Below are 56,045 nucleotides of genomic sequence, written 5' to 3' on the forward strand. Positions count from 1 at the left end.
CCTTCGGGGTTCTTCATCAGGCCCAGCGACATCGAGGCAAGGAACTGTTCGGCCACGTAGACCAGCATGAGGGAGACGAGGATCTCGTTCGTGCCGAAGCGCGCCTTCAGGATCGCGGGGATCATGCCCCATATGAACCCGCCCAGTGCGCCGGCGATGATCATGGCCGGGAAGATCCACCATGCCTCCAGCGGATAAAGCGCCAGCGCCACGCCCGCGCTGGCCAGCGCGCCCATGATGTACTGCCCTTCCGCGCCGATGTTCCAGATACCGGCGCGAAAGCCCAGTGACAGGCCGATGGCGATCAGCACCAGCGGCGCGCCTTTCACCAGAAGCTGCGGGCGGTAGTAGAAGGCGAACTCGCCGAACAGCGGTTCCCAGAAGATGGTGCGGATCGCCTCGACCGGGTTCTTGCCAAGGGCGGCGAACAGGAGGCCGCCGAAGAACATGGTGGCCACAACGGCAAGAGCCGGCGTGGCATAGGACCAGGCCTGCGAAGGCTGGCGGCGTCGTTCAAGCTTGATCACGTGCGCGCCTCCGCCGTGTCGATATGGGCCACTTCCATCCCGTGCGCGCCGCCCAGCATCAGGCCGATCTGTTCCACCGTCAGCCCGGCCGCCGCCCGTGGCGGGGACAGCCGGCCTTCGGTCAGCGCCGCGAAATTGTCCGAGATTTCCATGAGCTCATCCAGATCCTGACTGATGCAGATCACCGCCGTGCCCTTCTGGGCCAGATCCAGAAGCGCCTGCCGGATAGCGGCGGCGGCCGAGGCATCCACGCCCCATGTCGGCTGGTTCACGACCAGCACTTCGGGCCGTTGCAGCACCTCGCGTCCGATGACGAACTTCTGCAGGTTGCCGCCCGAAAGCGAACGGGCCGCGTTTTCCGGCCCCGGTGTGCGGACGTCGAAGGTTTCGATGATGCGTTCGGCGAAGGTCTTCGCCTTGGGCCAGCTCAGAAAACCGTTCCGTTCCAGCCCTTCGCGCACCGCGCCGGTCAGAAGCGCGTTTTCGGTCAGGCTCATGTTGGGCGCGGCTGCATGGCCCAGCCGTTCTTCGGGCGCCGCCAGCAGGCCCAGCCTGCGCCGCGCGACCGGGCCCAGCCTGCCCACCGGTTGCCCGTGAAGCTGAACCGCGTCGGGCGCCGACAGGATCTCCCCCGACAGCACGCCCAGCAATTCGTCCTGCCCGTTACCGGCCACGCCGCCGACGCCAAGGATTTCGCCCGCGCGCACCTGGATCGAGACGTCCTTCAGCGACGTGCCGAATTCCGAAGGCGAAGGCACGGACAGGCCCGAGATTTCCATCGCGATCTCGCCCACCTCTCCGGGTTTCCGAGTCGGGATCTGAAGCGTGCCGCCGACCATCAGTTCGGCCATCTCCTTCGCCGTGGTGTCGCGCGGAACGCACGTGCCGACATTCTTGCCCAGCCGCAGGATCGTGGCGTTGTCGCAAAGCGCGCGGATCTCTTCCAGCTTGTGAGAAATGTAGAGGATCGCCGTGCCTTCCGACGACAGCTTGCGCAGGGTCTGGAACAGGATTTCGACCTCCTGCGGGGTCAGGACGGATGTCGGTTCGTCCATTATCAGCAGTTTCGGGTCCTGCAGCAGGCAGCGGATGATCTCGACCCGCTGCCGTTCGCCGGCGGACAGATCGCCAACGATCCGCGAAGGATCGAGCGGCAGGCCATAGGCCTCGGAGACTTCCGTGATCCGGCGGGCAAGGTCGCGCATCTGGGGCGGGTCTTCCATCCCAAGCGCCACGTTTTCGGCCACTGTCAGCGCCTCGAACAGCGAGAAGTGCTGGAACACCATCGCGATCCCGTCGGCTCGCGCCGCGCGGGGCTCGGCCGGGGCGAAGGGTGTGCCACGCAGGGTCATGGTGCCGCTGTCGGGCTTGACCAGCCCGTAGATCATCTTGACCAGCGTCGACTTGCCCGCGCCGTTTTCGCCAAGCAGGGCATGCACCTCGCCTACGCCGATATCGAAGGAGACATTGTCGTTGGCGACAACCCCGGGATAGGCCTTGGTCAGCCTCTCGATCTTCAGAAGCGTCTCGGTCATGCCGGGCGGGCCTTTCGGTTGGGGTCGGTTTCGGTTCGGCCCAGCTGGCCTGCAAGGATCTGGGCGGCGACGCCAACGGCAATGGCCTGCGGGTGCTTGCCAAGCGCGGGGTCGCCGATGGGGCAGGTGATGCGGTCGATGGCATGGGGCGAATGCCCCATTGCGGTGAGCCTCGAACGGAACCGCGCCCGTTTGGTGGCCGATCCGATCAGACCCAGCCCGGCAAAGCCGCGCCTGAGCAGTGCATCGCACAGGTCGAGGTCGATGGCATGGGAAAAGGTCAGCACAAGGTGCATCGCGTCGGTCGGGGCATGGCCCGCCAGTACCGCGGGATCGGCGGCAGGCACGGTGGTCACGTCCTCGGGAATGTCTGCCGGGAAGCGTTCGGCCCCGGTATCGATCCACGTGATCGCCAGATCCGGCAGAGGCGCCAGCACATCGACCAACGCCCGCCCGACATGACCAGCGCCCCAGATCCACAGAGGCGTTTGCGCGGGCGTCACCGGTTCCACCATCCAGCCGTCGATCAACTGAGCTTGCGGCGCCGCCCCTTGCCCACGTGCATCGGCCAGCAGGCGGTGGACGGAAAGCGGCATGACGTCATTGCCCGTGGCCCGCGCGATCACGTCATCCTGCGGTTCGGGCAGACAGCCTGCATTGAAAACCTCGGTCAGCAACGTCACGGCCCCGCCGCAGCACTGCCCCAGATCTGGGCCAAGCGCTTGCCGCCTGATCGTGGTCGCGCCGGGTTCCATCTCGCGCCCGGCCTCTGCCGCATCGAATTCCAGCGCGCCGCCGCCTATCGTGCCGGACTGACCGCCCTCCCAGACCAGCATCGCCGCGCCAACCTCGCGCGGGGTGGAGCCGCGCGTTTCCGCGACCACCACACGGGCGACGGTGCCATGCGCCTCGACAGCGCGGGTCAGGGCGGTCAGGTCAAACGCCATTCGACACCCTTTGTACCGCGTGCCAGATCCGTTCGGGCGTGGCAGGCGCATCCAGCGCCGGGTAGTCCGTGCCGCAGGCCGCGACCGCGTGGCTCAACGCCAGAAACGCCGAGATGCCCAGCATGAAGGGCGGTTCGCCGACCGCCTTGGATTTATAGATCGTGTCTTCGCGGTTCTCTCCGTCCCAGAGCGCGACGTTGAAAACCCGCGGACGGTCCGAACACGCGGGGATCTTGTAGGTCGACGGCGCGTGCGTCCGAAGCATGCCTTCCTGATCCCAGACCAGTTCTTCCGTCGTCAGCCAGCCTGCGCCCTGCACGTAGCCGCCTTCGACTTGACCGATATCCAGCGCGGGGTTCAGGGACGTGCCCGCATCATGCAGGATATCCGTCCGCAGGATCCGGTTTTCGCCGGTCAGCACATCCACCGCGACCTCGGTCACCGCGGCGCCGTAGGCGAAGTAGTAGAACGGCCGGCCGTGGCCCGTGGCGCGGTCCCATTCGATCTTGGGTGTCTTGTAGAACCCTGTGGCGGAAAGCTGGACCCGCCCGTGATAGCAAAGCTGCGCGGCTTGCGTGAACGTATAGCTGGCGCCGGCGACCTCGACATTGCCGTCCGCGAAGGTGACCGCCGCGGGCTCCGACTGGTGCAGTTCGGCCAGATGTTCCGCCATCCGCGCGCGGATCGTATCGCAGGCGGCCTTCACTGCCATGCCGTTCAGGTCGCTGCCTGACGATGCCGCCGTGGCCGAAGTATTCGGCACCTTGCCCGTATCGGTCGCGGTGATGCGCACATGATCCATCGCGATGCCGAACCGGCTGGCCGCCACCTGCGCGACCTTCTGGTACAGGCCCTGGCCCATCTCCGTTCCGCCGTGGTTCAGCTGGACCGAGCCGTCCTGGTAGACGTGCACCAGCGCGCCCGCCTGGTTCAGGTGCGTCAGCGTGAAGGAAATCCCGAACTTCACTGGCGTAAAGGCGATACCCTTCTTCACGAACCGATTGGCCGCGTTCCATTCCGCCACCGCCGCCTTCCGTGCCGCGTAGTCCGCGCTGTCCAGTAGTGCGTCCGTCATCTCGTGCAGGATGAAATCCTCGACCTCCTGCCCGTAGGGCGTGGAGCGGTCTGGCGCGGGCGTGTCGGCCTTCGGGTAATAGTTGCGACGGCGGACCTCGACCGGATCGAGGCCAAGCTCATGGGCGATGTGGTCCATCACCCGCTCCATGCCGATCATGCCCTGCGGGCCGCCGAAGCCGCGATAGGCGGTGGCGCTTTGGGTGTTGGTCTTCAGCCGGTGGCTTTCGATCCGGCAGGCGGGGAGAAGGTAAGCGTTGTCGGCATGCAGCATCGCCCGGTCGGCCACGGGCAGCGACAGGTCCATCGCCCAGCCGCAGCGGATCAGGTGGCGGTAGCTCAGCCCCATGATCCGGCCGTGGTCGTCGAAGCCGACCTCGTAATCGACCCGCGCATCGTGGCGTTTGCCGGTGATGATCATGTCATCGTCGCGGTCGTACCGCATCTTGCAGGGCTTGCCGGTCTTCATCGCGGCCACCGCGCAGGCCACCGCCAGAGCATTGCCCTGGCTTTCCTTGCCACCGAAGCCGCCGCCCATGCGCCGGGTCTCGACGCGCACGGCATGCATCGGGCGGCCTATCGCGTCGGCCACCTTGTGCTGGATCTCGGTCGGGTGCTGGGTCGAGGACATGACCACCATATCCCCATCTTCCGACGGCAGGACCAGCGCGGCCTGACCTTCCAGGTAGAAATGCTCTTGCCCGCCCATGTCGAGACTGCCTTGCAGCACGTGCGGCGCGCGCGCGATGGCGGCTTTCGCGTCGCCTTTCTCCCAGACCACCGGGCCGCCTTCGAAGCGGCTGCCGGCCTCCATCGCCTCGTCGACCGTCAGGATCGGGGTCTCTTCGGTGTAGGCGATATCGCCCAGACGCGCGGCCTTGCGGGCGGCAAGGTGGCTGGTGGCGATGACGATGAACAGGGGCTGGCCGATGTAATGCACCGTGCCGTCGGACAGGAGCGGTTCGTCATGGATCGAGGGCGAGACGTCGTTCTCGAACGGCAGATCGTCGGCCACCATCACGGCGACAACGCCCGGGGCCGCGCGGACCGCGTCCAGATCCATCTTCGTGATCGTCCCGCGCGCGATCTTCGACAGCCCGAACGCAAGGTGCAGCGTGCCCGCCGGCACCGGCAGATCGTCGATGTAGCGCGCCTGTCCGGTGACATGGAGCGGCGCCGCATCGTGGGGCAGGGGCTTCGCGACACTCATGACGCCATCCCCAGAACGGACGTAGCGGCGCCGGTGTCTTCGGCCCAGGCGCGGACAAGCATGCTCTGCGCCGTGCCCAGCCGGTAGGCGGACGAGGCACGCATGTCGGAAAGGGGGGAGAAGTCTTCGGCCAAGGCGGCGATGGCGGGGGCGATCCCGTCCTCTGTCCAGTCGGCGCCGGTCAGCGTAGTTTCGCAGGCAGTGGCGCGCTTCGGAGTTCCGGCCATGCCACCGAAGGCGATGCGGGCCTGTGCGACCTTGCCGTCCTCGACCGTGATGAAGAACGCGCCGCACACGGCCGAGATATCCTGATCGAACCGTTTCGACAGCTTGTAGACCTTCAGCAGGTCGGGCTTCAGGGGCACGGTTATCGCCTCGAGGAATTCGCCCGGCTGAAGGTCCTGCTTGCCGTAGTCGATGAAGAACTCTTCCACCGGCATCGTCCGCCGTGCGTCGCCCTTCCGCAGATGCAGTGTCGCGCCAAGGGCGATCAACGGCGGCGGGTTGTCCCCGATGGGCGATCCATTGGCGATGTTCCCGCCGATCGTCGCAGCACCGCGCACCTGGTAGGAGCCATAGCGCCGGATCATCTCGGCATAGGACGGGTAATGGGGGGCAAGCGCCTCTCGCACCCGGTTCATGTCGACCATCGCGCCAAAGCGGATCTCTGTGTCGGAGACGTCGATCCCCTTCAGATCGGCGCAGCCGTCCAGGAAGATGACCTTGTCCAGTTCGCGCAACTGCTTGGTGACCCAAAGCCCGACATCTGTCGCGCCGGCAACCAGCACCGCATCGGGTTCGGCGGCATAGGCCGCCGCCAGAGCATCGGAAGATTCGGGGCGGTAGGGTGCGTGGTCCCCACGCACCTTCGCCAGGGCCGCACTGTCGTCTATCCAGTCCGGTACCGGCACACCCGCCGCCGCGTCCGCCGCGCGGACGATGGGCGCATACCCGGTGCACCGACACAGGTTCCCGGCCACCCGGTCATCCGTCGCCCGGTCACCCTGTGCATGGGCCACGGCCATCGACACGGCAAAGCCCGGCGTGCAGAAGCCGCACTGGCTGCCGTGATGGCGGACCAGCGCGTCCTGCACCGGGTGCATCTCGCCCGCGGGGCCGGAGAGCCCTTCGACGGTGCGCACGGCCTTGCCCTCAAGCTGCGGCAGGAACAGGATGCAGGCGTTCAGCGCCTTTGCGCCCGCGTCATCGGTCACCATCACCGTGCAGGCGCCGCAATCGCCTTCGTTGCAGCCTTCCTTGGTGCCCTTCAGCCCGCGCCGTTCGCGCAGCCAGTCGAGCAAGGTTTCGGTGGGGGCGGCATCGGTGACGGTCACGGGCTCTCCGTTCAGAAGAAACGCGATCTCCATGGCCAAATTGTGTCCCAGACCCGCCGCCATACCGTGTTGAGCCAGTTGGATCCCCCGATGCAGCGTAGAAGGGGCCGGCCATTTGTTGCCAAAAGCCTAAAGAGAGGGCAGCCCGGCTGACAAGCCTGTGCCGCGCACCCAATATTGCACTTCCGCCACGGCAAGACGAGAGGGATGTCGAGGGAGAAGGGGATCTGTTTTGGAATCATGCGCTTGCGAGGGGAATGCCCGCTGTGCGCGGAAGCTCTTTCAAGTCGGGGCGAAGAATAATCTGCTGTAGAATTCGGCAGATGCCTGCAAACCGGGCATCCCGACAGGTCTGCGCCGCGCGACAGGATCATCCATTTGCCATGCGCCGGGTCCTTCTGCGCGGAAGCCGGGCGTCGTCGCCGGACCGTGCCCGCGGCGGGCCCGACCACCCACCCCCGTCGGATCGCATGCCGCGATCCTCCTTGCCCGCCACGGGCACGGTTCGTCCCGGGCGATGACTGGCGGGTGGGTCCCGTCCAAGCGCATCGCCTTCGATCCGCGAGGGCGAAAGCGGAACGCTTTCGCCCGTTGGGGCGGGTGGGCGGGCGGATCGAAGGCGATGCGCGACGTAGGCTCTTCCGGGGACCGTCCACGCAACATATGGTGGTCCCATGACCGACACCCCCCGATTCATCCACCTTCGCCTCCATTCCGAATATTCCCTGCTGGAAGGGGCCGTGCGGCTGAAGAAGCTGCCCGATCTCTGCAAGGCGGCCGGGATGCCGGCCGTGGCGCTGACCGACACGAACAACCTGTTCGCCGCGCTGGAGTTCTCGGTGTCGCTGTCGGGTGCGGGCATCCAGCCGATCATGGGGCTGCAGGTCGATCTTGCCTACATGCCCGCCCAGCCCGGGGAGAAACCCCGACCGCCGGCGCCCATCGTGCTGCTGGCCCAGTCGGAGGCGGGCTACGGCAATCTCATGAAGCTCAACACCTGCCTCTATGTCGGCAAGCCGGATCAGCTGCCGCAGATCACGCTGGAGGAGCTGGAAACCCACAGCGACGGGCTCATCTGCCTGACGGGCGGGCCGGGCGGCCCTGTTGGCCAGCTTCTGCTGGGCGGCCAGCGCCCCGCGGCCGAAGCCCTGATGTCCCGGCTGAAAACCACGTTCGGGGACCGGCTGTACGTGGAACTGCAGCGCCATCCGGGCGCCAACGGGCCGACCGACGCAGAGAAGCGCACCGAGCGTGGCCATGTCGAGATGGCCTATGCGATGGATCTGCCACTGGTCGCCACCAATGACGTCTACTTCCCGACGCCCGAGATGTACGAGGCGCATGACGCCCTGATTTGCATCGCCGACGGCGCCTATGTGGACCAGCAGCAGCCGCGGCGGACGCTGACACCAAAGCATCATTTCGCTAGCCAGGCCGACATGGCAGCCCTCTTCGCCGACCTGCCCGAGGCGATCGACAATACCGTCGAGATCGCAAGGCGCTGCGCCTTCATGGCCTACCGACGTGACCCGATCCTGCCGCGCTTTGCCGATGACGAGGTCGACGAATTGCGACGTCAGGCCAAGGCGGGCCTGAAGGACCGGCTGGCCGTGATCCCCCATGCCGCCCCGGTCGAGGACTACGAGAAGCGGCTGGAATTCGAACTTGGCATCATCGAGGGCATGGGCTTTCCCGGCTACTTCCTGATCGTTGCGGACTTCATCAAGTGGGCCAAGGAACACGACATTCCCGTCGGCCCCGGCCGGGGCTCGGGTGCTGGCAGCCTCGTGGCCTACGCGCTGACGATCACCGACCTCGATCCGCTCCGCTATTCGCTTCTGTTCGAACGGTTCCTGAACCCGGAACGTGTGTCGATGCCCGACTTCGACATCGACTTCTGCATGGACCGCCGCGAAGCCGTCATCGAATACGTCCAAGGCAAGTACGGACGCGAGAAGGTGGCGCAAATCATCACCTTCGGTGCGCTTTTGTCCAAGGCCGCGATCCGCGATATCGGCCGCGTGCTGCAGATGCCTTATGGCCAGGTCGATCGCCTGTCGAAGATGATCCCGGTCGAAGGCGTTAAGCCGGTCTCCATCGAGAAGGCGCTGGCGGACGAGCCGCGCCTGCGCGAGGAAGCCCGCTCCGAGGAAGTCGTCGACCGCCTGCTGACCTATGGCCAGCAGGTCGAAGGCTTGCTGCGGAACGCCTCGACCCACGCCGCCGGCGTCGTGATCGGCGACCGGCCACTGGACGAGCTGGTGCCGCTCTACCAGGATCCGCGGTCCGACATGCCGGCCACGCAGTTCAACATGAAATGGGTCGAACAGGCCGGGCTGGTGAAGTTCGACTTCCTGGGCCTGAAGACGCTGACCGTCATCCAGAACGCCATCGACCTGATCCATGCCTCGGGCCGCGATCTGCACACGGCGCCCGACGGCACGCAGATCTACACGCCCACGGAAGGGGCCGAGAACCAGATCAACGCGATCCCGCTGGACGATGAAGAAACCTACAAGCTCTACGCCGCGGCGAAGACGGTCGCGGTGTTCCAGGTGGAAAGCTCGGGCATGATGGATGCGCTGAAGCGCATGAAGCCCACGACGATCGAGGACATCGTGGCGCTCGTGGCCCTCTATCGTCCGGGCCCGATGGAGAACATCCCCAAATATTGCGAGGTCAAGAACGGCCTGTCGGAACGCGACCGGCTGCATCCGACCATCGACCATATCCTCGACGAAACCCAGGGCATCATCGTCTACCAGGAACAGGTGATGCAGATCGCGCAGGAAATGGCGGGCTACAGCCTTGGCGGCGCCGACCTGCTGCGCCGCGCCATGGGCAAAAAGATCCAGGAGGCGATGGACGCCGAACGGCCCAAGTTCATCAAGGGGGCCAAGGAAAACGGTGTCGACGACAAGAAGGCGCTGGAGGTCTGGAACCTTCTCGACAAGTTCGCGAACTACGGTTTCAACAAGTCCCACGCGGCGGCCTACGCCGTGGTCAGCTACCAGACCGCCTGGCTGAAGACGAACCACCCGGTCGAGTTCATGGCCGGCGTGATGAACTGCGACATCCACCTGACCGACAAGCTGGCAGTCTATTTCGAAGAAGCGCGGAAGGGGTTGGAGCTGCCGTGGATCCCGCCCTGCGTGAACCGGTCGGAGCCCGCCTTCACCGTGAAGGACGGCGCACTGATCTACGGGCTTGGCGCGTTGAAGAATGTCGGGCTGGACGCGATGCGGCTGATCACCGACGGCCGCCGTGCGGATGGCACCGACAAGCCCTTCGTAAACCTTTTCGACCTCGCCCGGCGGGTCGACCTGAAACGGATCGGCAAGCGGCCGCTGGAAATGCTCGCCCGGTCCGGTGCCTTCGACCAGCTCGATCCGAACCGGCGGAGGGTGCTGGAAAACCTCGACGCGCTGGTCAGCTATTCGGCAGCGATCCAGGAACAGAAGGATTCGGCGCAGGTCTCGCTCTTCGGCGAAGCGGGGGAGGATCTGCCCGAACCGCGCCTGTCGGGCGTGCCCGACTGGCTGCCCGCCGAACGGCTGGGCGAGGAATTCAAGGCGGTCGGCTTCTACCTGTCCGGCCACCCGCTGGACGACGACATGAACGGCCTGAAACGGCGCGGGATCGTGACACTGGACGACGTCACTGAACGCGCGGCCCGCGGCCCGCTGGTGGCGAAACTGGCGGGCATCGTCGCCGGGCGGCAGGAGCGCAAGTCCGCCCGCGGGAACCGCTTCGCCTTCTGCCAGCTGTCCGATCCGACGGGCGCCTACGAGGTCACGCTGTTCTCCGAAGCGCTGGAGGCCAATCGCGAGCACCTCGAAACCGGCTCCCGTGTGGTGGTGCAGGTCGAGGCGACGATGGAATCGGACCAGTTGAAGCTTCTGGGCCGCACGGTGACCCCCATCGACGCGCTGGTCGCGTCGGGTGGCGCCAGCGGCCTCAAGGTCTGGATCGATGACGCGTCCGCAGTGACGACAGTCGCCACGGTGCTGGAAGAAGCCAAAGCCGCCGCCAAGGCCGCGGCCCGCGCGCCGGTGCAGCTGTGCCTGTCGGGCCCTGATCTTCCGGGCGAGGTGGAGATGGAACTGGGTTCCGACTTTGTAGTATCGACCCAGATCCGGCAGGCCCTGAAGAGCCTGGAAGGCGTGACGATGGTCGACGAACTCTGAACCGCGCTGCGCGCGCCCCCGTTGCAGATTGGCCGTTCCCTGCGGAAACGACCAAAGCCTCCGGCGGGAGTATTTGGAGAAAGAAGAAGGACAGGCCCCTTTTCTCTTCTTTCCCCAATACTCAGGGGGAGTCCTCCCACAAGGGAGGGCGGGGGCAGCGCCCCCTGATCGCTGAACATCGCGTGCCCGGTTCGGACGCCGGGCTTGCCCCGCATGGGGCTCTGGGCTAGACCCCGCCGCGACTGCGGCCCCCCTTCAGGACATTTCCCATGGCCAAGCCCAAGAAGACCCCACGCCCCAAGGCCGAGACGCCGAAAGGGTTTCGCGACTATTTCGGCGCCGAGGTCACCCGGCGCGCCGAGATGCTGCGCCAGATCGCCGGGGTCTATCATCGCTACGGCTTCGACGCGCTGGAAAGCTCGGCCGTCGAGACGGTCGAGGCGCTGGGCAAGTTCCTGCCCGATGTCGACCGCCCGAACGAAGGCGTGTTCGCCTGGCAGGAGGACGCCGAGGGCGAGAAGCCCGGCGACTGGCTGGCGCTACGCTATGACATGACGGCGCCGTTGGCCCGCGTCTATGCCCAGCACCGCAACGATCTGCCGACGCCCTATCGCCGCTACACGATGGGCCCTGTCTGGCGGAACGAGAAACCGGGGCCGGGGCGCTTCCGGCAGTTCTACCAGTGCGATGCGGATACGGTGGGCACGGCCTCGATGGCCGCCGATGCCGAGATCTGCGCGATGTTGGCGGATACGCTGGAAGAGGTTGGCATTCCTCGAGGCGACTACATTGTGCGCGTGAACAACCGTAAGGTGTTGAGTGGGGTTCTGGATCGTGTTTTCGGAACCATCGATGCGGTTGCTGAAACCATGATAGAAGGCAATCCGACAGGCGAGGAGCGAAAGCAAGCGGTCCTGCGTACCATCGACAAGTTCGACAAGGTTGGCGAGTCTGGTGTCCGAGAGCTGCTTGGAAAAGGGCGCCTGGATGCGTCGGGAGCATACATCGACGGAGTCGGGCTTAGCGGAGAGCAAATCGAGCCAGTCATTCAGTTTCTTACGTCCAAGGGCTCCGACAACGAAGAGACGCTCGGGAACCTGCTTGCAACCGTCGGCACCAACCCTACTGGTGCGGCAGGTGTTCTGGAGTTGAGGCAAATCGCAGATCTGCTTGACGCGGGTGGGTATGGCTCTGATCGTATTCTAATCGACCCCTCCGTCGTGCGTGGCCTTGGCTACTACACAGGCCCGGTATACGAAGCCGAGCTGACCTTCGAAATCAAAGACGAAAAGGGCCGGCCCCGGCAGTTCGGGTCGGTTGCAGGTGGTGGGCGCTATGACGATCTGGTCAAGCGCTTCACAGGGCAGGAAGTGCCGGCGACGGGCGTCTCGATCGGGGTCGACAGGCTGCTGGCCGCTCTGGAAGCGAAGGGGCGGTTCAGTGACTCGGCCGAAGGACCCGTCGTTGTCACGGTAATGGATCGTGACCGGATGGCAGACTATCAGGCCATGGTCGCCGAATTGCGCAATGCCGGGATCCGGGCCGAGGTCTATCTGGGCAATCCGAAGAACTTCGGCAACCAGCTGAAATACGCGGACCGGCGCGGCTCTCCGGTCGCCATTATCCAGGGCTCGGCCGAGAAGGAGGCCGGGCAGGTGCAGATCAAGGACCTTATCCTTGGCGCGCAGATCGCGGCGGAAGCGACGCTGGAAGAATGGAAGGAACGGCCCAGCCAGTACGAGGTCGCGCGCGGCGATCTGGTGTCAACGGTGCGCCGGATCCTCGACGACCAGGGGCGCGGCTGATGGGTTGGCGGGCGGCAGAGCTGGCCCGGGCCGCGCGGCTGAAGGCGCTGTTCGAGACGGCCGGGGCAAAGCCGGTCGAAACCTCGGTGTTGCAACCGGCAGACCTGCTGCTGGACCTTTACGGCGAAGACATGCGCGCGCGGGCCTACGTGACGTGGGATGCGCTGCGGGGCGAGCTGATGCTGCGCCCGGACTTCACCGTGCCGGTGGTGCAGATGCACATGGAAGGCGGGGCCGATCCGGCGCGCTACACCTATTCGGGCGAGGTCTTCCGGCGGCAGGAGCAGGATCCGTCGCGGGCCAATGAATATGTCCAGGTGGGCTACGAGGTGTTCGACCGGGTCAACCCGGCGGCCGCCGACGCCGAGGTCTTCGCCCTGATCGCGCACGGGCTGTCGGAACTGTCGGGCCTGCGCGCGGTGACCGGCGATATCGGCATCCTGACGGCGGCGGTCGAGGGGCTGGAAACATCGTCGGCCCGCAAGGCGGCGCTCATGCGGCACCTGTGGCGGCCGCGGCGGTTCCGGGCGCTGTTGGACCGCTATTCCGGCAAGACGCCTATGCCGCCGTCGCGCACGGCGCTGTTGCAGGCGGCCACGACCGTGCCGGCCACCGCGCCCGAGATCGGGCGGCGACAGCTGGTCGAGGTCGAATCCCGGATCGAGACGCTGAAGATCGATTCCGCCACGCCGCCGATCGGTGGCGCGGCGCTGTCGGCACTGAACGCGCTTCTGGCGGTGCGCGAGACGATGCCCTTCGCCATGGAACAACTGCGCGACATCGCCATCGACCTGCCGGCGATCAGCCCGGCGCTCGACCGGCTGGAGGCACGGGTGGCGGCCTTGCGGACACGGGGCGTGGATGTGGACCGGCTGGAATTCGAGGCCTCCTACGGGCGGACCTCGATGGAATATTACGACGGGTTCGTCTTCGGCTTCGTGGCCGAGGCGCGGCCCGATCTGCCCCCCGTGGCCACCGGCGGGCGCTATGATGCGCTGACGCGGCGGCTGGGGCAGGGGGCCGAGATCCCGGCGGTGGGCGGCGTGATCCGGCCCGGCGTGATGCTGGAACTGGGAGCGGTCTGATGGGTGTGAAACTTGGCGTGCCGTCCAAGGGCCGGCTGATGGAAAAGACCTTCGACTGGTTCGAAAAGCGCGGCATCCGGCTGATGCGCGCGGGGTCGGAGCGGGAGTATTCCGGCGCGGTCGAGGGGATGGACGGCCTCGACCTTGTCCTGCTGTCGGCGGGAGAGATCCCGCGCGAGCTGGCGGCGGGGCGGATCCACCTGGGTGTGACCGGAACCGACCTGATCTACGAGAAACTGCCGCTGTGGCAGCAGCAGGTGGAAGAGATGGCGCCGATGGGCTTCGGTCAGGCGGATCTCGTGCTGGCGGTGCCGAAGTTCTGGCGCGATGTCGATACGCTCGACGATCTGGATGCGGCGGCAGCGGCCTTCCGGCGGGTGCATGGCGACCGGCTGCGGATCGCCACGAAGTATCACCGGCTGGTGCGGGAGTTCCTGACCGAAGGCGGCGTGGCGGATTACGCGCTGGTCGACAGCCAGGGCGCCACCGAAGGCACAGTGAAGAACGAAACGGCCGAGGCGATTGCCGACATAACCTCGACCGGCGAGACGCTGAAGGCCAACCACCTGAAGGTTCTGTCCGACGGGCCGATCCTGCGGTCTCAGGCGACGCTGTGGCGAAGCCGCGTGGCGGACTGCACGAACGCGGAACGGCTGGTTCTGAACGACTGCCTCGACCGGGTGCTGGACCCGGTCTGACGGCGCTCAGGCCGCCGCCAGGACGGGACCTTCCAGCAGGCGCATCAGATCTCCGAAATAGCCGCCCGAACGTGCGGGCTGCGTCGGGTCCGACGTGATCGCGACGGCGAGGTCGCGTGCAGGATGGGCGGCGATGATCTGGCCGCCATAGCCCCTCCCGAACACGTAGCCGGACCGCGTCAGGAACCAGCCGTACCCGTAGGAGAGCCCCGACCATGGCGACCGCGTGCGGGGCTGGCGCGAGGCCATGATCCAGTTTTCCGAGATCACCTGCTGCCCATCGTACCGGCCACCATCGCGCATCAGAATGGCGATCTTCAGCATGTCGGTCGGGCGCAGGGCCATCTCGTTCCCGCCAAGGTAATAGCCTTGCGGATCGCGGGTCCACGGCGGGATCGTGATACCCAGCGGATCGCCAAGGCGTTCTCGGGCAAGCGACAGGAGGCTTTGCCCGGACGCTTCGGCCAGCGCCGCCCCGAGGATGTGGGTCGAGCCGGTGGAATAGAGCATCCGCGTGCCGGGCTCCGCCTCCATCGGGCGGGAGAGCGCGTTGCCGAGCCAGTTTGGCGAGCTGATCCATTCGCCGTAGTTGGGGCCGGACGTGCGTTCGAGGCCCGCGCGGAGGGTGACGAGATCCTCCATCGTGATCCGCGCCGCGCCTTCGGTGACGTTGGCAGGCAGGATGGTCGGGGCGACGTCTGCCAGCGGTGCATCGACGGAGGCGATTTCGCCACGGTCGATAGCGGCGCCCAGCAGGAGGGCCACTATACTTTTTGAACATGACTTGATGTTGGCGGGGCGATCAAGCCCGGGACCGCGGGGAGCTTCTGCGAAGATGACGGTATCGCCGCGCCGGATCTGCAGGGAATGGATCTGGTCGAGCGCGCCGATGGCCGATTGCAGGTCGTCGGTGCGGGCCCGTGCGAATCCGGGTGCGGCAAGTGCCGCGGTGGCGGTGGCGAGAAGGTGTCGGCGGTGGATCATACGTTAAAGATGTATGCGCCGGGGCGCGTATCCACCGGTGCGGGGATCACGACTGCGTGGGAGAGGGTACGAAGGGACATCGCTTGCGCGCCCGTGACGCCCCGCCCGCCCACCCCCGTCGCATGCCTGGGGCATGCTCCTTGGCGCCACGGGCGCGCAAGCCGGGGCCGGTCACGTTGGTTGCGGGATACCGCCGGGGGACAGGGTACGCGTTACGAATGTGACCGGGCCCGGTCTTGGGGAAAAGATCGGGCGCCCGGGCTGAGGCGCGGCGCGACCTGCGGGATGGTTGCCATGCGGATGTAGCGGAAATGTGACGAAACCGGGCCACAGGGCCAGGTTTCTGTGGATAAGCCTAGTCGGCCGCCCCGGCGCGCGTGATCCGGCGAAGCGCGGTGCCGAGGCCGGTGGCGGTCACGAAGAGGCCCGCGGCGGTGCAGACGATGGACGGACCGGCCGGCGTGTCGAAGGCGAAGGCCAGTTGCAACCCGCCGAGCGCCGCGCCGATGGCGAAGACCGTGGCCAGGAGGGCCATCGCCTCGGGCGTGCGGACCAACGGTCGGGCGGCCGCGGCGGGCAGGATCAGGAGCGCCGTGATCAGCAACACACCCACGACCTTCAGCGCCACGGCCACCACGATGGCCAGCGCCAGCGTCAGCCCGAAGGCATCGCGCCCGGGCGCCGATCCGCCCGCGCGGGCGAGGTCGGGCGACAGCGTCGCCGTCAGCAGCGCGTTCCACCGCCAGCCCAGAAGCGCCAGCACCAGCCCGGCGCCGATCCAGACGATCAGCAGATCGCCCCGCGTCACAGCGAGGATATCGCCGAACAGATAGCTCATCAGGTCCAGCCGCACATGGCCCAGCAGGGCGACGGCGACCAGCCCGGCAGCCAGTGCGCTGTGGGCCAGCACCCCCAGCGCCGTGTCCATCGCCCGCGCCCGTCCGGCCAGTGCCGTGGCGGCCGAGGCCATGGCAAGCGCCGCGATCAGGACAGCGGGCATCGGCGGCATGTCTGTGGCCAGCGCCAGCGCGATTCCAAGGATCCCGGCATGGGCCGTGGCGTCGCCGAAATAGGCCATCCGGCGCCAGACCACGAAACAGCCAAGGGGCGCCGCGGCCAGTGCCACGCCAAGCGCCGCGATGTTGGCGCGCAGGAAGAAATCGTCGAACATTTGTATCACTCGGCCAGGCGCAGGGCCGGGGCATGGCGCGGGGTGTCACCGGGACTGCGGAGCGCCGTCACCTCGGGTGCGACGTCGCCGATCAGGGCGCGATAGGCGTCGGAGGAGGCAACTTCGGCGGCCGAGCCCTGCACCACGACCGTGCCGTCCAGCAGCACGATCCGGTCAGAGGCCGACATGACGACGCCCAGGTCGTGGCTGACCATCAGCACGGCGCAGCCCAGATCGCGGCGCGCGGCCTCGATCGCGCGGTAGAAAGCGGCGGTGCCTTCGGCGTCGAGCCCCTGTGTCGGCTCGTCCAGCAGCAGGAGTTGCGGACGGTTCAGGAGCGCGCGCGCCAGAAGCACGCGCTGACGCTGCCCGCCGGACAGGTCGGCCAGCTGCCTCTTGGCCAGCCGGTCCGTCCCCGTGCGGGTGAGGGCCTGGGCCACCGAATCGCGCCCGGCGCGGCGGGGCAGGTTCAGGAACCGGGTCACGGTCATCGGCAACGTGGGATCGAGCGCCAGGCTTTGCGGGACGTAGCCCACCCGCAGCCCGGGCATCGTTCCGATCGTGCCGGCGTCGGGCGTCACCGCGCCGATCAGGCTGCGCAGCAGCGTCGACTTACCCGAGCCATTGCGGCCGATGATCGTCACGATCTCGCCCGCGGCGACATTCAGCGACACGTCCCGCAGGACGCGCGCGGACCCCAGCCGGACGGAGAGCGCGCGGATCGTCACCACCGATTCCGCCGCCTCAGGCCGTTGGACGTATTTCAGGCCGGCCTTCACGGGCGGTCCCCGCCTTCGCTGCACGCGGGGCACAGGCCTTCGGCTTCGACCACGCGGGTTTCGACGACAAAGCCCGAAGCCGCGGCGGCATCGGTCAGCCCGTCCGTCGACCGGTCGCCTTCGGCTTCGGCCACCGTGCGACACTGGCGGCAGATCAGGAAGGCCGGGACATGAGAGGCATCGCCCGCGTCATGGTCGGCCAGAAGCATGCAGGCGGCATAGGCGTTCAGGCGCTCGATCCGGTGGATCAGCCCGGCGCGCAAAAGGAAGTCGAGCGCACGGTAGACGGTCGGCGGCTGCACGCTGTGCCCGCCTTTTCCAAGGATTTCGAGGATGTCATAGGCGCCCATCGCCTGATGGCCCTGCAACAGGATCTCGTACACCCGCCGCCGGGCGGGGGTGAATTGCAGCTTGGCATCGTGGCAGCGCGATTCGGCCCGTTCCAGGGCGTCGTCGATGCAGCCTGAATGGTCGTGTGCTTCGAATCCCAGTGCGGTCACGTCGAGCCTCCGTTCGTGTCGGATGGGGATTGATACAGTATAACATATCACCTATCAAGCGCCCTCGGTTCCTATTTCATTGCCGGAGATCCCGATGACCCACCAGACACCATTCCCCGCGCGCTGCACCCCGTGGACGACGGCGCGGCGGAGCCTTGCCGCGCTGGCCACAGTCTGTCTTGGCTCCGGCGCGCTGGCCGGGCCTGCGGTGACGACCGACATCGCGCCGGTCCAGTCGCTTGTCGCGCAGGTCATGGACGGCGTGGGCACGCCCGCGCTTCTGGTTCCGCAGGACGCTTCGCCGCACATGCTGTCGCTGAAGCCAAGCCAGGCGAAATCGCTGTCACAGGCGGATCTGGTGATCTGGGTCGGACCGGACCTGACGCCGTGGCTGGAGAAGTCGCTGGACAGCCTCGCGCCCGATGCCGTGCGCCTGACGTTGCTGGAAGAGGACGGGTTCGAACCGCTGCCGTTCCGCGAGGGGCTGGCCGGCCATGACGACCACGATGCGCATGACGATGACCATGCAGGGGAAGATCACGACGGTCACGACGACCATTCCGATCACGCCGACGACGGTCACGACGATCACGACGAGGAAGCTCATGACGATCACTCCGGGCACGGTCACGACGACCATGGCGACCACGGCGACCATGAGGACCACGCCGCAGAGGGCCATGCCGGTCACGACCACGGTGACGAGGACCCGCATGCGTGGCTCGACCCGACCGTTGCGCAAGCCTGGCTGGGCCTGATCGCCGCGCATCTGGCAGAGGTCGATCCCGACAACGCCGCGATCTACACCGCCAATGCGGAGAGGGCACAGGCGGCCCTGACCGCTCTGGACGAACGGCTGCAGGCGCAACTGGCGCCGGCGCAAACCGTGGCCTTCGTCACGGATCATGACGCGTTCCAGTATTTCGAGCGTCACTACGGGCTCGACTGGGTGGGGTCCGTCTCTGGCGGGGACGCCGCGGCCCCGGGTCCGCGCCGGATCGCAGAACTGCAGGAGGCGATGGCAGATCACGGCGTCCGCTGCGCCTTCGGGGAGCCGCAGGCCAGCGACAGGCTGCTGCGTGCCGCGACGGACGGGACCGGAATCACGCTTGGAACGATGGATCCGATCGGCCGCAACCTGACCCTTGGGCCGGATCTTTACCCGACGTTGCTGACCGATCTCGCAGGCGCGTTGACCGCCTGCGCGGCACAGTGATGTGAATGTGCCGCGGGCCGGGTTCCGTGCGGCGCCTCTTGAAGCCCCCAAGACGCGATACTAAGACTCAGTTAACGCATTTCCGGCTATGTTGCCGGTGCTAATAAAAGGGGCAGGCGCCATGAAGGACCCGATCTCGCAATTGACCAGCTTCGTGATCCCGACGGTGGAGGAAACCACCGCTCGCGGTTCCGTTCGGTACGACATCTTCTCGCGCCTGTTGAAGGAGCGGATCATTTTCGTTGCCGGCCCGATCCAGGACGACATGGCGACGATCATCGTTGCCCAGCTGCTGTTCCTGGAAGCGGAAAGCCCGTCGAAGGAAATCTCCATGTATATCAACAGCCCCGGGGGCATCGTGACCTCGGGCCTGTCGATCTACGACACCATGCAGTACATCAAGCCCAAGGTCGCGACCGTCTGCATCGGGCAGGCCTGTTCCATGGGGTCGCTGCTGCTTGTCGGCGGGGAGCCGGGCATGCGCATGTCGCTGCCCAACAGCCGGATCATGGTCCACCAGCCGTCGGGCGGGTACCAGGGCCAGGCGTCGGACATCATGATTCACGCGGCCGAGACTCAGAAGCTGAAGGACCGGCTGTACGAGATCTACACCAAGCATACAGGCCAGCCCAAGGACGTGGTCGAACGTGCGCTGGACCGCGACAACTTCATGTCCCCGGAAGAGGCGAAGGACTGGGGCCATATCGACGAGATCGTCGAACATCGCGGTACGGAAGAGTAGGATCGCTATCCGCGGCGCCTCTGGTGCCGCGGATGTCCCGCAACGTGCCGATGTTGCAGGCGAACCGGCCGTGATGGCAGTGTGTGACGTTACGTCACTTTGGTTTCCCGGCCGACGCGGCGGCACATTGTACGAACCGGGCCGGTGTGCCATACGCCGGATCCTGGGCCCGGTTGTAGTCCTGCGCGCGGCCGCCCGACAGCTTGCGCGTCTTAACCATTTGCTATGCGCGGGCCTTTACCGGTCCGGGCATTTTGAGATTGTAGTGAAAAAGGTGCTGTCCTAGATTGTCATGACGCCGGAACCGCAAGGCACAAGAACAGCAGCAGGCGGTGACTTCCGGCAATGACGGGGGCAAGTTGGACGTCGAAGCCCGAAAGGGAAGCCCGAAAGGTAGATCATGGCGACGAATTCTAGCGGCGACAGCAAGAACACTCTCTATTGCAGCTTCTGCGGCAAGAGCCAGCACGAGGTACGCAAGCTGATTGCCGGGCCGACGGTGTTCATCTGTGATGAATGCGTCGAGCTGTGCATGGACATCATCCGCGAGGAAACGAAAGCCGCCGGGCTGAAAACCTCGGACGGCGTGCCATCGCCCAAGGATATATGCGATGTTCTTGACGATTACGTGATTGGTCAGGCCCGCGCGAAACGCGTGCTCTCGGTCGCCGTGCACAACCACTACAAACGCCTGAACCATTCCCAGAAGGCCGGCGCGGATATCGAACTGGCAAAATCCAACATCCTGCTGATCGGCCCCACGGGCTGCGGCAAGACGCTGCTGGCCCAAACGCTGGCGCGCATTTTGGATGTGCCTTTCACGATGGCCGATGCCACGACGCTGACCGAAGCGGGCTATGTGGGCGAAGATGTGGAAAACATCATCCTCAAGCTGCTGCAGTCCAGCGAATACAATGTCGAACGCGCGCAGCGCGGGATCGTCTATATCGACGAAGTCGACAAGATCACCCGCAAGTCCGAAAACCCGTCGATCACGCGGGACGTTTCGGGCGAAGGCGTGCAGCAGGCCCTGCTGAAACTGATGGAAGGCACCGTCGCCTCCGTTCCGCCGCAAGGTGGGCGCAAGCATCCCCAGCAGGAATTCCTGCAGGTGGACACGACGAACATCCTTTTCATCTGCGGCGGCGCCTTTGCCGGGCTCGACCGGATCATTTCGCAACGCCACAAGGGTTCGGCCATGGGCTTTGGAGCCGATGTGCGCGACAAGGACGAACGCAATATCGGCGAGATCTTCGAGGATCTGGAACCCGAAGACCTGCTGAAATTCGGCCTGATCCCGGAATTCGTCGGCCGTCTGCCGGTTCTGGCAACGCTGGAAGACCTGGACGAAGACGCGCTGGTGACGATCCTGACATCGCCCAAGAACGCGCTGGTCAAGCAGTACCAGCGCCTGTTCGAACTGGAAGATACCGAACTGGTCTTCACCGACGACGCGCTGACGGCCATCGCCAAGCGCGCCATCGAACGCAAGACCGGTGCACGGGGCCTCCGTTCCATCCTCGAGGACATCCTGCTCGACACGATGTTCGATCTGCCCAGCCTCGACAGCGTGACCAAGGTCGTCGTGAACGAGGAATCGGCCATGTCGGATGCGGCGCCGCTGATGATCCATGCCGACGCGGAACGCGAACCGGCCACGGCAGGCTGATTCCACAGTCCTTGAAGGCGCTGCCCAAGGCGGCGCTTTCCCGCCCTGCGCCCCCGTGTCGCCGGGCAGGGCCACTGGACCTTCGCCCGGCTTTGCGCCATATCTTGTCAGGTCAAAAGGCCCGGAGGGATCGATGAGCATCAAGGACAAGTTCCTGAGCGCAACCACTTGGTGGCACGGTCAAACCCTGTCCACGAGGCTCTTCACCGCGCGCCACGGTACGAAGGTCGGCGAAGACGATCAGGGCAACATCTTCTATCGCAACAGCGACGACAGCCGCCGCTGGGTCATCTATAACGGCCTGGTCGAAGCCAGCCGCATCGGTGCCGACTGGCACGGGTGGCTGCACCGCACCTTCGACGATCTTCCCACGGACAAGCCGCTTGTGCACAAGTCGTGGGAAAAGCCGCATCACGAGAACATGACCGGCACGCCGCTGGCCTATGTGCCGCCCGGTTCGATCCGTCGCGCCGACCCTGTCGAGCGCAGCGATTACGAGGCCTGGAGCCCCGAATAACCCAAGGGACCCGACCCCATGTCACAAAATCCTGTCGAAATCGCGGTGGGCGGCGTCGTGCTTGCCGCTGCGATCGGCTTCGCCGTTTATGCCGGGCAGGCCGCCGGCCTGTCGCGCAGTGGTGACAGCTATGAACTCAAGGCCTCGTTCCGGTCGGTCGAAGGTATCAGTGTCGGCACCGATGTCCGCTTGGCGGGCGTGAAGATCGGCTCGATCTCGAACCTCGATCTCGATCCGCAGACCTACCGCGCCATGGCCACACTGACCGTCTCGCAGGACATCCAGGTGCCCGATGACAGCGCCGCGGTGATTTCCTCCGAAGGTCTGCTGGGCGGCAACTTCGTCGAAATCAGCCCCGGCGGGTCCTTGGACTACTTCGACCCGGGCGGCGAATTCACCGACACGCAAGGCTCGGTCAGCCTGATCTCGCTTCTCGTCAAGTTCGTGTCGGGGAGCAGCGACGAGTGATTCGTGCGCTCGTTCTTCTACTGGCGGGGCTGGTGGCGACACCGGCCCTGCCGCAGGCGCCGTCGGTTAATGCTGTGTCCGGTACCGGCGCCATTCTGCGCGGGCTCGACAAGGTGAACGGCCACGGGATGGATGTGGAACTGTCCCGCGGCGGGCGGGCCGTGATCTTCGGGCTGGACGTGCGGCTGGACGATTGCCGCTACCCGCCGAACAACCCGTCGGGCGACGGTTTCGCCTTGCTGACCATCCGCCGGCTGGGCGATCCCAAGGTGCTGTTCGAAGGCTGGATGATCGCGTCCTCGCCGGCGCTGAACGCGCTCGACGATCCGCGCTACGACGTCTGGGTCCTGCGCTGCATGATCTCCTGAGCTGACGGGATCGGCACATCGCCGAAGGATGCAGGCCGTTCGATGGCCTCGGCCAGCCGTCTGCGGTACTCGGCCCGCGTGATCTCGATCCCGCCCAGCGATGCCAGGTGCGCCGTCAGGAACTGCGTGTCGAACAGCCGGAAGCCGCCCTGCACGAGCCGGTCCACAAGATAGGCCAGCGCCACCTTCGATGCGTCGCGTCGGCGCGAGAACATGCTTTCCCCGAAGAACGCAGCCCCCAGCACCACGCCATAGACGCCGCCGACCAGAAGATCGCCTTCATAGACCTCCAGCGAATGGGCATGGCCCAGCCGGTGCAGGTCCAGGTAATGTTCGCGGATTTCGGTGTTGATCCACGTCTCGGCCCGTTCGGCGCAACCGTCGACGACACCTTCGAAATCCCGGTCCACCGCGATGGTGAAGCCGCCGTTCCGGATCCGTCGCGCAAGCGAGCGCGTGATCCGGAAACCGTCCAGCGGAATGATGCCGCGATGCCGCGGGTCGACCCAGAAGATCTCCGGGTCGTCGCGATGCTCGGCCATGGGGAAGATCCCGATGGAATAGGCATGCAGAAGCAATTCGGGGGAAAGCGTCATGACGGACCGCGGCGCGCCAGTGCCGCATCGCGCGTGAGCCGCCGGGGTGGGCGGTGAAGGCGCGATTCCTGCGCAGACCTCGCCTCCCGACCGCCCCTCAAGCACCTACTCCGCGACGGTGTGGCTGGCGAGCCATTGCTCCAGCCAATGGATATTGTAGTCGCCCGCCTGGATATCCGGTTCCTGCAGCAGCGCGTGGAACAGGGGCACGGTGGTGTGCACGCCGTCGACGATCAGTTCGCCCAGGGCGCGGTCCAGACGGGCCAGCGCCTCGGGCCGGTCGCGGCCGTGGACGATCAGCTTGCCGATCAGGCTGTCGTAGTTGGGCGGGATCTTGTAGCCGTCATAAAGCGCCGAATCCATCCGCACGCCCAGACCGCCCGGGGCGTGGTAGTGGCTGATCGTGCCGGGGCTCGGCGCGAAATCGGGCAGCTTCTCGGCGTTGATCCGCACTTCGATGGCATGGCCGCGGGGAACGAGATCCTCCTGCCGGAACGACATCTTCATGCCGGCCGCCACGCGGATCTGTTCGCGGACAAGGTCGACGCCCATGACCGCTTCGGTGACCGGGTGTTCGACCTGCAGGCGGGTGTTCATCTCGATGAAGTAGAACTCGCCGTTCTCGTAGAGGAACTCGACCGTGCCCGCGCCGGAGTAGCCAAGCTTGGCCATCGCGTCGGCGCAGATCTTGCCGATCCGCGCGCGTTCGGACGCGGTGATGGCGGGGCCGGGGGCTTCTTCCAGCACCTTCTGGTGGCGGCGTTGGAGCGAGCAATCGCGTTCGCCCAGGTGCACGGCCTGTCCGCGTCCGTCGCCGAAGATCTGGATCTCGATATGGCGGGGGGTGGTCAGGTATTTCTCGATATAGACTTCGTCATTGCCGAAGGCGGCCTTGGATTCCGACCGCGCGGTGTGGAAGGCGTTTTCCATGTCGGCCGCGGACATCGCGACCTTCATGCCGCGCCCGCCGCCGCCGGCGGTGGCCTTCACGATCACGGGGTAGCCCATTTCGGCGCCCAGCCGCTGGGCGCTTTCCAGATCGGGCACGCCGCCATCGCTTCCGGGCACGCAAGGAACGCCCAGGGCCTTCATCGTGTCCTTCGCGGTGATCTTGTCGCCCATCAGCCGGATATGTTCGGCCGAGGGTCCGATGAAGGCGATGTTCATCTCTTCAAGAATTTCGACGAAGCGGGCGTTTTCCGACAGGAAGCCATAGCCCGGGTGGATCGCTTCCGCGCCCGAGATCTCGCAGGCGGAGACGATCGACGGGATCGACAGGTAGCTGAGCGTGCCGGAAGGCGGGCCGATGCAGATCGATTCGTCGGCCATGCGCACGTGCATGGCGTCGCTGTCGGCGGTGGAATGAACGGCGACCGAGGCGATCCCCATCTCGCGCGCGGCACGCACGACACGGAGCGCGATCTCTCCTCGGTTGGCGATCAGGATCTTCTTGAACATGGTCTGGGTCCCGTCGCGGTCCTGTACTGGGTTGCCGCAGGCGCGGCGAACCGGATCAATCTGGGGCCGCATCATGCGGCCCCGCTGGATCAGTCGATGATGACGAGCGGCGTGCCGTATTCCACGGCGGCCTGGTCTTCCACGAGGATGCGGCGCACGGTCCCGGCCTTGGGCGCGGGAATGTGGTTCATGGTCTTCATCGCCTCGACGATCATGATCGTCTGGCCTTCGCTGACCGTGGCGCCCACCGCGACGAACGGATCGGCGCCGGGTTCGGGCTGAAGGTACACCGTTCCCACCATGGGAGAAGCGACAGCGCCGGGATGATCGGCGGGATCTTCCGGCGTTTCCGATGCAGGCGCGGGCGCCGCGGCCGATTGCGCGTGGGCTGTCGGGGCAGTTGCGGGCGCGGCCGGTTGGAACGCTGCCGGCGCGGCCTGCGGCGGGGGCGTGCGCACGACCCTTACGTTCAGGGTCTTGTCGGCGCCCATGTCACGTTCGACATGCAATTCGGTCAGATCGTTCTCGCGCAAGAGTTCCGCCAGTGCCCGAATGAAGGTCACGTCGGCGTCGTTGTTGCTCTCTTTCATACGGGTCCTCGGCCTTTGGCGAAACGGATGCCGTCCGTTTTCGGTTTTGGGGGCTTATAGGCGATGGGTTGACCGGAGAAAAGCGCTGTCGCGACAGAAGAGCCTTCGGGGGGCGCAGAAGATTGTCCTGCCGGGCGCGCGGACGCCCGTGATGCGACCGGGTCCGGGTCGGTCTGCCTCCTGTTCTTCGGAACCGGAGTGATCTTACCATGCGTCAGGCCCGGGTCCAACCGGCGCCATCGCGCCCGGTCCGGGGCCCGCCCGCCCACCCCGTCGGATCCCTGCGGGATCCGCCGACCCCGACCCCGGCCCGGGCGCGATGCCGCCTGAGCGGGCGGGGGCGAACGCGGCGGGCCAACGGAAACGGGCCGCGTGCGCAGCGCGGCCCGTTCGGGGTCCGTCAGGGACAAGGGATCAGATGGCGAGGTATTCCGCGCGGAGTTCGGCGTTATCCAGCACCTCGGCCGCGGAGGCGTCGAACACGACCGAGCCGGTGTCGAGGATCACGGCCCGGTCGGCCAGTTCCAGCGCACGCACGGCGTTCTGTTCGACGAGGATCGTGGTCATGCCCTGCTCCTTGATCGTGTGGAGCGTCTTTTCGATCTCGTCCACGATCACCGGGGCCAGGCCTTCGTAGGGTTCATCCAGCAGCAGCACCTTGATGTCGCGCGCCAGTGCGCGGGCGATGGCCAGCATCTGCTGTTCGCCGCCCGACAGCGTCGTGCCCTCCTGCTTGCGGCGTTCGCCGAGGCGCGGGAACAGTTCGTAGAGCCGTTCCAGCGACCAGCCGACGGGGGGCGCGATCTGGGCGAGCTGCAGGTTTTCCTCCACCGTCAGGCCCGCGATGATCCGGCGGTCTTCGGGGACAAGGCCCAGGCCCGCGCGGGCGGCCTGGTAGCTGGACATGGTGTGAAGCGGCTGGTGATCCAGCCAGATCTCGCCATGGGTGACCTGCGGATTGCCGATCCGGGCGATGGAGCGCAGGGTCGATGTCTTGCCGGCGCCGTTGCGGCCCAGAAGGGCAAGGATCTCGCCCTCGTGCACGTTGAAGCTGACGCCCTGCACAATGTAGCTTTCGCCGTAATAGGAATGGATGTCCCAGACCGACAGGAAGGCCGGCGCGGTGGCCGCCATGTTGGCGTTCTTTGAGAAGTCGGGTTTGATGTTCATTTCGGTATCCTCTCGGGTGGAGGGGGGCGGCGGGGAGCCCCGCCTTACGGGCTAGGCTGGCGCGGGGCCGGGCCTTACCCGCTTTCGCCCAGATAAGCTTCGCGCACCTTGGGATGGCCGCGGATCTTTTGCGGTTCGTCTTCCACCAACGGCGTGCCCTGGGCCAGGACGGTGATCCGTTCGGCCAGCGAAAACACCACGTGCATGTCGTGTTCGATGATCGCGATGGTGATGTCGCGTTCGTCCTTGATTTGTTTCAGCAGGTCGATCGTGTTGTTGGTGTCGGCCCGCGCCATGCCGGCGGTCGGTTCATCCAGCAGCAGAAGCCGCGGTTGCTGGGACAGGCACATGCCGATTTCCAGCCGCCGCTTGTCGCCGCGGGACAGGGATGCGGCGGTCATGTGGCGCTTGTCGGCCATGTTCATGTCCTCGAGCACCTGTTCGGCCTGTTCGATGACGTCCGTTTCGGTGTTGACCATGGCGACGGCGTGCATCCGGAACGCCCCGTCGCGCCGGGCGAAGACCGGGATCATCATGTTTTCCATCACGGTCAGGTCGCCGAAGATCTCGGGCGTCTGGAACACGCGGGAAATGCCCATCTGGTTGATCTCGTACGGAGACCGTCCCAGCACCGACTGGCCGTCGAACATGACCGACCCCGTATCCGGGATCAGCTTGCCGACAAGGCAGTTCAGAAGCGTCGACTTGCCGGCCCCGTTCGGCCCGATGATGGCATGAACCGAGTTCTCCTTGATCGAAAGGTTCACGTCGGACAGCGCCTTCAACCCGCCGAAGCGCTTGGAGACATTCTTGACGTCGAGAATACCCATCACGTGCTCTCCTTATTCCGCGGGTTCGGTCTTGGTGGCCTTCGACTTCTCGTCGGCCTGCTTGCGCCGGGAGAACAGCCCCCCGATCTTCTGTCCGCCTTCCACGAGCCCGCCGGGCAGGAAGATGACGACCAGCATGAACAGGATCCCAAGCGTCAGGTGCCAGCCCGAGCCGACGAAGTGTTCCGCCACCCAGACGACGAAGGTCTCGAGCCCGTCGGGCAGGAACGAGAACCACTGGTGCAGCGTCGCTTCGTTGATCTTCGAGAAGATGTTTTCGAAGTACTTGATGAAGCCCGCGCCCAGGACCGGACCGATCAGCGTGCCGGCGCCGCCAAGGATGGTCATCAGCACGACTTCGCCCGATGCCGTCCACTGCATCCGCTCGGCGCCTGCCAGCGGGTCCATCGAGGCCATGAGCCCGCCCGCCAGACCGGCATACATGCCGGAGATGATGAAGGCGGTCAGGGTGTAGGGCCGGATGTTCAGGCCGGTATAGTTCATCCGCTGCTGGTTCGATTTCACCGCCCGCAGCATCAGGCCGAAGGGTGACCGGAAGATGCGGATCGACAGGAAAAAGGCGATCAGCATGACCACGGCGCAGAAGTAGTAGCCGAAGTTGAACTGGAACAGCCATGCGCCCACGTCCATCTGGTAGGTTGATCGCATGTCCCAGCCAAAGAGGTTGGTCAGCGGGATCGACCCGTCGGGCGTCGCGGATTCCCCTAGGATGCGGGGATCGTTCAGCGTCAGTTGCAGGCCGGTTTCGCCATTGGTGATCGAGGTGCCGACAAAGCGGCCAATCAGGTCGGAATAGGCGATGGCGAACATCATCTGCGCGAAGGCCAGCGTGAGGATCGAAAAGTAGATCCCCGACCGCCGCAGCGTGATGTAGCCGATCAGCGCCGCGAAGAGCCCGCCCACGATGACGGCCAGCACGATGGCCGGGATCACGTTCATCGTCAGCAGCTTGAACATCCAGACCGCGGCGTAGGAGCCGACGCCGAGGAAGGCGGCATGCCCGAAGGACAGGTAGCCCGTCAGCCCGAAGAGGATGTTGAAGCCGATGGCGAAGATCCCAAAGATCACGAAACGCTGCATCAGGTCCGGGTAGCCGGCATTGAACTGCGCCATGGCGGAATCCGCCGGGAAGGGGTTGAGAAGGAACGGCGCCAGGAAGACCAGCAGCGCCACGATGATCAGAAGGGTCGTGTCTTTTTTGTCCAGACCGAACATGGTTTATTCCTCCATCACGCCCTTGCGGCCCATCAGGCCCCGCGGGCGGGTGAGCAGTACGACAATGGCAACGAGGTAGATGATGATCTGGTCGATGCCGGGCAGGATGGTCTTGACCTCGTTCATCGAGGCAAAGCTTTCCAGGATGCCCAGCAGGAACCCGGCCAGCACGGCGCCGGGCAGGCTGCCCATGCCGCCGACCACCACCACGACGAAGCTGAGGACCAGGAAATCCATGCCCATGTGATAGTTCGGTGCATTGATCGGCGCGTACATCACGCCCGCCAGCCCCGCCACCGCGGCGGCCAGCCCGAACATGATGGTGAAGCGCTTGTCGATGTCGATGCCCAGAAGGCCCACCGTCTCGCGGTCCGCCATGCCGGCGCGGACGACCATGCCGAAGGTGGTGAACTGCAGGAACGAAAAGACCGCGGCGATGATGATCGCGGCAAAGCCGAAGTAAACAAGCCGCCAGTAGGGATAGATGATCACGTTGGGATCGAACCCCAGCAACTGGCCGAAATCGAACGATCCACGGAAGGCGTCGGGCGCCGGCGTCTGGATCGGGTTGGCGCCGTAATAGTGCTTGATCAGCTCTTGCAGAACGATGGCAAGGCCGAAGGTCACCAGGATCTGGTCGGCATGGGGGCGCTTGTAGAAATGCTTGATCAGGCCGCGTTCCATCGCGTAGCCGATGAGCAGCATGACCGGGATCGCAAAGAGGATCGCCAGCGGCACCGACCATTCGATGATCGAGGCGCCCACCTCGGGGCCGAACCAGCTTTCGATATAGGGCGTCTTGACCTTCATCGGGTTGCCCAGGAAATCGGTCCGGGTCGGGTCGACGGTTTCATAGCTGAGCGTCAGCAGGCGTTGCACGGTGACGGCGCAGAAGGCGCCGATCATGAACAAGGCGCCGTGGGCGAAGTTCACGACACCCAGCGTGCCGAAGATCAGGGTAAGGCCGAGGGCGATCAGCGCATAGGCGGACCCCTTGTCGAGCCCGTTCAGGATTTGGAGGATGATGGCATCCATCGGCGTTCTCTCCTGGCGAAAACTGGCGGAAAGACTGTACCGCGCGACCGGTCAAATCCTTGGGCCGGTCCGGCGGTTGCAGGATCCCGGCCGCGCGCCAGGCGCGCGACCGGGCGTTCGGTCGGATCAGGCGCCCGGGTTGCAGGTGCCCAGGTTGCCGCCTGCGAACATCGGGTTGTCGGGCTCGTACCAGACCTGTGCGGTCGGCGTGATCTCGACGACTTCCAGAAGGTCGAACTCGGACTCCGGGTTGTCCTTCCCTTTCACGACCAGCACGTCCTTGAAGCACTGGTGGTCGGCCGAACGGTACAGCGTCGGGCCGTTGCCCAGGCCGTCGAACAGGAAGCCCTTGTTGGCGTCCGACGAAATGCCCGGCAGCGAGCTGTCGTCGCCTTCCAGCGCTTCGACCACCGAACAGGGGTTGAACGAACCGCCGCGTTCCACGGCATCGGCATAAAGCAGCGTCTGCACGTAGCAGGTGTGCGCCGCCTGGCTGGGCGGGAAGCCGTACTTGGTGCCGAAGCTTTGCACGAAGGCCTTGGAGCCGTCGTCCTGCAGCGACCAGTGCCAGTTGGTGGACCCGAAGATGCCTTTCACGTTCTCGCCGGCACCCTTGGCCATCAGGCGGGAATAGAGCGGCACGACGATTTCGAAGTTCTTGCCGTTCACCTGCTTGTCACGGAGGCCGAACTGCACGGCGTTGGTCAGCGAGTTGACCATGTTCCCGCCGTAGTGGTTCAGGACCAGCACGTCGGCGCCCGAGTTCAGGACCGGCGCGATGTAGGACGAGAAGTCGGTCGACGCGAGCGGCGTCAGCACGTTGTTGACGGTTTCCCAGCCCTGTGCCTCGGTCGCGGCGGCGATGGATTCCTGCTGCGTCCAGCCCCAGGTGTAGTCGGCCGTCAGGTGATAGGCCTTGCGGTCCGGGCCGTACAATTTGGCCAGAACCGGCGCCAGTGCGGCGCCCGACATGTAGGCATCGAAGAAGTGGCGGAAGCCGTTGGCCTTCTTGTCCTTGCCGGTGGTGTCGTTCGAATGGGTGAGGCCGGCCATGAAGATCACGCCGGCTTCCTGGCAGAGCGCCTGCACGGCCACCGCCACGCCCGAGGACGAGCCGCCGGTTATCATGATGGCGCCGTCTTTTTCGATCATCGACTTGGCCGATGCGCGGGCGGCGTCGGATTTGGTCTGGGTGTCGCCGGTGACGTATTCCACCTTCTTGCCCAGGATCCCGTTGCCCTTCAGCGCCTTGGACGAGAAGGTGTTCAGCATTCCGCCGTCGCCTTCGCCGTTCAGATGCTCGACCGCCAGCTGGTAGGCGCGAAGCTCGTCCGCGCCTTCATCGGCATAGGGGCCGGTCTGGGGAACGTTGAAGCCCAGCGTGACCGAACTTCCCGTCGGTTCGTTCGTGAAGGCCGAGGCCTGCGAGGCCGTGAAAATCGTCGGCAGTGCCACACCGGCGCCCGCGACGGCACCAGTTTTGAGCACGCCGCGGCGCGAGATATCCTTGTTGGACATGGAGATCCTCCCAATTATCCCTTTTTGAATTCCGTCGCGCAGGCTCCTCTTTCCCACAGGACGGCGCACAATCGTGCAAATTCACTATGCGAGGGATATGTAAAACAATGCAATAAACCCTTTGCATGACACAAAATTTCTGTAAAAATATGAACAGCTCTATAACGCATTCAGTAAAGTTTTTACGCTGCGCTGCGGAAAGCGCTTGAAATGGTTCGATAAGCCGGGAGGAGAAGCGCTGAGCCGGGACACACTGAGAGGTAGCAGGATCCGCGAACGCCGGACGATTGCCGGTGTGCGGCAATCCGAACTCGCCAGACAGGTGGGGATCTCGGCGTCGTATCTCAATCTCATCGAACACAACCGCCGCAGAATCGGCGGCAAGCTGCTGGTCGACATCTCGGTCGCGCTGGGGGTCGAACCTGCCGTGCTGACCGAAGGCGCCGAGGCCGCGTTGATTTCCACGCTGCGCGAAGCCGCCGCCGAGAACGCCGGCGTGTCGGCGGAAATCGACCGGGTCGACGAATTCGCCGGCCGTTTTCCGGGCTGGGCAGAGCTGTTGGCAGGCCATCACCGCCGCATCGCCTCGCTGGAACGCACGGTCGAAACCCTGTCCGACCGGCTGACCCACGACCCGCATCTGGCGGCGTCGATGCACGAGGTCCTGTCAAGCGCGGCCTCGATCCGGTCCACCGCGTCGATCCTGGCGGAATCCGAGGATCTGGAGGCCGAATGGCGCGACCGGTTCCATTCAAACCTGAACGAGGACAGCGCCCGGCTGGCCGAAAGTTCGAAGATGCTGGTGCAGTATCTGGACGAAAAGGATGGCGGTGCCGACAGGCGGGGTGTCCCGCAGGAGGACGTCGACGCGTTCCTTGAGGCGCACGGCTACCACTTCCCGGAACTGGAATCCGGTGAGGCCACGCCCGACGATCTGGCCCGCAACGCACCGGAGCTTGGCTCGGACGCGGCAAGGGCCATGGCCCGGGGCATCCTGCGCCAGTATGCCGAAGATGCGGCGCACTTGCCGCTGGCACCCATGGCGCAGCTGATCGCGCGCCTGGGCTTCGAACCCGACCGGCTGTCGCGCGAAACCGGGGCGGGCCTGTCGCGCATGTTCCGCCGTCTGGCCGCTCTCCCGCGCAAGGTGACGGGGACGGAAACCGGGCTGGCCGTTTGCGATGCGTCGGGCAGCCTTGTGTTCAGCAAGCCCGTCGCGGGCTTCGCCCTGCCGCGGTTCGGCGCGGCCTGTCCGCTCTGGCCGCTGTTCACCGCGCTGACACGTCCGCAGACGCCCCTGCGCCGGGTGGTGGAACAGGCGGGCCGGAACCCGGGCCTGTTCGATTGCATGTCCGTGTCGTGGCCGCAGGCCGCACCGGGCTTCAACGGGGATGCACAGCTGATGGCCGCCATGCTTGTCGTGCCGCTAAGGGGCGAGCCCGATCCCGATCCGATCCCCGTCGGCGTCAGCTGCCGCATCTGTACGCGGCGGAACTGCCGGTCGCGGCGGGAACGGTCGATCCTGAAGGAAGGGTTTTGACACTGCGAACGGGCGGCGGGTAAGCTGCGGGACACACCATGGGGGCGGAACCAACCGGGGAACACAATTCCGGGGCCGTCCGGGAGGGATGGAAACTCGATGGGCCGAAAGGTTTTGCTGATCGAGGATGAAGCGAACATCGCCGAGGCGATCCGCTTTCTTCTGGCGCGTGAGGGCTGGCAGGTCGAGGTCCACGCCGACGGGACGGACGCGGTCGACGTGATCCGTGCAAGCGCCCCCGATCTTGTCATTCTGGATGTCATGCTTCCGGGGAAAAGCGGGATGGACGTGCTGCAGGAATTGCGGGCCAACGGGCCGATGCGATCCCTGCCGGTGCTGATGCTGACGGCCCGTGGCCAGTCCCGCGACCGCGAGATGGCCGAACAGGCCGGCGCGAGCCGCTTCATGACCAAGCCGTTTTCGAATGCCGAGGTGCTGACCGCCGTGCGCGATCTGGTCGCCGGGGCCGCCCGGCCATGACCGAGCGTCCGCCTCCGGTCTTCCTGGAGCGCCGCAGCTATCGCCGCCGCCGCATCATCGACGCGATCCGCGTGCTGCCCCTGTTCGGCACCGCGCTGTTCGTGCTGCCGCTTCTGTGGCCCACGGCGCAGCGGGAGGAGGCAACGGGCATCCCCGCCGTCGCCATGTCGGACATCCTTGTCTATATCTTCGGCGCCTGGGCGCTGCTGATCGCAGCCATCGTGGGCCTGAGTTACCTGGAAAGGTCGCTGTCAGACGACGCGGACGATACCCTCGACGACTGGCCCGATCCGTCCCGCCCCGAAAGCACGGATCCGCGCGCGGAGAGAGAGGCGATCTGAATGGCGTCTCTCGACCTCATGGTGCTGGTCTGCCTGATCTACGTGGCCTTCCTGTTCCTTGTCGCCTTCGCGGCCGAACGGATCGCCGCGCATCGCACCGTGGCCTGGCTGCAATCGCCGTGGATCTACACCCTGTCCCTGTCGATCTACTGCACGGCGTGGACGTTCTACGGCGCCGTGGGCTATGCCGCGCGGTCGGGGATGGAGTTCGTGACGATCTACCTTGGCCCCACGCTTGTCATGGCGGGCTGGTGGTGGGGACTGCGCAAGCTGGTGCGTATCGGGCGCAGCCAGCGGGTGACATCCATCGCGGACCTGATCTCGGCCCGCTATGGCAAGTCGAACCTGCTGGCCATCGGGGTGACCATGCTCGCCGTGATCGGGGTGACCCCCTATATCGCGCTGCAACTGCAATCGATCACGCTGTCCTTCGCGGCGTTCTCCGCGCTCGATCCCGGTGAGACCTTCGATGAAAAGCTGGCGGTCTTCTGGGCGGCCGGGGGGCTGGCCGTCTTCGCGATCCTGTTCGGGACACGGAACCTCGACGCCAACGAACGCCATCACGGGGTGGTCACCGCCGTCGCGCTGGAGGCCGTGGTCAAGCTGGTGGCACTTCTGTCGGTGGGGATCTTCGTCGTCTGGGGCCTGTCGGGGGGGATCGGGCCGACGATGGAGCGGATCGACGCCTCGCGCATCGGGCAATGGCATGTCGACAGCAGCCGCTGGCTGACGATCACCGCGCTGTCGGCCGCCGCCTTCCTGTGCCTGCCGCGCATGTTCCAGGTGATGGTGGTCGAGAACTCGGACGAAGGCCACCTGCGCACGGCATCCTGGGCGTTTCCGCTGTACCTTCTGCTGATGAGCCTTTTCGTCGTCCCCATCGCCGCCGTGGGGCTGGAGGTGATGCCCGACAGCGCCAACCCCGATCTCTTCGTGCTGACCCTGCCCTTGCAGGAGGGCAAGACGGTGCTGGCCATGCTGGCCTTCCTGGGCGGGTTTTCATCGGCCACGTCGATGGTGATCGTCGCGGCCATGGCGCTGTCGACCATGCTGTCGAACCACGTGGTGATGCCGATCTGGCTGGCCTTCAAGAAAACCGGCGCGCAGGTTTCGGGCGATGCGCGGGCGGTGGTGCTGACGGCGCGGCGGATCTCCATCGCCGTGATCATGGTGCTGGGCTACTTCTATTATTCGCTGTCGGGCGGCGGCGCGGCGCTGGCGTCGATCGGGATCATCGCCTTTGCCGGGGTGGCGCAGATCCTGCCGGTGATGATCGGCGGGATGTTCTGGCGGGGCGCGACCCGGATCGGCGCAGCGGTGGGGCTGACCGTGGGCTTCGTGCTCTGGGCCTACACGCTGCTTCTGCCGGGGCTGGGCGGCGGCGCGCTGCCCGATCACGTGATGGCAGAGGGCCTGTTCGGCATCAGCTGGCTGCGCCCGCAGGCCCTGTTCGGGTTCGTGGGCCTCGACCCCGTGGTGCATTCCGTGTTCTTCAGCCTGCTTCTGAACACGCTGACTTTCTGTGCCCTGTCCATCGTGACCTTCCCCAGCCCGCTGGAACGCCTGCAGGGCGCGCAATTCGTCAACGTGTTCGACCATTCCACCGCCGCGCGTCGGTGGACGGGGTCGGTCGCGCAAAGCGAAGACCTGATGATCATGACCCAGCGCCTGCTGGGCGCGGCCGAGGCGCAATCGCTGTTCGCCACCGAGGCAAAGCGCCAGGGTGTCACCGGACAACTGCCCACGCCGACGCCCGCCTTTCTGGAACGGCTGGAACGTGTGCTCTCCGGCTCCGTCGGGGCGGCGACGGCCCATGCGATGGTCGACCAGATCGTCGGGCGGTCGGCGGTGTCGGTCGAAGACCTGCTGGCCGTGGCGGACGAAAGCGCGCAGATGCTGGAATATTCCAGCCAGCTGGAAGCCAAGTCCGATGAACTGGCCCGCACCGCGCACCAATTGCGCGAGGCGAACGACAAGCTGACCCAGATCAGCCTGCAGAAGGACAGCTTCCTCAGCCAAGTCAGTCACGAACTGCGCACGCCAATGACGTCTATCCGCGCGTTTTCCGAGATCCTGCGCGATTCGGAAGCCCTGGGCCCCGAAGATCAGCGCCGCTATGCCAACATCATCCATGACGAAGCACTGCGTCTGACGCGTCTTCTGGACGATCTGCTGGATCTGAGCGTGCTGGAAAACGGCCGTGTGACGCTGAACATGCGCGAAGGTCAGCTGGCCGATGTGCTCGACCGTTCGGTCGATGCCGCGCTGGCGGGGGCGGACAGGCCGCTGCACGTGCGGCGAAAACGCGGGGCCGAGGAGGTGGAGGTCGCGACCGACCTCGACCGGCTGGCGCAGGTCTTCATCAACCTGATCACCAACGCGCAGAAATATTGCGATGCGCCAAGGCCAGAACTCACGATCCGCGTCCACAAGCATGCCGCCGGCGTGACGGTCGATTTCCTGGATAACGGCAGCGGTATCCCGGCAGAGGCGCAGGCGACGGTGTTCGAGAAATTCTCGCGCGTGCATGCCGAACGGGCCGGGGGCGCAGGCCTGGGCCTTGCGATCTGCCGCGAGATCATGCTGCGCCTTGGCGGCGACATCGCCTACCTGCCACGGCCCGGCGGCGCCGCCTTCCGCGTGAACCTGCCCGCGGCGCTGGTGCGCGAAGCGGCCTGACGCCCTTACCGGGAATGGCGCGGAGTAAAGACAATCGTAACGTCCTATGCGCTATGACGGGTCCCGAGTGTGGGCGGACATGTGACTGGGGCGGATGCACCGATGGCATCGACGGCTAGGAATGATGAACAGATGACCGGGTCCGGCGGGGACGCGGATGGCGGCGTTGCGGGCCGGAAAAATCCATCAGCGCTGACGCGAAAGCTTTCGGCTGCGAAGGCCGGTCCGTCGACGACCGAACGCACGGCGCTGCGCGCGCTCAGGCTTGCCATCGCGCGCACGTCCGACGACCTGTACGAACTGCCCATTGCCGCCATCGGCGCCACGCAGGACAGGTGCATGATCGACGATCTGCATCGCCATTTTTCCGATAACTGGCTGCTGATGCTTCTGGAAGGCCCGGACGGGCGGTTCGGCGTCGCCAGCGTCGATCCCCAGACAGTAATGGTCCTGATCCAGCGCCAGACCATGGGGGATGTTTTCGGCGGCACGCCGAACGAACGTGCGTTTACCGATACCGATGCCGCGCTGGCCGAACCGCTGATCGACGGGATGCTGCAGCGGGCCTCCGAACTGGCCGAAGTCGAACATGACCGCCGCTGCCTGACCGGCTACCGTTACGGCGCCCGGGCGCTGGATGTGCAGGATCTGGTGCTTGAACTGGAAGACGACCGGTTTCGCATCTTCGAAATGACGCTCGATATCGCGCACGGCAAGGTGCAAAGCACCCTCCGGCTCGCTCTCCCCGACCTGACGGAAGAGGAATCGGATTCCGTGGCCACGGGCCCGCGCGGTCCGCATCTGGATCAGGCGACAGGCGTGATACGGGCGGAATTGTCGGCGGTGCTGGGACGGATCCGGATGACACTGGCGACCTTTTCGCGCCTGCAACCCGGCACGCTTCTGGAACTGACCGACGGCGAACTGGAAAAGACCGAACTGCGCACCATCGAAGGGGTCAAGATCGCCGTGGGCCGCCTGGGCCAGGCCGGCGGGTCACGGGCGCTGCGCGTGAACGAACCGCCCCCGACACAGCCCTCGGCCCGTGAACTGGCCGAGACCTTCGAACCCGCGGGCCGCGGCCCGGCGCCGGGCGCGATGGGCGGTTTCGGCGGCGGGCTTGAGGGCGGCTTAGCCGGTGGTTTCGACGGTGGCTTTGATGGCGGCTTTGACGGCGGCCTTGAGCCCGGCGGTGATGGTGGCTTCGATCCGGGTCTGGGTGGGGGCATGGATGCCGCGCCGATGGCCGGCGGTCTGGACGACCTGCCCGAGATGCCCGCGATGGACTTCGACGCCGGTGCGCCGATGGACCTGCCGGGCATGGATGCCGATCCCGATATGGCCGCGTGGAACACGGATGGCGAAACCGAAGGTCTGCCCGATCTGCCCGCCCTTCCGGACTTGCCGCCCCTTGGCGGGGACGATGGCGGGTTGCCGGATCTGTCGGATCTGTCGGATCTGCCGATGGGCACGCCGATGGATCTCAACCTCGACGGGGAAGACAGCTGAGATCAGGGCCCCGCGCCGTTGTGCGCATGGGGCGCTGGCCTATGCCGGGGCGGCGATCCGGTCGAGGCTCTGGCCGACTGTGGGCGCGGCGAGCATGCCGGCGCCCATCGCCCCAAGGAAGATCAGCCCGGCGATGCCGCCATAGCTGAGCGATGCGATGGACGGCCCGGGGCAGAGCCCGGCCAGCCCCCAGCCCATCCCGAACAGGACGGATCCTACGATCAGCCGGTGCCCGATCTCGTGCCGGGGCGGGGCGGGGAACTCACCGCCCACCAGCGGGCGCCGCCCGCGGGTCAGCTGCCAGGCCACGGCCATCGGAAGGATCGCGCCGCCCATCACGAAGGCCAGCGTCGGGTCCCAGTTGCCGAACACGTCCAGCCAGCCCTGTACCTTCGTCGTGTCGGTCATGCCCGACAGGAACAGGCCGGCGCCGAACAGACCGCCGGCAATCAGTGAAACGATCAACCGCATCAGATCACCCCCAGGACATGCCGCATCAGCGTCAGCGTGATGCCGCCTGCCAGGATGTAGAACACCGTCGCGACCATGCCGCGCAGCGAAAACCGCGAGATGCCGCAGACACCGTGCCCGGACGTGCAACCATTGGCGACCCGCGTGCCGATGCCCACCAGCAGACCGGCCGCGATCACCACCGCCCAGTTCGGGGTCAGGTGCGTCTCCTTCGTCATGCCGGTGGCGAGGTAAAGGATCGTGGGCACGCCGACCAGACCGGCCAGAAAGACCAGCCGTTCGGTGGCGGTCGACCGGCCCGAGCCGTCGACCAGCCCGCCGATGATGCCGCTGGCCCCCATGATGCGCCCGTTTCCCAGAAGGTAGACGGCGCCACCCAGCCCGATCAGCCCGCCGCCAAGCAGGCCCATGATCCAATCGTGTTCCATGGCGATTTCCTTAAAGCTTGTTGACGGGCAGTTTCAGGTACACGTTGCCCTCGTCATCGGCGGGCGGCATGTGGCCTGCGCGCATGTTCACCTGCAGCGACGGCAGGATCAGGCGCGGCATGCCCAGCGTTGCATCGCGGGCATCGCGCATCGACACGAAATCCTCGATCGGCTTGCCTTGCCCCACGTGGATGTTCAGCGCCTTCTGTTCGCCCACGGTCGTTTCCCACGCGAATTCATCGCGGCCCGGCGCCTTGTAGTCATGGCCCACGAAGATGCGAGTTTCGTCCGGCAGGGCGAGGATCTTCTGGATCGAATTGTACATCGTCTCGGACGAACCGCCCGGGAAGTCGCAGCGCGCGGTGCCGAAATCGGGCATGAACAGCGTGTCGCCCACGAAGGCCGCATCGCCGATCACGTAGGTCAGGCAGGCCGGCGTATGGCCGGGCGTGTGCAGCACGTCGCCGCGCATCTGGCCGATATGGAAGCTGTCGCCTTCGGTGAACAGCGCATCGAACTGCGATCCGTCGCGCTGGAATTCGGTGCCTTCGTTGAAGACCTTGCCGAAGGTGTCCTGCACCACGGTGATCCGGTCGCCGATGCCGATCTGGCCGCCCACCTTCTCCTGAATGTAGGGCGCGGCCGACAGGTGATCCGCATGAACATGGGTTTCGAGGATCCATTCGACCTGCAGGCCCCGCGCCTTGATGTGGGCGATGATCTCGTCGGCCGAGGACGTGTCGGTCCGGCCCGAGGCGTGGTCGAAGTCGAGCACGCTGTCAATCACCGCGCAGGCGCTGCCCTGGGGATCCTTCACCACGTAGGACGCGGTGAACGTGGCTTCGTCGAAAAAGGCTGTCACATGAGGTGTCATGGCACTCTCCTTTACTGTTGCGAATACACATATCAATATGTGAATGTAATGCAAGCCCGATTGCAGCGTAAATTTCAGGCAGCGATGGAACCAGCCTGCCGCCCATGCGTTTTTTTAACCGCCTGTAAACTTTCTGGGCCAAACTTGTGGAGTTGCGGGTAACGTGACTGCAGAGCCGATCCCGGGAACTTGCGGCAGGAGGAACAGCCGCGACCCTGTTGCGGATCGGTTCTTAGGGGAGGAAAAACATGACGGAGACAGACTTGGCCCATCGGGCCAGAGACCTTGAATTGCGAATCGCCAGCGCCGGCAACAGCGGGCGAATGTCCTATCAGCGGGAATTCTGTTCGGTCCTGCAGAAGATGCGGGCGGCCGGGATGGTGGTGCCCTCGCGGCTGAAAACGCTCGAGGAAGCGCTGCTGAACGAACGGTGCGAGGCGGATTTCGACAACCTGCCCGTGTAAGCCCGCATAGGTCAGCCCAGGATCACGCCGACGGCCACGAGCATGAGACCGAGCGCCGATACCAGCAGGGCGGCGAGGTTCAGCGGCACGACCGATTGCAGAACGACGCGCAGCGCGTCGTCGTCGAGCCTGGCGCGCCGGGCACGGATGACCTTCAGCACGCACCAGATCAGGCCCGCGATGCCGGCCAGGACAAGGACGGCGCCGGCCCAGATGATGATGTCGAACATGCGCGCTCCTTCAGCGTGGCCCGTTTGCGCTGCGGCTACCCGAGAGCGCGGTCGCGATCAAGCGCGCCCTTGGTCGCGCGGGCGGGGTCTGATCTTGCCTTGTGGGGCCGCAGCGGCCCATGTATCCCGGCAATCCACCACGTGCGGTTCAATCGACGCCAGGGAGTATTGAGGCATGGAAGACGGACAGATGGTCGAGAGCGCGGCCGATGCGACCTACAAGGTAACGGCGGCCGAGCTGCGCCAGTTCATCGAGCGTTACGAACGGCTGGAGGCGGAGAAGAAAGACATCGCCGACCAGCAGAAGGAAATCATGGCCGAAGCCAAGGGCCGTGGCTACGATACCAAGGTGATCCGCAAGGTGATCGCGCTCCGCAAGCGCGACAAGGACGACATCGCCGAAGAAGAGGCGGTGCTGGAGATGTACAAGGAAGCACTGGGCATGTGAGCCGTCTCAGCCCGCCCCGATATCGGTGCGGGCGACCGAGACGGACTTGACCACCGCCCAGACCTCCCGCCCCGGCGCGATATCCAGCGCCTGGGCCGACCGCCGTGTGATCCGGGCGAGCAGCGTGTCGCCGCCGCAATCCAGCCGCACGATCACCCCGGGCCCGCGACCGTCCCGCAGGGCGATAACCCTGCCGTGCAGGATGTTCAGGGCCGACAGGCCTTCGGGCCGGTGATCGGCCAGAATCACGTCATGCGCCATGATCCGCACGCGGGTTCTGCTGCCGGGGCCGAGCCCCATGTCGGGCAGGAACAGCGTGCCGCCGGCAATCGAAAGCTCCGTCATCCCGTCATCATGGTCCCGAAGGACGGTAGCCTGCAGAAGCGCGCCCGCATCGCGCACGCCCAGCATCGGCACGAGATCGAGATCCGACAGCACCTCTTCCGCGGGTCCTGCCTTTACCACGCGGCCCGCATCCATGATGACGACGGTGGTCGCCAGCCGCGCGACCTCGGTCATGTTGTGGCTGACATAGAGGATCGGGATACCGGCGGAATCGCGCACCGCCTCAAGATAGGGCAGGATATCCGCCTTCCGCGCGGCATCGAGCGCCGAGAGGGGCTCGTCCATCAGCAGCATCCGCGGGGCGGAGAGCAGCGCCCGACCGATGGCGACCCGCTGGCGTTCGCCGCCCGACAGGGTGCCGGGGCGACGGTCCAGCAGCGGGGTGATGTCCAGCAGGTCGGCGATGGTTTTCAAATCTGGCCGTTCGGCCCCGGGGCGGGCGAAGCGTTGGCCGTAGGCAAGGTTCTTGCGGACGCTCAGATGCGGAAACAGGCGGGCCTCCTGGAAGACATAGCCCAGATGCCGGCGATGGGGCGGCTGCTCCGGGCCGGTTTTCGCGTCGAACAGGACATCGCCGTTCAGGGCGATCCGGCCCGACGTGGGCCGCATCAGTCCGGCGACAGCGTTCACGACGCTGGTTTTCCCGCTGCCGGACCGGCCGAACAGCGCGGTCACGCCAGCGGGGGCCTCGAAGGCGACGTTCAGGTCGAACGATCCCAGCCGGTGGGCGATATCGACCGACAGGCTCATCGTCCCGCCACCCGTTTCGCGGCGCGGTGGGCGAGGAGTTCGGAAAGGGCCAGGGCCAGGAGCGACACGAAGATCGACACGGCGACAAGCCGCAGCGCGGGGCCATCGCCACCGGGCACCTGCAGGAAGGAATAGATGGCCGAGGGCAGGGTCCGGGTTTCGCCGGGGATGTTCGACACGAAGGTGATCGTGGCGCCGAATTCGCCCATGGCCTTGGCGAAGGCCAGCACCGCCCCCGCGATCAGGCCCGGCGCCATCAGGGGCAGCGTGACCGTCAGGAACACCCAGGCCCGGGGGGCGCCCAGCGTGGCGGCGGCCTGTTCCAGCCGGGGATCGACCGCCTCGATCGCCAGCCGGATGGCGCGGACCATCAGCGGGAAGGCCATGATGCCGGCGGCCAGTACGGCACCGGTCCAGCGGAAGGCCAGGACAAGGCCGAAGGTTTCGGCCAGCCATTCGCCCACGGGCGCGCGGCGGCCGAAGGTCAACAGCAGCAGGTAGCCGGTGACAACGGGCGGCATGATCAGCGGCAGATGCACCAGCGCGTTCAGCACCTGACGGCCGGGAAAGCGCCCGCGCGCCAGCGCCAGTGCGGTCAGGACGCCAAGCGGCAGGCTGAGAAGCGTGGCCCAGAACGCCACCTTGAGCGACAGCGCGACCGCCTGCCATTCCGCGGGGCCGAGCCAGCCGCTCATGGGTGTGGGTCCGTGCCGAAGCCCTGCGTTTCGAAGACGGCCTTCGCCTCGGGCGTCGACAGGAAATCGAGGAACGGCGCGGCACCTGCCTGCGCGTCGGGCAGCAATGCGGCGGGGTAGAGGATCGGTGGATGGCTGTCGGCGGGGAAGGTTCCCAGCACCCGGACGGCGGGTTCGGCAATGGCGTCCGAGCGATAGACGATCCCCAGCGGCGCCTCGCCCGAGGCGACAAGCCGCAGCGCGGCGCGCACGTTGTCGGTCTCGGCGAGGCGGGGTTGCAGGACGTCCCATTGTTCCAGTGCCTGAAGCGACGCCTTGGCATAAAGCCCGGCCGGCACCGCCTCCACCAGCGCGACGGCAAGGCGACCGTCGCCCAGGGCAGCAGCGATGTCATACCCGGCCGTCACTGTCCCGTCAGTTGTTCCGGGCGCAATCGTCTGCGGGGCCGCGATCAGCACCAGTGCGTTGGTCAGCAGGGTGCGGCGGCTGCTTTCGCGGATCATCCCGGCGTCTTGCAGCCAGTCCATCCAGTCGGGATTGGCCGAGATGAACAGATCCGCCGGCGCGCCCTGATCGATCTGCCGCGCGAGAAGCGAGCTGCCGGCATAGGCGATCCGCACCGGTGGATTCCCGTCGCGCGCCCAGAGCGCCGCCACCTCGTCCAGCGCCGTCTTCATGCTGGCGGCGGCGAAGACGGTCACCGGCTCCTGCGCCTTGCCTGCCATGGGCAGGAGGGCAATGGCCACGACAGCGGACAGGACAAGACGGCGCGCGATCCGGGTCATGGGGCACTGTAGCGTCGGGCGGTCACGGGAAGATCACCGTCACGCCATCGGCCTCCTGCAGGGCTTCGATGTCTTCGTCGTAGATCGCGCCCAGCCGTTCGATGTCGGCCTCGGTCCAGCCGGGCATGTCGATCTCTTCCACGGTGGCGTCTTCGTCGGTGAACCGTTCAAGGAAGGCCAGCGACAGCCGGCGCACCTTGGCCGCGCTTGGCGAATCCAACGTGTCGATATAGGCCTGCAGGCGTTCCAGCCCTTCCCCGGTCATGATTTCGTCCAGCCCGTCCAGCCCGCCTTCGACGGGGTCGTCGGGCTGGAACCCGGCCATGGAGCGCAGGATCTGGGGCCAGATCAGGGGCGCGTCCTCGTTGCACCAGACCGTGATCGGGATGCCCGGTGCCGCGTCGCGCATGCGCAGGATCGGGTCGGACCAGCGCAGGGCGCGGGGATCGGTGCCGGCCAGAAGATCGGGCGGCACCATGCGGCTTGCCAGTTCGGTCCGGATGGCCGGCAGGAAGGTCGCGGGATCGCGGACGGCAAGGAACAGCTCGATCTCGTCCCGGTCGAAGATGTCCTGCAGCAGCTGCAGCCGGCGGGGCGCGTCGGGGTAAAGACGCCCGTCCACCACCGCCTCGCTCACCGCGCCGAAGAAGCGGTCGTTCGACAGGATCATGGTCTCGGCGCGGTCGTTGTCGAGCGCGGCATCGAGGATGATCTCGCGGCTGTCGGGCACCGGCGGCGCGCCTTCGGCCTCCTGAAAGACGTTCTTGAACAGGGGGCGGTAGCGGGCCGGACCGGGCAGGGCGATGCTGCGCGCGGCAAAGCTGTCGCGGTTGCGCATCAGGCTTTTCAGCAGCCGGTCACCTTGCGTGAAATGCGCGCCCGCGTGAAAAACGATCCTCATGGGACTCCGGACCGGGGATACTTGCATGGACTGTTCGTCTTGGCGTAACGCGTTGACGCGCGGCGGTCAAACCGGAGGCCGGGCCAGGCAGGACGCGTCGGGCCTGCCCCCGCGGCCTGTCGCGCGGTAGCCCACCAGCCCCATCCATTCCTTCGTGGACATGACCAGTGTTTCAAGATGGAGGGCGAAGTTCCATTTCGGCCCCCATGTCTGCGGTGCGGTGCGGAAATCGGTGGGCCAGGGAACAAGGTTCTGCCAACCCGCCGCACAGAAGGTTTCAACCGACCGGCGCATGTGAAAGGCGCTGGTGACCAGCAGCCATGGCCGGTCGCCCCGGTCCGGCGCCAGGTCCAGCGACAGCCGCGCGTTTTCGGCGGTATTGCGCGACGACGGCTCGATCAGCAGGCGGGGCGGACGCAGGCCAAGGTCCTGCAGAACCCAGGCGCCCATCGAGGTCGCGTCCTTCGCCGCCGGTGTCAGCGCGACGATGCCGCCGGTCCAGATCACGGGGGCCTCGGGGAAGCGCTGCGCAAGTGCCAGAGCTTCGGTAAACCGTTCGCCGGCGCCGTTGACCATGGGCTTTTGCCAGTAATGGCTGGCCGCGCCGTCTTCGCCGCCGCCCAGAACGATGATGCCGCCGATGTCGTCGGGCACCGGCGGGTCGGGCGGATAGCGGGTTTCCAGCGGAAGCAGGACGAACTGGCCCACGGGCAGCAGGGCAATCACCAGCATCGCCGCAAGCGCCGAACCCGCCAGCCATCGTGCCGGCCGCAAGTGCCCGCGAAGGACGGCCCAGAAGGCTGCAGCGACCAGAAGGATCAGGGCCGTGTCGGGGCGCAGCACTGCGAACGCGGCCTTGTAGAGCACGAAAAGTACCGAATCCATGGACATGTCCCCTGATTTTCGCGACGCCCTTATTGCGGGCGCCCGCGGTCCGATATTGATTGACGTAAGGGCAGTCACGGCCATTTTCCGCCGGAAATGCCCGTAAGCCGCTTATTCGCTGGGCAAAAATCCTTTAACAGGCTCAGCATATGCGCAATAATCGCCAAGTTCGCGTCTGATCTTCCGAAGCGCATGGACGCTTTCGCAGCAGATGCGAAGACTGACCCGAGCCAGCAACAAGCCGAATGGCGGAGCGACACATTCAGATCCTGCCCGATATTGCGCCGCAAGACCGGACTGTCAGACCTCCTCGCGCGCAGGGGCAGGCTATTCTTTCGATCAAACACGTTGACGGTGTCTCGCGACTTGACAATCTGCGGACGTCGGGATCGCTGCGGCTTCTCTTTCCGCGCGCAAGGTCAAAGGACCGGGTGCTTGGCGTGCTGCTGAACACGGCCGGCGGGATCACGGGCGGGGACCGCTATGTCATCCGCGCCCATGCGCGAACCGGCACCGGGCTCACCGTCACGACACAGGCTGCCGAACGCGCCTACCGCGCCGAAAAGTTCGAGACGGGGCGGCAGGACACGCACCTGACCGTCGATGACGGCGCCGATCTGCACTGGCTGCCGCAGGAGACGATCCTGTTCGACGGCGCCCGCTTTCGTCGGCGCCTGACGGTGGACCTGAACGCCGACGCGTCGTTCCTGATGGTCGAGCCGCTGGTCTTCGGCCGGGCGGCCATGGGCGAACGGCTGCAGGACGTGGCCTTCAACGACCGGATCGAGATCCGGCGGGACGGCATTCCGATCTACCTCGATGCGCTGTCGCTGGACGATGCCGTGTCCGACCAGATGAAGGCCCCGGCGCGCGGCGGCGGGGCGGGGGCAATGGCGACGGTGGTGCGCGTCTCCCGTGCGGCCGACGCGCATCTGGACCCTTTGCGCGCGCTTCTGCATGACCTCAAGCCGACCGGCCTCTGCGCCGGTGTCAGCCTTGTGCGCGACGGGCTTCTTGTCTTGCGCGCGCTGGCGCCCGACAGCCATATTCTGCGTCAGGCCCTTGTTCCTGTCCTGGAACGCCTGGCGCAACAGGACATACCCCGACCGTGGACGATCTGACATGCAACTGACCCCCCGCGAAAAAGACAAGCTTCTGATCTCGATGGCGGCCGAAGTGGCCCGCAAGCGTCTGGCGCGCGGTGTGAAGCTGAACCACCCCGAAGCGATCGCGCTGATCACCGACGCGGTGGTCGAAGGTGCCCGCGACGGCCGGTCGGTGGCCGACATGATGGAGGCCGGGGCCCATGTCATCAGCCGCGACCAGTGCATGACCGGCGTGCCGGAAATGATTCACGAAGTGCAGGTAGAAGCCACGTTTCCCGACGGCACCAAGCTGGTGACCGTTCACAATCCGATCCGATAAAACCGGCGACCAACGCCCCAGAAGAGCAGAAGAAGAAACAGGAGCAACAACATGAAAAAACTGACCCTTACCGCAGGCGCCATTCTTGCCGCGACCCCTGTGCTGGCACACCAGACCGGCGAGGCCCATAGCCACGACAGCGGGTTGACCATCGCCGCCGGCGCGATTGTCATCGTCCTTGCCGTCGCCGCCGGCGCCGTTCGCCGCCGGCGCGCCCGGTCGATCGCATGATCCCGGGAGAGCTCTTTGTTGCCGAGGGTGACCTGGTGCTCAACGAAGGGCGCGAAGTCACGACCATGATGGTGGCCAATACCGGCGACCGTCCGGTTCAGGTGGGCTCGCACTACCATTTCGCCGAAACCAATGCCGCGCTCGATTTCGACCGGGAGGCGGCGCGCGGTCAACGGCTGGACATCGCCGCCGGCACTGCCGTGCGGTTCGAACCGGGCCAGCGGCGCGAGGTGAACCTGATCCCCTACGCCGGCGCGCGGAAGGTCTACGGGTTCAACCAGGCGGTCATGGGCGCGCTCGACTGAACGGGCGCCGCACGGACCGGCCCGCACGCATTTAAGTAACTTGAAGCTCCATCAGCGGAGAGACCCCGATGCCCGCCAGAATAGCCCGCACCGATTACGCCAGCATGTTCGGCCCGACCACGGGCGACAAGGTCAGGCTGGCCGATACCGACCTGATCATTGAGGTCGAAAAGGACCTGACCACCTACGGGGAGGAGGTCAAGTTCGGCGGCGGCAAGGTGATCCGCGACGGCATGGGCCAAAGCCAGGTGACCCGCGCGGGCGGGGCCGTGGATACGGTCATCACCAACGCGCTGATCGTCGACGTGACGGGCATCTACAAGGCGGATATCGGTCTGAAGGACGGCCGCATCGCCGCCATCGGCAAGGCGGGCAACCCAGATACGCAACCCGATGTCGATATCATCGTCGGCCCGGGAACCGAGGCGATCGCGGGCGAAGGCCGGATCGTGACGGCGGGGGGCTTCGACAGCCACATCCATTTCATCTGCCCGCAGCAGATCGACGATGCGCTGCATTCCGGCGTGACGACGATGCTGGGCGGCGGCACCGGGCCCGCCCACGGGACGCTCGCCACCACCTGCACGCCGGGGCCCTGGCATATCGCGCGGATGATGCAGTCTCTGGACGCGTTCCCGATGAATTTCGGGCTGTCGTGCAAGGGCAATGCCTCGCAACCCGATGCGCTGGTGGAAATGGTCGAGGCCGGTGCCTCCGCCATGAAACTGCACGAGGACTGGGGGACGACCCCCGGCGCCATCGATTGCTGCCTGAGCGTGGCCGACGACATGGACGTGCAGGTGATGATCCACACCGACACGCTGAACGAATCCGGCTTCGTCGAAAACACGGTCGACGCCATCAAGGGCCGCACGATCCACGCCTTCCACACCGAAGGCGCGGGCGGGGGCCATGCGCCGGACATCATCAAGATCTGTGGCGAAAGCTTCGTTTTGCCGTCGTCCACCAACCCCACGCGCCCCTTCACCGTGAATACGTTGGAGGAGCATCTGGACATGCTGATGGTCTGCCATCACCTGGACAACTCGATCCCGGAAGACGTGGCCTTTGCCGAAAGCCGCATCCGGCGCGAAACCATTGCCGCCGAAGACATCCTGCACGACATGGGCGCCTTTTCGATCATCGCGTCCGACAGCCAGGCCATGGGCCGCATCGGCGAGGTGATCATCCGCACGTGGCAGACCGCCGACAAGATGAAGAAGCAGCGCGGGCGTCTGGCGGAAGAGCAGGGCCAGAACGACAATTTCCGCGTCCGTCGCTACATTGCCAAGTACACGATCAACCCGTCCATCGCGCACGGCATGTCGACCGAGATCGGCTCGATCGAGGTCGGCAAGCGCGCCGATCTGGTGATGTGGAACCCGGCCTTCTTCGGCGTGAAGCCTGAAATGGTTCTGATGGGCGGCACCATCGTCGTGGCGCAGATGGGCGATCCGAATGCCTCGATCCCCACGCCGCAGCCCGTCTATACCCGCCCGATGTTCGGCGCCTATGGCCGGTCGCTGGAAAAGTCTTCGGTCATGTTCGTGTCTGCCGCGGGGCAGGCCAACGGGATCGGCGCGCAATTCGGGCTGGCGAAGGAGACGGTGGCGGTCAAGAACACGCGGGCGATATCCAAGGCCGATCTGCTGCTGAACACCGCCACCCCGCAGATGGAGGTGAACCCCGAAACCTACGAAGTGCGCGCGGACGGAGAGCTTCTGACCTGCCAGCCGGCCGAGGAACTGGCCATGGCGCAGCGCTACTTTCTGTTCTGAGTGAATATCCGATGAACATTGCCTTGCATTTCGCGCACAGCGGCTATTCCGCAAAAGGGGTGGCACATGCTGCACCTGCAGCATACCTTCACCGCCATGGGAGGAGATTGATCTTTAGCAAAGGATACATCTCCTATGGCACACATCACTGCAAACGTTCCGGCGGGCCGGAATGTACAAAACGCGTTCAGCCGTTTCTTTTCGGCAATCGGCAACGGCCTGGTGGTCATGGCCGAGAACAACTCGAAAATGAAGCAGATCCGCGCGCTGGAAGCTCTTTCCGACGCAGATCTCGCGAAGCGCGGCATCAAGCGCGAAGACATCGCACGTCACGTGCTGTCGCCCGGCTACTGGATCTGATCCAGACCCGGCACATGTCCCGGGGGCAGGTATGACTGCCCCGGGGCCGGATACGGATGCTGCGAGCGCAGCATCGAGCGATGCCGCAACGCAGCTTGTGGCGCGCGTTTATCACGACCATGCACACAGGCCTGCCCCGGCAGGCCGTCTGCATCTGACCTACGAAGGCCGTTTCCTGCGCCGAAGGGTGCTGGAACTGGAAGACGGCCGGAAGGTTCTGGTGGACCTGTCCCAGACCACATCGCTCAATCACGGCGGGGTGCTGGTGACGGTCGATGGCGACGAGATCGAGATCGTCGCGGCACCTGAATCTCTGCTGGAAATCACCGGGCCTGACCTGACCCGCGTCGCATGGCATGTCGGCAACCGCCACACGCCGTGCCAGATCGAACCGGGCCGCCTGCTGATCCAGCCCGATCACGTCATCGCCGATATGCTGTCGAAGATCGGCGCCAACACGCGGCCTGTCACGGAACCCTTCACGCCCGAAGGCGGCGCCTATGGTCACGGACGGACCCATGGCCACAGCCATTGAATCCGGTACTGGCAGCATCGCCTTCCTGACACTCGCGCAATGGTTCTCTCCCGGTTATCCGGTGGGGGCCTTCGCCTATTCCCACGGTCTGGAAATGGCGATTTCCGACGGTGCACTGAAAACTGCGCTGGACCTGGATCACTGGATCCGCATCCTGATCGACTATGGCTCGGGCCGGTCCGATGCTCTGTTCCTGTCCGCGGCCTACCTTGCCCCCGACATCGACGCTGTCCGCACCATCGACGCCACCGCCCGCGCCTTCGCCCCCTCCCGCGAGCGGCTGATGGAGACGGAGCTGATGGGCTCCGCCTTCTGCCAGACCACCGCGACGCTCCACGGGCTGGACCTGCACGGCCTGACCTATCCCGTCGCCGTGGGCCGGGCCACGTCCCTGTGTGGCCTGCCACAACAGACCGTCGCCGCATGGTACCTTCACGCCTTTGCCGCGAACCTCGTCTCTGCCGCCGTGCGCGCGGTGCCGCTGGGCCAGACGGAAGGGCAGGCGGTGCTGTCGGCGCTTCACCCCTTGTGCGAAACAGTGGCGCGTGAGACGCTTTCCGGCGATCTTGATGCCCTGAGCGGTACGGCCTTCGCGGCCGATATCGCCTCGATGACGCACGAGACGCTCTATTCACGGAGTTTCCGCACATGAAGGACATGAACGGCCCCCTGCGCGTGGGCATCGGCGGCCCGGTGGGCGCAGGCAAGACAACGCTGACCGCCGCCCTGTGCGAGGCGCTGCGCGACACCCATTCGGTGGGCGTGGTCACGAACGACATCTACACGCAGGAAGACGCCGAGGCGCTGATGCGCCTGCAGGTCCTGCCGCGGGACCGGATCATCGGCGTGGAAACCGGCGGCTGCCCGCATACGGCCATTCGCGAGGACGCCTCGATCAACCTCGCCGCCGTGGCCGAGATGATCGCCCGCCACCCCGAGGTCGAGATCGTGCTGATCGAATCCGGCGGTGACAACCTGTCAGCCACCTTCAGCCCGGAACTGGCGGACGTCACGCTCTATGTCATCGACGTGGCCGCGGGAGAGGAGATCCCGCGCAAGGGCGGGCCTGCCATCACCAAGTCGGACGTCTTGGTCATAAACAAGACCGATCTGGCCCCTTACGTCGGCGCCGACCTGGGCGTGATGGAACGCGATGCGAAGCGGATGCGCGGCGACCGCCCCTTCGTCTTCGCCAGCCTGAAACAGCGGCAGGGCGTGGATGCCGTCGTCACCCTTTTGCGGAATGTCGGCGGGCTTTAACCCGCCGGACCGGTGGCACCCGCGCCGCCAGTGTCTTATTCAGGCGGGGACGCCATCGACAGGAGCCCCGCCATGACCGAAGCCGCCCATGCCGAAACCGATCCGGTCGCGCTGACAGCCGACCTTGTGCGCTGCGCCTCGGTCACGCCGGAAGAAGGCGGCGCGCTGGTGCTGCTGGAGGATCGCCTGACAGCCGCGGGTTTCGACTGCACGCGGGTGGATCGGGGCGGTGTCAGCAACCTCTTGGCCCGCTGGGGCAAAAAGGGCCACGCGAAGACCTTCGGCTTCAACGGCCATACCGACGTGGTGCCCATCGGCGACGCGGATGACTGGACCACCGATCCCTTCGGCGCCGAAATCCGTGACGGTATCCTCTATGGCCGTGGCGCAACCGACATGAAATCCGGCGTCGCGGCCTTCGTTGCCGCCGCCATCGACCACGTCACCCACACCCCGCCCGACGGTGCGGTGATCCTTGCGATCACGGGGGACGAAGAGGGCCCGGCGCTGGATGGCACGACGGCGCTGCTCGATTACATGGCTGAGACCGGCGAACAGATGCGCGCGTGCCTCGTGGGCGAACCGACCTGCCCGTCGCGCATGGGCGAGATGATCAAGATCGGTCGCCGCGGTTCCATGAACGCCGAATTTCACGTGACCGGCGTTCAGGGCCATTCGGCCTATCCCCACCGCGCGAAGAACCCGCTGCCACCGCTGGTCCGCCTGATGGACCGGCTGGCGAGCCACGAACTGGACCAGGGCACCGACCATTTCGACCCGTCGACGCTGGCGGTGGTGACGGTCGATACCGGCAACCCGGCCACGAACGTGATCCCGGCCAAGGCCATGGCCCGCGTGAACATCCGTTTCAACGACACCCATTCCGGCGACAGCCTGTCCGACTGGTTGCGGGCCGAGGCAGCGCAGGTCGCCAGCGACTTCGACGTGAAGATCGACGTGCAGATCCGCGTCTCGGGCGAAAGCTTCCTGACACCGCCCGGACCGCTCTCCGATCTCGTCGCGCAGGCGGTCGAGGCCGAAACCGGCGTCACACCGATCCTGTCGACCTCGGGTGGCACGTCGGATGCGCGGTTCGTCAAGGATCACTGCCCGGTGGTCGAGTTCGGTCTGGTGGGCGAGACCATGCACCAGGTTGATGAACGCGTGCCGGTGGACCAGATCCGGCAGCTGAAGGCGATCTACACGCGGATCCTGGCCGGCTATTTCGCGTGAGGCGCAAGCCGCGCACCCTGATCGTGATGGTCAAGGAACCAAGGCCGGGCCGCGTGAAAACCCGCCTTGGCGCAGAGATCGGCATGACCCGCGCGGCGTGGTGGTTCCGGCATCGGATCCGGTACCTTCTGCGCCGTCTGCGCGACCCGCGCTGGCACCTCGTGCTGGCCGTCAGCCCCGATGTGGACGGCCTGCAAAGCCGTGTCTGGCCCGGCGATCTGCCCCGAATCCCCCAGGGAACAGGCCATCTGGGCCATCGCATGCTGCGCGCGATGGCAGCCGCCCCACCCGGACCTGTCTGCCTGATCGGCGCCGACATCCCCGACGTGACATCCACCGAAATCGCCCATGCGTTCCGAATGATGGGCACCGCCGACGCCGTTCTGGGACCGGCCGAGGACGGCGGCTACTGGCTCATCGGTTTCAGGTCGTCCGCACTTGCCGCGCGCGCCTTGCGAACCGGGGCGCTCGACCGCGTCCGCTGGTCAACCCCGCACGCCATGGCCGACACCGTCGCGGTCTTGCCGGGGCTCAAGATCGCTGAAGCCGCCCGCCTTGCCGACGTGGACACGAAAGCTGACCTCACCCGACGCGCCCGAAGCGCCTAGGCGGCCCGCGAAGCGGGGCGCCGTTGGGGAGGGCGGGCGGGGCGCTGAGGGCGTGTCATGTCCCGACGGCGCCACGTCGCAATTGCTCATGACGCGGCCCCCGGTCCGTGCTAGGGACCGGCCATGACCCGGATCCCCGACCGCCGCGAAATCCTCGAATGGATCGCAGAAAACCCCACCCAGACGTCCAAGCGCGATATCGCCAAGGCCTTTGGCATCAAGGGCGCCCAGCGGATCGAGCTGAAGCGCATCCTGCGCACGCTCGAAGACGAAGGCCACCTGGAAAAGCGCAAGAAGTCCTATCGCGATCCCGATCGCCTGCCCCCGGTGACGGTGCTGGAAGTGCGCGCGCCCGACAAGGACGGTGACCTGTTCGCCCGCCCGCTGGAATGGCATGGCGAAGGGGTGGAGCCCGTCGTGCTCATCCTGCCGCGCGCCGCCGATCCCGCGCTTGGCGCCGGCGACCGCATCCTTGCCAAGCTGCAGATCGTGCAGGGCGAGGATCACCATTACGAGGCCCGCCTCATCCGTCGCATCGGCTCCCATCCCCGCCGGGTGCTGGGGGTCTACCGCAAGGAGTCCGAAGGCGGGCGGATCGTGCCCATCGACAAGGCGACCCACAACGAGTGGACGGTGTCCGAGGCCGACCGCCACGGCGCCAAGGATGGCGAACTGGTCGAGGCCGAACAGATCGGCTCCCGCGCGCGCATGGGCCTGCCGCGCGCCCGCGTGATCGGGCGGCTGGGCGATCCGAGCGGCCCCAAGGCCGTGTCGCTGATCGCGATCCACAATCACGGAATCCCCGACGACTTCCCGGCCGAGGTGCTGGAGGAAGCCGACGGGATGAAGCCGCAGGGACTGAAGGGCCGCGAGGATCTGCGCGAGCTGCCCTTCGTCACCATCGACCCGGCCGATGCCCGCGATCATGACGACGCCTGCTTTGCCGAACCCGACGCGGATCCGAAGAACCCGCGCGGTTTCGTCCTGTGGGTCGCCATCGCCGATGTCGCGGCCTATGTCCGCCCCGGCACCGAACTGGACCGCGAAGCCGTAAAGCGCGGAAATTCCACGTATTTCCCGGACCGCGTCGTGCCGATGCTGCCGGAGCGCCTGTCGGGCGACCTGTGTTCGCTGCACGAAGGCGTGCCGCGCGCGTGCCTTGCCGTGCGCATGCAGATCGACGAGGGTGGCAAGAAGATCGGCCACCGTTTCGTGCGTGGCCTGATGCGCTCGGCCGCGTCCCTGAGCTATGAACAGGTGCAGACCGCCATCGACGGGACGCCCGACGATCAGGCGGGGCCGCTGCTGGATCCGGTGCTGGTACCGCTGAAAGGCGCCTACGATGCGCTGGCCGCTGCGCGGGAGGTGCGCCAGCCGCTGGATCTGGACCTGCCGGAACGCCAGATCGAATTGGCAGAGGACGGGACCGTGACGTCCGTCAACTTCCGCGACCGGCTGACCGCGCACAAGATGATCGAGGAATTCATGGTGCTGGCCAACGTGGCCGCCGCCGAAACGTTGGGCAAGAAACGCTCGCCGCTGCTGTTCCGGGTGCACGAGGAGCCGTCGCAGGCCAAGCTGGACGCGCTGCGCGAGACGGCGCGGGCGTCGGGTTATGCGCTGGCCAAGGGGCAGGTGCTGCAGACGCGGCATCTGAACCAGTTGCTGAACGCCGCCGCCGGGTCGGACGATGCGGAACTGATCAATATCTCGACCCTTCGGTCGATGAGTCAGGCCTATTACAGCCCTGACAACCTTGGACATTTCGGGCTGGCGCTGCGGGAATACGCGCATTTCACCTCGCCCATCCGCCGCTATGCCGACCTGATCGTGCACCGGGCGCTGATCTCTGTCCACGGCTGGGGCGACGACGGGTTGTCCGAGCGCGAGATCGAGACGCTGGAGCAGACGGCGGTGCAAATTTCGGACACCGAACGCCGGTCGATGATGGCCGAGCGCGAGACAACGGACCGCTATCTTGCCGCCTACCTGGCCGATCGGGTGGGCGCGGAATTTGAAGGCCGGATCAACGGGATAGCCCGGTTCGGCGTCTTCGTGAAGCTGGACGAGACCGGCGCCGACGGGCTGATCCCGATCCGCTCTCTGGGGCAGGAATACTTCAAGTACGACCAGCAGGCCGGGACGCTGATGGGGGCCGATACCGGGCTTCTGATCGCGCTGGGGCAGCGAGTGAAGGTGAAGCTGGCCGAAGCCTCTCCTGTCACCGGTGGGATCGAGCTGGAACTGCTGGAACTGAACGAGAAAGCGATGCCGAAGGGGCAGCCGCGGTCGGGGCGTTACGGGCGGGGCAAGTCCGCCGGGTCGGGTCGTCCGGGCCGGGCACCGGGCAAGGGCGACAAGGGCAAGCGCAAGGTGTCGCGGCGGCGAAGCTGAGGGCCCGGGGCACTATACTTTCTGGACACAGCCGGTCACGAGGCGAATACCCGGGGCACTATACTTTCTGGACATAGAGGTAAAACGGGGTGAACGCCGCGGGCCAAAGCGCGCCCGGCGCGGCCCGCCCACCCACCCCCCGTCGGACGCGCCGAATGCGCGTCCTCCTCCGCCGCGCCGGGCGCGCTTTGGCCGGGGTGGGGACAGGATTTGGCCTCACGTGTCTGATCTGACGGAGACCTTCGCTGCGGCCTGTGCATTGGTCCGGCTTGCGGGACGAAGTGGACACCAGTTTTTGGGGCCGCCAATGTCCGCCATCAGTCCGTCCAGTCTTTTTGAGTTCAGGCCCTGGACGAAGCCAGCCAAACTTATGCGTCGCAGTTGTAGCTTCGAGAATTCTGACCACGCTCATCCGGAGACCCGTATTGACCTTGAGTATCCTGACATTGGCCGCGATCTCGGTCGGCATCTACTTCGTTATGGCGGTGGCCCTTATCGTCTCCCAACATCCCAAAGCTCTCGAAGCGCGTGAGGGGTTGGATTTCACCGGAGTAACGGCGTCAGGTGCTTTTGCCCCACCGGAAACACCCGAATTCGCCCGCAGGACCTATACCGCGCGTGATGGCGCGGAGTTCTCGTATACCCATGTGCAGACGGAAGGCAGCGCAGGCTTGCCTTTGGTCATCATGATTCACGGCTCAGGATGGTTTGGCGGTCAATTCGACCGTCTGGCATGGGCGCTCAGGGATGTGGCCGAGGTCAAGGCCGTTACGCTTCGAGGACATGGGGACAGACCTGCGCGACGTGGCGATGTGGATTACATCGGACAATTCGAGGACGAC

56 protein-coding genes (2 of these 56 only partly in view) are annotated in these 56,045 nt (G+C 65.9%); 30 read left to right on the forward strand and 26 right to left on the reverse strand.

Going from position 1 to position 56,045, the window contains the following annotated elements:
• The 5 genes in view from D4754_RS03540 to xdhA are tightly spaced (each overlapping or abutting the next) and all read right to left on the reverse strand, a layout consistent with a single transcriptional unit that may run on beyond the window.
• On the reverse strand, positions 1-527 hold the 5' end (the start) of the coding sequence (locus tag D4754_RS03540) for an ABC transporter permease (protein WP_121061494.1). 556 nt of this gene lie to the left of the window's left edge; the window shows 527 of its 1,083 coding nt (coding positions 1-527); its start codon is at positions 525-527; its stop codon lies beyond the left edge, outside the window.
• Complete coding sequence (locus tag D4754_RS03545; RefSeq protein ID WP_121061495.1) at positions 524-2,062, reverse strand: ABC transporter ATP-binding protein; 1,539 nt, start codon at positions 2,060-2,062, stop codon at positions 524-526. The genes D4754_RS03540 and D4754_RS03545 overlap by 4 nt, the downstream gene beginning before the upstream one ends.
• The gene (xdhC, locus tag D4754_RS03550; protein WP_121061496.1) at positions 2,059-3,009 is read right to left on the reverse strand and encodes a xanthine dehydrogenase accessory protein XdhC; all 951 of its coding nucleotides are present in this window, start codon (positions 3,007-3,009) and stop codon (positions 2,059-2,061) included. Before xdhC ends, D4754_RS03545 begins: the two co-directional genes overlap by 4 nt.
• The gene (xdhB, locus tag D4754_RS03555; protein WP_121061497.1) at positions 2,999-5,293 is read right to left on the reverse strand and encodes a xanthine dehydrogenase molybdopterin binding subunit; all 2,295 of its coding nucleotides are present in this window, start codon (positions 5,291-5,293) and stop codon (positions 2,999-3,001) included. Before xdhB ends, xdhC begins: the two co-directional genes overlap by 11 nt.
• Entirely contained in the window at positions 5,290-6,660 is a 1,371-nt protein-coding gene (gene xdhA / locus D4754_RS03560; RefSeq protein WP_121061605.1) for a xanthine dehydrogenase small subunit, read from the reverse strand. Before xdhA ends, xdhB begins: the two co-directional genes overlap by 4 nt.
• A gap of 641 nt (positions 6,661-7,301) precedes the next feature.
• Here xdhA and dnaE point away from each other — a divergent pair.
• From dnaE to hisG, 4 genes are all read left to right on the forward strand, one after another.
• Complete coding sequence (gene dnaE, locus D4754_RS03565) at positions 7,302-10,814, forward strand: DNA polymerase III subunit alpha (RefSeq protein WP_121061498.1); 3,513 nt, start codon at positions 7,302-7,304, stop codon at positions 10,812-10,814.
• Positions 10,815-11,083: 269 nt separating this feature from the next.
• Entirely contained in the window at positions 11,084-12,619 is a 1,536-nt protein-coding gene (hisS, locus tag D4754_RS03570; protein WP_121061499.1) for a histidine--tRNA ligase, read from the forward strand.
• Positions 12,619-13,704 (forward strand): ATP phosphoribosyltransferase regulatory subunit, encoded by a 1,086-nt coding sequence (locus D4754_RS03575; protein ID WP_121061500.1) that lies wholly within the window; start codon positions 12,619-12,621, stop codon positions 13,702-13,704. Before hisS ends, D4754_RS03575 begins: the two co-directional genes overlap by 1 nt.
• Positions 13,704-14,402 (forward strand): ATP phosphoribosyltransferase, encoded by a 699-nt coding sequence (hisG, locus tag D4754_RS03580; RefSeq protein WP_121061501.1) that lies wholly within the window; start codon positions 13,704-13,706, stop codon positions 14,400-14,402. Before D4754_RS03575 ends, hisG begins: the two co-directional genes overlap by 1 nt.
• A 6-nt stretch (positions 14,403-14,408) precedes the next feature.
• Here the strand turns inward: hisG and D4754_RS03585 are convergent, their stop codons facing one another.
• The 4 genes from D4754_RS03585 to D4754_RS03600 form a co-directional block, all read right to left on the reverse strand.
• A complete protein-coding gene (locus D4754_RS03585; RefSeq protein WP_121061502.1) occupies positions 14,409-15,386 on the reverse strand; it encodes a serine hydrolase domain-containing protein in 978 nt (325 codons plus the stop codon).
• A gap of 355 nt (positions 15,387-15,741) precedes the next feature.
• The gene (locus tag D4754_RS03590; RefSeq protein WP_121061503.1) at positions 15,742-16,557 is read right to left on the reverse strand and encodes a metal ABC transporter permease; all 816 of its coding nucleotides are present in this window, start codon (positions 16,555-16,557) and stop codon (positions 15,742-15,744) included.
• Positions 16,558-16,562: 5 nt separating this feature from the next.
• Positions 16,563-17,336, reverse strand: coding sequence for a metal ABC transporter ATP-binding protein (locus tag D4754_RS03595; RefSeq protein ID WP_240453729.1), 774 nt, complete (start codon positions 17,334-17,336; stop codon positions 16,563-16,565).
• Positions 17,333-17,836, reverse strand: a complete 504-nt coding sequence (locus D4754_RS03600; RefSeq protein WP_121061504.1) for a Fur family transcriptional regulator — start codon at positions 17,834-17,836, stop codon at positions 17,333-17,335. Before D4754_RS03600 ends, D4754_RS03595 begins: the two co-directional genes overlap by 4 nt.
• Positions 17,837-17,930: 94 nt before the next feature.
• On the opposite strand from D4754_RS03600, the gene D4754_RS03605 reads away from it, so the two are divergent.
• The 6 genes from D4754_RS03605 (at position 17,931) to D4754_RS03630 (ending at position 22,816) form a co-directional block, all read left to right on the forward strand.
• Entirely contained in the window at positions 17,931-19,052 is a 1,122-nt protein-coding gene (locus D4754_RS03605) for a zinc ABC transporter substrate-binding protein (protein WP_121061505.1), read from the forward strand.
• A 121-nt stretch (positions 19,053-19,173) separates the two neighbouring features.
• Positions 19,174-19,794, forward strand: coding sequence for an ATP-dependent Clp protease proteolytic subunit (locus D4754_RS03610; RefSeq protein WP_121061506.1), 621 nt, complete (start codon positions 19,174-19,176; stop codon positions 19,792-19,794).
• Positions 19,795-20,194: 400 nt separating this feature from the next.
• Entirely contained in the window at positions 20,195-21,463 is a 1,269-nt protein-coding gene (gene clpX, locus D4754_RS03615; protein ID WP_121061507.1) for an ATP-dependent Clp protease ATP-binding subunit ClpX, read from the forward strand.
• A gap of 133 nt (positions 21,464-21,596) precedes the next feature.
• Positions 21,597-21,980 (forward strand): NADH:ubiquinone oxidoreductase subunit NDUFA12, encoded by a 384-nt coding sequence (locus D4754_RS03620; RefSeq protein ID WP_121061508.1) that lies wholly within the window; start codon positions 21,597-21,599, stop codon positions 21,978-21,980.
• A gap of 18 nt (positions 21,981-21,998) precedes the next feature.
• Positions 21,999-22,448, forward strand: a complete 450-nt coding sequence (mlaD, locus tag D4754_RS03625; protein WP_121061509.1) for an outer membrane lipid asymmetry maintenance protein MlaD — start codon at positions 21,999-22,001, stop codon at positions 22,446-22,448.
• Positions 22,448-22,816, forward strand: coding sequence for a DUF2155 domain-containing protein (locus tag D4754_RS03630; protein WP_420837194.1), 369 nt, complete (start codon positions 22,448-22,450; stop codon positions 22,814-22,816). The genes mlaD and D4754_RS03630 overlap by 1 nt, the downstream gene beginning before the upstream one ends.
• Here D4754_RS03630 and aat read toward each other — a convergent pair.
• From aat to D4754_RS03670, 8 genes are all read right to left on the reverse strand, one after another.
• Positions 22,780-23,412: a leucyl/phenylalanyl-tRNA--protein transferase gene (aat, locus tag D4754_RS03635; RefSeq protein ID WP_121061510.1), complete on the reverse strand. Its 633-nt coding sequence runs from the start codon at positions 23,410-23,412 to the stop codon at positions 22,780-22,782. The two genes, D4754_RS03630 and aat, sit on opposite strands and share 37 nt — an antisense overlap.
• A gap of 105 nt (positions 23,413-23,517) precedes the next feature.
• Entirely contained in the window at positions 23,518-24,870 is a 1,353-nt protein-coding gene (gene accC / locus D4754_RS03640) for an acetyl-CoA carboxylase biotin carboxylase subunit (protein ID WP_121061511.1), read from the reverse strand.
• 89 nt (positions 24,871-24,959) lie between these two features.
• Positions 24,960-25,460 carry an acetyl-CoA carboxylase biotin carboxyl carrier protein gene (gene accB / locus D4754_RS03645; RefSeq protein WP_121061512.1) on the reverse strand — a complete coding sequence of 167 codons (501 nt, stop codon included), beginning with the start codon at positions 25,458-25,460 and terminating at the stop codon, positions 24,960-24,962.
• 414 nt (positions 25,461-25,874) lie between these two features.
• Positions 25,875-26,630 (reverse strand): ABC transporter ATP-binding protein, encoded by a 756-nt coding sequence (locus D4754_RS03650; protein WP_121061513.1) that lies wholly within the window; start codon positions 26,628-26,630, stop codon positions 25,875-25,877.
• A 74-nt stretch (positions 26,631-26,704) separates the two neighbouring features.
• Entirely contained in the window at positions 26,705-27,460 is a 756-nt protein-coding gene (locus D4754_RS03655; protein ID WP_121061514.1) for an ABC transporter ATP-binding protein, read from the reverse strand.
• A gap of 12 nt (positions 27,461-27,472) precedes the next feature.
• Positions 27,473-28,696: a branched-chain amino acid ABC transporter permease gene (locus D4754_RS03660; protein WP_121061515.1), complete on the reverse strand. Its 1,224-nt coding sequence runs from the start codon at positions 28,694-28,696 to the stop codon at positions 27,473-27,475.
• A 3-nt stretch (positions 28,697-28,699) separates the two neighbouring features.
• Positions 28,700-29,731 carry a branched-chain amino acid ABC transporter permease gene (locus D4754_RS03665; protein ID WP_121061516.1) on the reverse strand — a complete coding sequence of 344 codons (1,032 nt, stop codon included), beginning with the start codon at positions 29,729-29,731 and terminating at the stop codon, positions 28,700-28,702.
• Positions 29,732-29,857: 126 nt separating this feature from the next.
• Positions 29,858-31,249 carry an ABC transporter substrate-binding protein gene (locus D4754_RS03670; RefSeq protein ID WP_121061517.1) on the reverse strand — a complete coding sequence of 464 codons (1,392 nt, stop codon included), beginning with the start codon at positions 31,247-31,249 and terminating at the stop codon, positions 29,858-29,860.
• A 238-nt stretch (positions 31,250-31,487) separates the two neighbouring features.
• On the opposite strand from D4754_RS03670, the gene D4754_RS03675 reads away from it, so the two are divergent.
• The 5 genes from D4754_RS03675 (at position 31,488) to D4754_RS03695 (ending at position 37,798) form a co-directional block, all read left to right on the forward strand.
• A complete protein-coding gene (locus D4754_RS03675; protein WP_121061608.1) occupies positions 31,488-32,789 on the forward strand; it encodes a helix-turn-helix domain-containing protein in 1,302 nt (433 codons plus the stop codon).
• Between the two features lie 99 nt (positions 32,790-32,888).
• A complete protein-coding gene (locus tag D4754_RS03680; protein WP_121061518.1) occupies positions 32,889-33,269 on the forward strand; it encodes a response regulator transcription factor in 381 nt (126 codons plus the stop codon).
• A complete protein-coding gene (locus tag D4754_RS03685; RefSeq protein WP_205589568.1) occupies positions 33,266-33,610 on the forward strand; it encodes a hypothetical protein in 345 nt (114 codons plus the stop codon). Before D4754_RS03680 ends, D4754_RS03685 begins: the two co-directional genes overlap by 4 nt.
• A complete protein-coding gene (locus tag D4754_RS03690; RefSeq protein WP_121061519.1) occupies positions 33,611-36,289 on the forward strand; it encodes a sensor histidine kinase in 2,679 nt (892 codons plus the stop codon).
• Between the two features lie 132 nt (positions 36,290-36,421).
• On the forward strand, positions 36,422-37,798 hold the full coding sequence (locus D4754_RS03695; protein WP_163025758.1) for a FliM/FliN family flagellar motor C-terminal domain-containing protein: 1,377 nt from the start codon (positions 36,422-36,424) through the stop codon (positions 37,796-37,798).
• 39 nt (positions 37,799-37,837) lie between these two features.
• Here the strand turns inward: D4754_RS03695 and D4754_RS03700 are convergent, their stop codons facing one another.
• The 3 genes from D4754_RS03700 to D4754_RS03710 are packed head-to-tail and all read right to left on the reverse strand — an operon-like array spanning position 37,838 to position 39,571.
• Complete coding sequence (locus D4754_RS03700) at positions 37,838-38,269, reverse strand: DUF6691 family protein (protein ID WP_121061521.1); 432 nt, start codon at positions 38,267-38,269, stop codon at positions 37,838-37,840.
• Positions 38,269-38,697 carry a YeeE/YedE family protein gene (locus D4754_RS03705; protein WP_121061522.1) on the reverse strand — a complete coding sequence of 143 codons (429 nt, stop codon included), beginning with the start codon at positions 38,695-38,697 and terminating at the stop codon, positions 38,269-38,271. The genes D4754_RS03700 and D4754_RS03705 overlap by 1 nt, the downstream gene beginning before the upstream one ends.
• A gap of 10 nt (positions 38,698-38,707) precedes the next feature.
• Positions 38,708-39,571, reverse strand: a complete 864-nt coding sequence (locus D4754_RS03710; RefSeq protein ID WP_121061523.1) for an MBL fold metallo-hydrolase — start codon at positions 39,569-39,571, stop codon at positions 38,708-38,710.
• Positions 39,572-39,819: 248 nt separating this feature from the next.
• Here D4754_RS03710 and D4754_RS23825 point away from each other — a divergent pair, with 248 nt between their 5' ends.
• Positions 39,820-40,035 (forward strand): hypothetical protein, encoded by a 216-nt coding sequence (locus D4754_RS23825; RefSeq protein WP_163025759.1) that lies wholly within the window; start codon positions 39,820-39,822, stop codon positions 40,033-40,035.
• Positions 40,036-40,046: 11 nt separating this feature from the next.
• On the opposite strand, the gene D4754_RS03715 is transcribed toward D4754_RS23825, so the two are convergent.
• A complete protein-coding gene (locus D4754_RS03715) occupies positions 40,047-40,265 on the reverse strand; it encodes a hypothetical protein (protein WP_121061524.1) in 219 nt (72 codons plus the stop codon).
• Positions 40,266-40,440: 175 nt separating this feature from the next.
• Between D4754_RS03715 and D4754_RS03720 the strand changes: the two genes are divergently transcribed.
• Positions 40,441-40,713 carry a DUF2312 domain-containing protein gene (locus tag D4754_RS03720; protein WP_420837187.1) on the forward strand — a complete coding sequence of 91 codons (273 nt, stop codon included), beginning with the start codon at positions 40,441-40,443 and terminating at the stop codon, positions 40,711-40,713.
• 6 nt (positions 40,714-40,719) lie between these two features.
• Here the strand turns inward: D4754_RS03720 and modC are convergent, their stop codons facing one another.
• From modC to D4754_RS03745, 5 genes are all read right to left on the reverse strand, one after another.
• Positions 40,720-41,808: a molybdenum ABC transporter ATP-binding protein gene (modC, locus tag D4754_RS03725; protein WP_121061525.1), complete on the reverse strand. Its 1,089-nt coding sequence runs from the start codon at positions 41,806-41,808 to the stop codon at positions 40,720-40,722.
• Positions 41,805-42,503 (reverse strand): molybdate ABC transporter permease subunit, encoded by a 699-nt coding sequence (modB, locus tag D4754_RS03730; protein ID WP_121061526.1) that lies wholly within the window; start codon positions 42,501-42,503, stop codon positions 41,805-41,807. The genes modC and modB overlap by 4 nt, the downstream gene beginning before the upstream one ends.
• Complete coding sequence (modA, locus tag D4754_RS03735; protein WP_121061527.1) at positions 42,500-43,288, reverse strand: molybdate ABC transporter substrate-binding protein; 789 nt, start codon at positions 43,286-43,288, stop codon at positions 42,500-42,502. Before modA ends, modB begins: the two co-directional genes overlap by 4 nt.
• A gap of 22 nt (positions 43,289-43,310) precedes the next feature.
• A complete protein-coding gene (locus tag D4754_RS03740) occupies positions 43,311-44,189 on the reverse strand; it encodes a hypothetical protein (RefSeq protein WP_121061528.1) in 879 nt (292 codons plus the stop codon).
• A 66-nt stretch (positions 44,190-44,255) separates the two neighbouring features.
• Positions 44,256-45,074 carry a YdcF family protein gene (locus D4754_RS03745; protein WP_163025760.1) on the reverse strand — a complete coding sequence of 273 codons (819 nt, stop codon included), beginning with the start codon at positions 45,072-45,074 and terminating at the stop codon, positions 44,256-44,258.
• A gap of 440 nt (positions 45,075-45,514) precedes the next feature.
• Here D4754_RS03745 and D4754_RS03750 point away from each other — a divergent pair, with 440 nt between their 5' ends.
• The 13 genes from D4754_RS03750 to D4754_RS03810 form a co-directional block, all read left to right on the forward strand.
• Positions 45,515-46,195, forward strand: a complete 681-nt coding sequence (locus D4754_RS03750; protein ID WP_240453730.1) for an urease accessory protein UreD — start codon at positions 45,515-45,517, stop codon at positions 46,193-46,195.
• A gap of 1 nt (position 46,196) precedes the next feature.
• Positions 46,197-46,499 carry an urease subunit gamma gene (locus D4754_RS03755; protein ID WP_121061531.1) on the forward strand — a complete coding sequence of 101 codons (303 nt, stop codon included), beginning with the start codon at positions 46,197-46,199 and terminating at the stop codon, positions 46,497-46,499.
• Positions 46,500-46,550: 51 nt separating this feature from the next.
• A complete protein-coding gene (locus tag D4754_RS03760; RefSeq protein WP_121061532.1) occupies positions 46,551-46,730 on the forward strand; it encodes a hypothetical protein in 180 nt (59 codons plus the stop codon).
• A complete protein-coding gene (locus D4754_RS03765) occupies positions 46,727-47,035 on the forward strand; it encodes an urease subunit beta (RefSeq protein WP_121061533.1) in 309 nt (102 codons plus the stop codon). The genes D4754_RS03760 and D4754_RS03765 overlap by 4 nt, the downstream gene beginning before the upstream one ends.
• A 68-nt stretch (positions 47,036-47,103) precedes the next feature.
• A complete protein-coding gene (ureC, locus tag D4754_RS03770) occupies positions 47,104-48,813 on the forward strand; it encodes an urease subunit alpha (protein ID WP_121061534.1) in 1,710 nt (569 codons plus the stop codon).
• A 135-nt stretch (positions 48,814-48,948) separates the two neighbouring features.
• Positions 48,949-49,173: a DUF1127 domain-containing protein gene (locus tag D4754_RS03775; RefSeq protein WP_121061535.1), complete on the forward strand. Its 225-nt coding sequence runs from the start codon at positions 48,949-48,951 to the stop codon at positions 49,171-49,173.
• 31 nt (positions 49,174-49,204) lie between these two features.
• Complete coding sequence (locus D4754_RS03780; protein ID WP_121061536.1) at positions 49,205-49,708, forward strand: urease accessory protein UreE; 504 nt, start codon at positions 49,205-49,207, stop codon at positions 49,706-49,708.
• Entirely contained in the window at positions 49,692-50,360 is a 669-nt protein-coding gene (locus tag D4754_RS03785) for an urease accessory protein UreF (RefSeq protein WP_240453731.1), read from the forward strand. The genes D4754_RS03780 and D4754_RS03785 overlap by 17 nt, the downstream gene beginning before the upstream one ends.
• The gene (gene ureG / locus D4754_RS03790) at positions 50,357-50,968 is read left to right on the forward strand and encodes an urease accessory protein UreG (RefSeq protein ID WP_121061538.1); all 612 of its coding nucleotides are present in this window, start codon (positions 50,357-50,359) and stop codon (positions 50,966-50,968) included. Before D4754_RS03785 ends, ureG begins: the two co-directional genes overlap by 4 nt.
• Positions 50,969-51,040: 72 nt before the next feature.
• Positions 51,041-52,201: a succinyl-diaminopimelate desuccinylase gene (gene dapE / locus D4754_RS03795; protein ID WP_121061539.1), complete on the forward strand. Its 1,161-nt coding sequence runs from the start codon at positions 51,041-51,043 to the stop codon at positions 52,199-52,201.
• A 26-nt stretch (positions 52,202-52,227) separates the two neighbouring features.
• Entirely contained in the window at positions 52,228-52,809 is a 582-nt protein-coding gene (locus tag D4754_RS03800; protein WP_121061610.1) for a TIGR04282 family arsenosugar biosynthesis glycosyltransferase, read from the forward strand.
• A 123-nt stretch (positions 52,810-52,932) separates the two neighbouring features.
• Entirely contained in the window at positions 52,933-55,203 is a 2,271-nt protein-coding gene (gene rnr, locus D4754_RS03805) for a ribonuclease R (protein ID WP_121061540.1), read from the forward strand.
• A 425-nt stretch (positions 55,204-55,628) separates the two neighbouring features.
• Positions 55,629-56,045, forward strand: the 5' portion of a protein-coding gene (locus D4754_RS03810) for an alpha/beta hydrolase (RefSeq protein WP_205589569.1). Its footprint extends 573 nt past the window's final position; the window shows 417 of its 990 coding nt (coding positions 1-417); the start codon lies at positions 55,629-55,631; its stop codon lies off the right edge, out of view.

The organism is Chachezhania antarctica (assembly GCF_003646465.1).
GTDB classification, from domain to species: domain Bacteria; phylum Pseudomonadota; class Alphaproteobacteria; order Rhodobacterales; family Rhodobacteraceae; genus Chachezhania; species Chachezhania antarctica.

Coding starts and splice junctions, on each gene's coding strand:
- D4754_RS03545 (WP_121061495.1), bottom strand. CDS start 2,062: ATGACCGAGACGCTTCTGAAGATCGAGAGGCTGACCAAGGCCTATCCC.
- xdhC (WP_121061496.1), bottom strand. CDS start 3,009: ATGGCGTTTGACCTGACCGCCCTGACCCGCGCTGTCGAGGCGCATGGC.
- xdhB (WP_121061497.1), bottom strand. CDS start 5,293: ATGAGTGTCGCGAAGCCCCTGCCCCACGATGCGGCGCCGCTCCATGTC.
- xdhA (WP_121061605.1), bottom strand. CDS start 6,660: ATGGAGATCGCGTTTCTTCTGAACGGAGAGCCCGTGACCGTCACCGAT.
- dnaE (WP_121061498.1), top strand. CDS start 7,302: ATGACCGACACCCCCCGATTCATCCACCTTCGCCTCCATTCCGAATAT.
- hisS (WP_121061499.1), top strand. CDS start 11,084: ATGGCCAAGCCCAAGAAGACCCCACGCCCCAAGGCCGAGACGCCGAAA.
- D4754_RS03575 (WP_121061500.1), top strand. CDS start 12,619: ATGGGTTGGCGGGCGGCAGAGCTGGCCCGGGCCGCGCGGCTGAAGGCG.
- hisG (WP_121061501.1), top strand. CDS start 13,704: ATGGGTGTGAAACTTGGCGTGCCGTCCAAGGGCCGGCTGATGGAAAAG.
- D4754_RS03585 (WP_121061502.1), bottom strand. CDS start 15,386: ATGATCCACCGCCGACACCTTCTCGCCACCGCCACCGCGGCACTTGCC.
- D4754_RS03590 (WP_121061503.1), bottom strand. CDS start 16,557: ATGTTCGACGATTTCTTCCTGCGCGCCAACATCGCGGCGCTTGGCGTG.
- D4754_RS03605 (WP_121061505.1), top strand. CDS start 17,931: ATGACCCACCAGACACCATTCCCCGCGCGCTGCACCCCGTGGACGACG.
- D4754_RS03610 (WP_121061506.1), top strand. CDS start 19,174: ATGAAGGACCCGATCTCGCAATTGACCAGCTTCGTGATCCCGACGGTG.
- clpX (WP_121061507.1), top strand. CDS start 20,195: ATGGCGACGAATTCTAGCGGCGACAGCAAGAACACTCTCTATTGCAGC.
- D4754_RS03620 (WP_121061508.1), top strand. CDS start 21,597: ATGAGCATCAAGGACAAGTTCCTGAGCGCAACCACTTGGTGGCACGGT.
- mlaD (WP_121061509.1), top strand. CDS start 21,999: ATGTCACAAAATCCTGTCGAAATCGCGGTGGGCGGCGTCGTGCTTGCC.
- aat (WP_121061510.1), bottom strand. CDS start 23,412: ATGACGCTTTCCCCCGAATTGCTTCTGCATGCCTATTCCATCGGGATC.
- accC (WP_121061511.1), bottom strand. CDS start 24,870: ATGTTCAAGAAGATCCTGATCGCCAACCGAGGAGAGATCGCGCTCCGT.
- accB (WP_121061512.1), bottom strand. CDS start 25,460: ATGAAAGAGAGCAACAACGACGCCGACGTGACCTTCATTCGGGCACTG.
- D4754_RS03650 (WP_121061513.1), bottom strand. CDS start 26,630: ATGAACATCAAACCCGACTTCTCAAAGAACGCCAACATGGCGGCCACC.
- D4754_RS03655 (WP_121061514.1), bottom strand. CDS start 27,460: ATGGGTATTCTCGACGTCAAGAATGTCTCCAAGCGCTTCGGCGGGTTG.
- D4754_RS03660 (WP_121061515.1), bottom strand. CDS start 28,696: ATGTTCGGTCTGGACAAAAAAGACACGACCCTTCTGATCATCGTGGCG.
- D4754_RS03665 (WP_121061516.1), bottom strand. CDS start 29,731: ATGGATGCCATCATCCTCCAAATCCTGAACGGGCTCGACAAGGGGTCC.
- D4754_RS03670 (WP_121061517.1), bottom strand. CDS start 31,249: ATGTCCAACAAGGATATCTCGCGCCGCGGCGTGCTCAAAACTGGTGCC.
- D4754_RS03680 (WP_121061518.1), top strand. CDS start 32,889: ATGGGCCGAAAGGTTTTGCTGATCGAGGATGAAGCGAACATCGCCGAG.
- D4754_RS03685 (WP_205589568.1), top strand. CDS start 33,266: ATGACCGAGCGTCCGCCTCCGGTCTTCCTGGAGCGCCGCAGCTATCGC.
- D4754_RS03690 (WP_121061519.1), top strand. CDS start 33,611: ATGGCGTCTCTCGACCTCATGGTGCTGGTCTGCCTGATCTACGTGGCC.
- D4754_RS03695 (WP_163025758.1), top strand. CDS start 36,422: ATGACCGGGTCCGGCGGGGACGCGGATGGCGGCGTTGCGGGCCGGAAA.
- D4754_RS03700 (WP_121061521.1), bottom strand. CDS start 38,269: ATGCGGTTGATCGTTTCACTGATTGCCGGCGGTCTGTTCGGCGCCGGC.
- D4754_RS03705 (WP_121061522.1), bottom strand. CDS start 38,697: ATGGAACACGATTGGATCATGGGCCTGCTTGGCGGCGGGCTGATCGGG.
- D4754_RS03710 (WP_121061523.1), bottom strand. CDS start 39,571: ATGACACCTCATGTGACAGCCTTTTTCGACGAAGCCACGTTCACCGCG.
- D4754_RS23825 (WP_163025759.1), top strand. CDS start 39,820: ATGACGGAGACAGACTTGGCCCATCGGGCCAGAGACCTTGAATTGCGA.
- D4754_RS03715 (WP_121061524.1), bottom strand. CDS start 40,265: ATGTTCGACATCATCATCTGGGCCGGCGCCGTCCTTGTCCTGGCCGGC.
- D4754_RS03720 (WP_420837187.1), top strand. CDS start 40,441: ATGGAAGACGGACAGATGGTCGAGAGCGCGGCCGATGCGACCTACAAG.
- modC (WP_121061525.1), bottom strand. CDS start 41,808: ATGAGCCTGTCGGTCGATATCGCCCACCGGCTGGGATCGTTCGACCTG.
- modB (WP_121061526.1), bottom strand. CDS start 42,503: ATGAGCGGCTGGCTCGGCCCCGCGGAATGGCAGGCGGTCGCGCTGTCG.
- modA (WP_121061527.1), bottom strand. CDS start 43,288: ATGACCCGGATCGCGCGCCGTCTTGTCCTGTCCGCTGTCGTGGCCATT.
- D4754_RS03740 (WP_121061528.1), bottom strand. CDS start 44,189: ATGAGGATCGTTTTTCACGCGGGCGCGCATTTCACGCAAGGTGACCGG.
- D4754_RS03745 (WP_163025760.1), bottom strand. CDS start 45,074: ATGGATTCGGTACTTTTCGTGCTCTACAAGGCCGCGTTCGCAGTGCTG.
- D4754_RS03755 (WP_121061531.1), top strand. CDS start 46,197: ATGCAACTGACCCCCCGCGAAAAAGACAAGCTTCTGATCTCGATGGCG.
- D4754_RS03760 (WP_121061532.1), top strand. CDS start 46,551: ATGAAAAAACTGACCCTTACCGCAGGCGCCATTCTTGCCGCGACCCCT.
- D4754_RS03765 (WP_121061533.1), top strand. CDS start 46,727: ATGATCCCGGGAGAGCTCTTTGTTGCCGAGGGTGACCTGGTGCTCAAC.
- ureC (WP_121061534.1), top strand. CDS start 47,104: ATGCCCGCCAGAATAGCCCGCACCGATTACGCCAGCATGTTCGGCCCG.
- D4754_RS03775 (WP_121061535.1), top strand. CDS start 48,949: ATGGCACACATCACTGCAAACGTTCCGGCGGGCCGGAATGTACAAAAC.
- D4754_RS03780 (WP_121061536.1), top strand. CDS start 49,205: ATGACTGCCCCGGGGCCGGATACGGATGCTGCGAGCGCAGCATCGAGC.
- D4754_RS03785 (WP_240453731.1), top strand. CDS start 49,692: ATGGCCACAGCCATTGAATCCGGTACTGGCAGCATCGCCTTCCTGACA.
- ureG (WP_121061538.1), top strand. CDS start 50,357: ATGAAGGACATGAACGGCCCCCTGCGCGTGGGCATCGGCGGCCCGGTG.
- dapE (WP_121061539.1), top strand. CDS start 51,041: ATGACCGAAGCCGCCCATGCCGAAACCGATCCGGTCGCGCTGACAGCC.
- D4754_RS03800 (WP_121061610.1), top strand. CDS start 52,228: ATGGTCAAGGAACCAAGGCCGGGCCGCGTGAAAACCCGCCTTGGCGCA.
- rnr (WP_121061540.1), top strand. CDS start 52,933: ATGACCCGGATCCCCGACCGCCGCGAAATCCTCGAATGGATCGCAGAA.